Raw genomic sequence first — 56,502 nt, 5'->3', positions numbered from 1 at the left:
GGACTTCCGGCTCTTGCAGGAAGCGGTACTGTTCTATCTGCGCGCCCATGAGGATGCACCGGGAACCGCCAAGTTCTCGAACCTGTATCACCGGCTGGGCAGCGTGACGCGCCGATAAGAACAACAGACACAAGTTTCGTTTAGACTCCTGGGGAGGAGTTGACTTGAGGCCCGCCGGAGCGATCCGGCGGGCCTTCCTTTGCCCGGACCGCGCCTTACTTTCATCTTTGTCAATTACGCGCATGCTGATACACAACCGCCCGTCACAGGTTTTGCATGGGGCGACAGATATGAAAAGACGCGCATTCCTCTCCTCGGGCGCCGGTGCCGCTCTGGCGGCCGCCCTGCCCATCACCGCGCGCGCTGCCGGGGATGGCGCCGGACAGGGTGACGCCGCTTTCGTCGCGCTGACCGACCGGATCTTTTACGAGCGCCTCGAACTGTCGCCGCAGGATGCCACCTCGATCGGGCTGGACAAAGGCGAACGCGCCCCGCTCAAATCCCTGCTCAACGACCGCAGCCAGGCCGGTTTCGAGCGCTATGTGGCCCATCGCCGGGGCGCTGCCGCAGCGCTGCGGGCGATCAACCCGGCCACCTTGTCGCCCACGGCGGCGCAGCAGCGCGAACTGGCGCTGTGGTATGAGGATCGCGCGATTGCCTCGGCCAAATTCGGCATCGAGAATGTCGAGAACCCCTATGTCCTCTCGCAGGCCGACGGCGCCTATTTCGAAGTGCCCGATTTCCTCGACAGCCAGCATCCGGTCGCCACGAAAGAAGATGCCGATGCCTATCTGGCGCGGCTCGATGCGTTTGACCGGGCCATTGATCAGGACAGCGAGAAGCAGAAATCGCGCATCGCGCGCGGGCTGATCGCGCCGGGCTGGTCGCTGGATCTGACGCTGGGCCAATTGCGGGGCCTGCGCGCGGCAAAGCCTGAGGAAAGCGGCATGGCCACCTCGCTGGCGCGCCGCGCGGCCAAGGCGGGGATTGCCGGCGATTGGCAGACCCGCGCCGCCGCCATTGTCGCGGCCAAGGTCTATCCCGCGCTCGACCGCCAGATCGCCTTTGTCGAAAGCCTGAAAGGACAGACCCCGGCGGGCGACGGCATCTGGCGCGTCAAGGATGGCGAGGCGATCTATGCCGCCGCTCTGGCCGAGGCGACCACCACGAACTTTACGCCCGAAGAAATTCACAAGATCGGCCTTGCGCAGGTCGCCGACCTTTCGGCCCGGCTGGACAAGGTGCTGCGCGCCAATGGCATGACGCAGGGGACCATCGGCGCGCGTCTGGCCGCGCTCAACACCCGCCCCGATCAGCTTTATCCCAATACGGACGAGGGCCGCGCCGCGCTGCTGGCCAGCCTTAACCAGAGCGTGGCGGCGATGCAGCAAAAGCTGGGCGCGGCCTTTAACGATCCGCCCAACGATCCGCTGGAAATCCGCCGCGTGCCGGTCGAGATTCAGGATGGCGCGCCCAACGGCTATTACTATCGCGCACCCTTCGACGGCTCGCGTCCGGCCATCTATTGGATCAACCTGCGCGACACCGCCAACTGGCCCAAATACAGCCTGCCCGATCTGACCTATCACGAAGGCGTGCCGGGCCATCACCTGCAATTGTCCTATGTGCGGCGCGCGGGTAATCTGCCGCTCCTGCTGCGCAACACGTTCAATTCGGCCTATGCCGAGGGCTGGGCGCTCTATGCCGAGCAGGTGGCCTATGAACTGGGCGCGCTGCCGGGGCTGGACGAGGCGGGCTATCTGCAATCGCTGCTGTTCCGCGCGACGCGACTGGTGGTCGACACCGGCATCCATACCAAGCGCTGGAGCCGCGAAGAGGCCACGCGCTATATGATGGACACCACCGGCTTTGTCCGCGGGCGCAGCCAGAGCGAAATCGAACGCTATATCTGCATGATCGGCCAGGCGTGCAGCTACAAGATCGGCCATAATGTCTGGGTGGCCCAGCGCGAAAAGGCGCAAAAGGCGCTGGGGGCCAAATTCGACATGGGCTGGTTTCATGACGTGCTCAAGGACGGCATCCTGCCGCTGGCCATGCTGGAACGGCGGGTGGATGAACGCATCGCGGCGCGGCGCAAGGGTTAAAATTTTCGGCCCCCGCATGGTTAATGCCGCCTAGCGCTAAATACAGGGGGTCGCCGCAAGTTTCTCCGCAAACCCATCGTGTACAAACCGCCCACCAACGAAAGGAATAAGATGGGCGCGCGCAATGGTATCCCGATGGATCGCTCGGATTGGTTTCACCGGCTGGACGAACTGGCCCGGACCATAAAAGAGGCGCAGGCCGGGCAGGAGATCCATCTGCTGCGCCTGTTCCTCGATCTGCTCGACCATGCGCCGGAAACACCTTTGCTGCAGGGCCTCATGCCGCCATCGCGTGATCGTATCGAGGCGGTTCTGGCCGTCGGCGCGATGGAAAGCGCGGCCATGATCCTGATGGGCGAGGACAGCGGTTTTTGCCTGTCGCGCGGGGCCGACGGCACGCCGCTGGCCTCGGTCCTGCTGCCCTATCGCTTTGAGGAAACCACCTCGGGCGGGGCCAGTCTGACGCTGGCCTGTCTTGGCGCGCTGGCGGGCGCGCTCAACGGCGCGCAGGGGCAAATGGCGGGCAGCGCGCAGTTCGATATTCCGGCCGACACTTTGCTGCATTGAACGCCCGCGCCGCGATGGCCGGGGCCTGAAAATTCTTGTCAGCGGGCGACGGGATTGTCATACCTTACAACGAAAGGTTGATACAAACCTGCGTTGAGAGGACCGCCCCCCATGTCTCTGCTTTCCGTGCGCTCCGGCCTGTTGCTGACGCCGCTGCTGCTGGCCGCCTCCCCGGCCATGGCGGCTCCTCCCGCCTCTGGGGCGGGCGCCTGTGCGGCCATGGCGCGCGAGAATTTCGGCCCCGGCGTGGCGATCACCTCGGCCCGCATGATCCCGGCAGGCACGGCGCCGGGCGAAATGGGCGCGCCGCCGGTCGAACTGCCCGCCCATTGCCGGGTCGAAGGCACGATCAATGCCCGCCAATCCAAGGGCACCACCTATGGCATCGGCTTTGCCATCGCCCTGCCCGCCAATTGGCAGGGGCGCTTTCTGCTGCAGGGCGGGGGCGGGCTGAACGGCACGATCCGCCCGCCCATCGGCGCGGCGGCCTCGGGCAAGGTCCCCGCTCTGGCGCGCGGTTTTGCCGTCATCAGCCATGACAGCGGCCACAAGGGCGCGGTTTTCAACAGGGATTTCATGGTCGACCAACGCGCCGCCCTCGATTTTGCCGAAAGCTCGGTGCGCGAAGTGGCGCTGCTGGGCAAGGCGATCACGCGGGCCTATTACCGCCGCCCGATCGCGCGCTCCTATATGGCGGGCTGTTCGACCGGCGGGCGCGAGACGATGCTGGCGGCCCAGCGCTATCCCGAATTGTTCGACGGGCTGGTGATTGGTGCGCCCGCGATGCGCACCGGCAATTCCAATCTGGCCACCACCTATGCCGCCGTCACCTTCAACCAGGCCGCCCCGCGCGACGAAGCCGGATTGCCGATCCCCGCGCAGATCTTTTCCGCCGCCGACCGCAAGACAATCCTCGATGGCGTGTTGAACCAATGCGACGCGCTGGACGGGCGCAAGGACGGCATGATAGCTAATGTGGCGGCCTGTCATTTCCGCCCCGCCGCATTGGTCTGCGCGCCCGGCGCGGCGCAGAATTGCCTCTCGCCGCTTCAGGCCGAGGTGCTCGAACGCGCCTTCCAGCCCCCGCGCGACAAGGCGGGCCATGCGCTCTATTCGCCCTATCCCTATGACACGGGCATCATCGCCACAGGGGGCGGCATCCCCGGCTTCCTGCCCACCGGCATGCCTGGCCCGCTCGGCCCGCCGATCCGCGCCTTGACCTTCGATCCCGACGCCCGCATCGAAGCGATCCGCGCCGATTTCGTGCAAGGGCTAACCGACACCGACCGCTGGACCAACCTGTCGGGCTTTCTGGGCCATGGCGGCAAGGTGCTGTTCTATCACGGGGTTTCCGACCCGTGGTTCTCGGCCTTCGACACATGGGATTATTGGCAGCGCGCGGCCGCTGCCAATGGCTCGGCTTTCACCGATGCCAGCCGGTTCTATATGGTGCCGGGCATGGGCCATTGCGGCGGAGGCAATGCGTTTGACACATTCGACCTGCTGGGCGCGGTGGTCGATTGGGTGGAAAAGGGCGCGGCGCCCGATGCCATCGACGCCTTTCGCCGGACGGGAACGGAGACGATGCCGCTCTGCCCCTATCCCGGTTTTGCCCAATATTCGGAGGGTCAGGGCCGCTTCACCTGCGCCCCGCATTAACCCTGCGCATTAAGGCTGGCGGTTAAGACTGGTCGCGCTCGGCCCGATAGGTTGCGCGCTGCCAGTCATAGGCCGGTTCGACCAGCTCAGGATGGTCCTTGAACGCCTCGGCGGGCGGCGGGGCCATGCCCATCGCGTCGAGCAGCACCCAGAGCGCGAATTTGCGCCCGCCCTCCTGCTCGACCCCGAAATCGAGCGCGAGCTGTTCGCAGCCCATCGCCAGCGTATCGGGATCGACATCAGCCAGATCAGTCGTGTGGAAATAATGGGTGAGCAGCATGTCGAGTTCCATGGCGAGACCCTTGCGCCATCGCGCCCGGTTTGAACAGGCCCATCCGCAATTCGGCCCCGTTGACACCTCGCGCCACGCTGCCCCACCCTTGGGCGCTGTTTCCAATGGAGTTTGCCATGATCGCCCGCCGCTGCCTGCTTGCTCTTGCCCTTGCAACATCGGCACTTGGGACGGCCCCGGTTGCGGCAAAGCCTGCCGCTGTGGCTTCGGGCAAGCTGGACGCTATCCCCCGCACCGTCATCATCACCGCTTTCGAGCCGGAATGGGTGGCGTTGGAAGGCGCGGTGAAAGCTCCCAAAGCCTATCACATCAACGGCCTGACCATCCTGACAGGCAAGATGGCCGGACGCCCGGTGGTCTTGCTGCAATCGGGCGTCTCGATGGTCAATGCGGCGATGAACACGCAATTGGTGATCGACCGGTTCAACGCGCGGCGCATCGTCTTTTCCGGCATCGCGGGCGGCATCGACCCGGCGCTGTCGGTGGGCGATGTGGTGGTGGCCGACCAATGGGCGCAATATATGGAGGTCGCGCTGGGCCGCAAAAAGGGCGATCAGTTCATCAGCCCCGACATTTATGACGACCCCGACCATTTGAGCAATTACGGCATGATGATCCCGCGCACGGTGCGCGTGGGCAATGCCGCGCAGCCGGCCAAGCGCCATCGCTGGTTTCCGGCCGATCCCGCGCTATTGGCGCTGGCGCGCAAATCGGTGGGGGGCTTTGCGCTCGAACGCTGCCTGCCCGCCAACGAGCCCATCCCCCAGACGCGCGGCGTTTCGGCCGAGGCGGGGCGCTGCCTCGACCATCAGCCGCGCGTGATGGTGGGCGGCAACGGCATTTCCGGCCCCGCCTTTGCCGACAATGCCGAATATCGCGAATATCTCTTCGCCCAGTTCAAGGCGCAGGTGCTGGACATGGAAACGGCGGCCACGGCCCATGTCGCCTATGCCAATCAGGTGCCCTTCATCGGCTTCCGCTCGCTCTCCGACCTTGCGGGCGGCGACAGCGGGCCGAACCAGTCCTGGGTGTTCGGCCGCCTTGCCGCGCGCAATGCCGCCACGGTGGTGCAGCGGTTTGTGGCCGCGCTTCCTGATTGAGGGGCCGAATTGAGCGGGGCACCGGCCCTCTCAGCCCATCAAAACGCCCGATAGATTACCGGCGCGATATTGGTGAATTTGGGCAGATCACCCATCACCTTGGGCGTCTCGATCCCGTTCAGCGCCGCATCGATTGCCTCGCTGCTTTCAAAACGCAGCAACACCGCCCCGTGCCACGGCTGATCGCCCTGCGGCAAGAGCACCTCGGCGCTGCTCAGCCCATAGGGCGTCCAGCAGGTACGGACCAGCGGGATATGCGTTTCCACATAGTATTCGGCGTCAAAATACGTGTCATTCCCGAGCGGATAGCTGACAACCAGAGTAGGCATGATCTTCTCCTCATCCCGCGCCCGGTTCTGGCCGGGCCGCTTGTGTGGTGCCAACTTGCCGCAATTATCGGCAATAGGCGAATTGCCCTTTGGTCCTACGCGCTTTTGCCCGCGAGCCTGTTCAAGGACGCGTAAAGCGTTTAACCTCGCCCCATCCGACATCAAAAGAGCCGTTCTGCCATGATCGAAAAGCGTTACCTCTCGGCCAATGACCTGCTTGCCGACTCCTTCCGCCTTGCCAACAAAATCCTCGATTCCGATTTCCGCCCCACCCATATCGTAGGCATCTGGCGTGGGGGGGCGCCTGTCGGCATCGCGGTTCAGGAACTGCTGGAATATCACGGCGTGATGACCGACCATATCGCGGTGCGCACGGCCAGCTATACCGGCATCGACCGTCAGGAGGACGAGGTCCAGGTCTATTCGCTGGGCTATCTGATCGACACGCTGGAGCCTACCGACAAGCTTTTGGTGATCGACGATGTGTTCGACAGCGGGCGCTCGATTGCCGCGTTCCTCAAGGAACTGGCCGCGCGGTGTCGGCATAACACGCCCAAGACGATCCGCAGCGCCACGGTTTACTACAAACCGCGCCGGTCGAAAGTGGATATCAAGCCCGATTTCTATGTCTATGAAACGGACGAATGGCTGGTGTTCCCGCATGAGGTGGACGGGCTGACCAAGGAGGAAATCCGCAAGCACAAGCCCGAGGCGGCGATCATCCTGCGCGAGGAATAAGAGGAGGTGCACGAATTTTTGCAACGCATGGGGCAAAAATTTGCGCTTTCTCGCACAGGATGGCCGGGGCAAAGAGGACAGGGGCAACACTAAGGAGGCCAGATGAGCGGGGACATCGACGGCGCGACACTCGATGTCCTGCTGCGCGCGGCGGGATTGGCCCCGCCAGAGGAATGCCGCGCCGGGATCATGGCCAATCTGGCGCTGCTGGCCCGCCACGGCGCCCATTTGCGCGAAATCGACGATCCGATAGCGGACCCCGCCGAGTTGATCGCGCCGTGATCGATCCGTTCAACGCCTTCACCACGCTCCTGCCTGAAGGCCCCTTAACCAATGGCTTAACGCCGGACGGGCCCTTGGCGGGCACCAGCTTTGCCGCCAAGGACCTGTTCGATGTGGCGGGCCATGTCACGCTGGCGGGTTCGAAGATCAACGCCGATGACGGCAAAGTGGCGGCGCAGGACGCCACGCTGGTGGCGCGGCTGAAGGCGGCGGGGTGCCGGTTGGTCGGCATGACCAACATGGACGAATATGCCTATGGTTTCGCCACGGAAAACAGCCATTACGGCACCACGCGCAACCCGCATGATCCCTCGCGCATCGCGGGCGGTTCGTCGGGCGGATCGGCGGCGGCGGTGGCGGCGGGGCTGGTCGATATTGCGCTGGGGTCGGACACCAACGGGTCGATCCGGGTGCCTGCCTCGCTCTGCGGGGTTTACGGACTGAAGCCGACATTTGGCCGCTTGTCGCGCGCGGGGGTCTATCCCTTTGTGCACAGCCTCGACCATGCCGGATTGTTCGCCCGGACCCCGGCGATGCTGGCCGCCGCCTATGACGCGCTGCAAGGCCCCGACCCCCGCGACCCCGCGCAAGGCCAACGCCCGGTCGAACCCGTAGCGCTGACACCCGACATGCCCCCCCTGCGCGTGGGCGTGCTGGGCGGATTTTTCGCAACCGGGGCCGCGCCGGAGGCCCATACCGCGCTGGCCCATGTCGGCGATGGGTTGGCGGGTCTGGGCTGTTCCATCGCCCCCGCCCTGCTGACCGGCGCCAGTCAGGCGCGTTCAGCCGCCTTTTGCATGACCGCTATGGAGGGGGGCAGCCTGCACCGCGCCGATCTGATGACGCGCCCGATGGATTTCGATCCCGCCGTGCGCGACCGGATGCTGGCCGGATTGCTGATGCCTGCCGATCTGCTGCTGGCCGCGCGGCGGGTGCGGCGGATTGTGGCCGATCAGGCCCGCGCGCTGTTTGCCGATTTCGACCTACTGCTCTCCCCCGCCACGCCATGCAGCGCCCCGCGCATCGGCGAGGCCACCATCGAGATCGAGGGCCAACAGGTCCCCGTCCGCGCCAACCTTGGCATGTTCTGCCAGCCGATCAGCTTTATCGGCCTGCCCGCGATCTCCGTCCCCGCGCTGGCAGACACGCCCTTGCCCATCGGCGTCCAGATGATCGCGCCCGCATGGGCCGAAGCGCGCCTGATCGACGCCGCCCACCACCTTCACCGCGCCGGGATCACCGGCACCACAGGACCCACGCCATGAGCCTCGCATCCACGCTCGACCGCCATTTCGCGCTATCCGAAAGGGGCACCTCGATCCGCACCGAGGTGCTGGCCGGGGCGACGACTTTCCTGACCATGGCCTATATCATTCTGGTCAATCCCTCGATTCTTGGGCTGGCCGGGATGCCGGTGGCGGGCGTGGCGGCGGCCACCTGCTTTGCCGCCGCTTTTGCCAGCATCCTGATGGGCACGATCGCCAACACACCGCTGGCTCTGGCCCCGGGCATGGGGCTCAACGCCTATTTCAGCTTTACCGTGGTCCAGTCGATGCATGTGCCATGGCCGGTGGCGCTGGGCTGCGTGTTTGTCTCAGGCGCGATTTTCCTGATCCTGACGCTGGCGGGGATACGCCAGATGATCGTAGCCGCAATCCCGTCGCATCTGTTCGCGGCGGTGGCGGCGGGCATCGGCCTGTTCATCGGGCTGATCGGCCTTAAAAACGGCGGTCTGGTGGTCAACAGCCCGGCCACGGGTCTGGCGCTGGGCAATCTGCATGAGACGGGGCCGATTCTGGCGATTGTCGGGCTTGTGCTGGTGGTGTCGCTGCATGTGTGGCGGGTGAATGCGGCCATCCTGATCGCGATTGCGGCCACGACCATCCTGGCATGGATCGTGGGCGCGGTCAGTTTCGATGTTAAACCCTATTCCATCGCGGCAATGACCGAGACGGTGGGCAAGCTCGACCTTGGCGGCGTGTTCGGCTTTGGCGGCAAGGCGGGGTTGGGGATTTTCGAAATCCTGTTCGTGTTCCTCTTCGTCGATCTGTTCGACAATCTGGGCACGCTGATGGCGGTCACACGCCGCGCAGGGTTAATTGAACCGGCAGGCAATATTCCCGGCCTCAACCGGATGCTGGTGGCCGATTCGCTGGCCACGATGGTGGGCGCGGTGGCGGGTACGTCGACCGTCACCTCCTATGTGGAAAGCGCCAGCGGGGTCGAAGTCGGCGGGCGCACCGGGTTGACGGCAATTGTCACGGGCGTGCTGTTTCTGGCCGCGATGTTTGTCGCCCCCTATGCGCAACTGGTGCCCGGCGCGGCGACGGCGCCCGCGCTGATCCTTGTCGGCGCGCTGATGATGGCGCCGCTGGCCGATGTGGAATGGACCGATCCGGAAGATGCCATCCCCGCTTTCCTGACGCTGGCAGGCATTCCCCTCACCTTTTCCATCGCCAATGGTCTGGCCTTCGGCATTGCCGCCCATGCGCTTATCAAGCTGGTGCGGGGCAAGATCACGCGGAAAGACTGGCTGCTGCTGGTGCTGGCGGGGCTGTTCATCGCGCGCTTTGTCTGGCTGTCGGGGGCGGCGTGATGCAGACGGCCAAGGAGACGGCACGCGGCGAAGGGGGCATCGTCACCGCGCCCCATTATCTGGCATCGCGCGCGGGCCTCTCGGTGTTGCAAGATGGCGGGACGGCGGTCGAGGCCTGCGTGGCGGTGGCGGCCGCGCTGGCGGTGGTCTATCCGCATATGACCGGCATCGGCGGCGATGGCTTCTGGGTGATCCGCGAGGCCGATGGGCGCGTTCATGGCATCCACGGCTGCGGCGGGGCGGCGGAAAAGGCGGATCTGGCGCTCTATGCGGGGCTGGACGCGGTGCCATGGCGCGGGCCTCTGGCGGCCAACACCGTGGCGGGCACGATCAGCGGGTGGCAGGCGGCGCTGGAAAGCGATGGCGGGTCGATGCCTTTGGCGCGCCTGCTGCGCGATGCCATCGCCCATGCCGAGGCGGGCGTGGCCGTCACGCGCGGCGGGGCGGAAATTGCCGCCGCCAAGGGTCCGGAACTGCGCATTCAACCGGGCGCTTATGCGTCGGTGTTTGAACCCGATGGCCATCCCCTGCGCGAGGGGGATAGTCTGCGCCAGCCCTTGCTGGCCGCTACCTTGCGGCGCCTGTGTGACGAGGGGCTGGAGAGTTTCTATCGCGGTCCTCTGGCGGCGGACATGGCCGAGGATCTGGCCGCGCTGGGCAGCCCGGTTTCGGCCTCCGACATGGCCGCGCATCACGCCACCCGCCCCGCCCCGCCCCATGTGCGGACGAGCCATGGCACGCTGTATAATGCCGCCCCGCCGACGCAGGGGACGGCCTCGCTGCTGATCCTCGCCCTGTTTGACCGGCTGCAGGCGGGCGCGATGGATGGGTTCAGCCATATTCACGGGCTGGTGGAGGCCACCAAACAGGCCTTCCTCTGGCGCGACCGGCATTGCGGCGATCCGGCCTATATGGAGAGCGATCCGCAGACCCTGCTGGATGATCCCGCCGCGCTGGACGCGATGGCCGCGCGGATTGACCCGGCGCGCGCCCTGCCCTGGCCCCAGCCCAGCCAGTGGGGCGACACCTGCTGGTTCGCTGCCGCCGATGGCAGGGGGCAGGTCGTCTCCTGCATCCAGAGCACCTATTTCGAATTTGGCTCCGGCCTTGTCCTGCCGCGCACCGGGATCACATGGCAGAACCGGGGCGCATCGTTTCGTCTGGCACCGAACGGGTGGAATGCGCTCAAACCCTTTCGCAAGCCGTTCCACACGCTCAATCCCGCGCTGGCCCTGTTCGATGATGGCCGCGTGATGGCCTATGGCACGATGGGCGGCGAGGGCCAGCCCCAGACTCAGGCCGCGATCTTTTCCCGCTATGCCCGCTATGGCGCCGATCTTCAGGAGGCGATTGCCGCCCCCCGCTGGCTGCTGGGCCGGACATGGGGAGATGAGAGCACCACGCTGAAGATTGAGGACGGGTTTGCGCCCGAGGTCTATGATGCGCTGATCGCGGCGGGCCATGATGTCGAGCGCGTTGGCCCGATCACGGCGATGATGGGCCATGCGGGCGCGATTGTCCGCCGCCCCGATGGCGGATTGGAAGGCGCCACCGATCCGCGCAGCGATGGCGAGGCAGCAGCATGGTAGGCGGATCACGAGCGGTCGCACGCTGCGAGGCTTTGGGCCGCGCCCCCTTTTCCGACATGGAGGGCGGGCTTTACCGCGCATGGCTGAGCCCTGCCTATCGCGCCGCGCGTGAACAGCTCTGCGCATGGATGGTCGAGGCGGGCATGACCCCGCGCACCGATGCGGCGGCCAATCTGATCGGGCGCTATCCCGGCACGCAGGACCTGCCCCCGCTCATCATTGCCAGCCATTTGGACAGCGTGCGCGATGGCGGGTTTTACGACGGGCCATTGGGGGTGATGCTGGGGGTGGAATGCGTGGCGGCGCTCTCGGCCTGCGGGCGGCATATGCCCTTTCCCATCGAAATCATCGCCTTTGGCGACGAGGAAGGCAGCCGCTTTCCCGCCGCCATGCTGACAAGCAAGGCGGTGGCGGGGGTCTTGGAGGGCGTGCCAGACATGGCCGATGCCGGAGGCGTTACGCTGGCGCGGGCTTTGGCCGAATATGGCCTTTCGCCCGATGGACTGGCGAATGCGCGGCACCCCGGCGCGCTGGCCTATCTGGAGGCGCATATCGAGCAAGGCCCGGTGCTGGAGGCCGAGGGGCTGGCGCTGGGCGTGGTGACGGGGATTGCCGCGCAATTGCGCTATAGCATGGTGGTGCGGGGCCTTGCGGGCCACGCGGGGACCAGTTCGATGCCGCTGCGCCGTGATGCCTTGGCCGGGGCGGCGGAAATGGTGCTGGCGGTGGAGGCCATCGCGCGAGCCGATGAAAGCGATCTGGTGGCCACGGTGGGCCGGATCGAGGCGCTGCCCGGCGCGGCCAATGTCATTGCGGGCGAGGTGCGCTTTACCCTCGATGTGCGCGCGGGCGATGCGGCGCGGCGCAACCGGGCGGCGGAGCGGATCCTTGATGCGATGGTCGATATTGCCGAGGCGCGCGGTCTGGATTTTGAATTTGAGCGGGTCCACGATCTGCCCGCCAGCCCATGCGACGGGCGGCTGATGGACCTGCTGGAGAGCGCCTTGGTGGAAAACGGTCATCCTGCCCGGCGGCTCGTGTCGGGGGCGGGGCATGATGCGATGGTGATGGCGCAATTGTGCCCCACTGCGATGCTGTTCATCCGTTGTCGCGACGGCGTCAGCCACAATCCGGCCGAACATGTCGAACCCGCCGATGCCGAGGCGGCATTGGCCGTGATGCTGGGCTTTATCGAGAAAATGGGAGCAACCTATGCTTGATCCGCTGCTCTTTGGCGAGATCGACCCGCCTCAGCGGTTGCTGATGGGGCCGGGGCCGGTCAATGCCCATCCGCGCGTGCTGCGCGCGATGAGCGCGGATCTGCTGGGCCAGTTCGACCCGGAAATGACCGCCTATATGAATCAGGTGATGGCGCTCTATCGCCCGATCTTTGGCACAGGCAATCGCTGGACGATGCTGGTGGACGGCACCGCGCGCGCGGGGATCGAGGCGGCGCTGGTCAGCCTGATCCAGCCGGGCGAAACCGCGCTGGTGGTCAATTTCGGGCGCTTCGGGCTGCTCTTGCAGGAGATCCTGACGCGGATCGGGGCAAGGTTTGAAACCGTCGATGCACCATGGGGCGAGGTCGTGCCGATGGAGGCGATCCGCGAAGCCGCCCTGCGCGTCCGACCGGCGCTGATCTGCAGCGTGCATGGCGATACGTCCACCACGATGGCCCAGCCCCTCGATGGGCTTGGCGAAATTGCCAAAGAGGTCGGTGCGCTGACCTATATCGATGCCACCGCGACGATCGGCGGCATGGAAATCGCCGCCGACCGCTGGGGCGTCGATGTCATCACAGGGGGGCTGCAAAAATGTCTGGGCGGGCCGTCGGGCAGCGCGCCGATCACCATTTCGGATGCGGCGGCCGAGAAGATCTTTGCCCGCCGCCATGATGAAAAGGGCATCCGCGCCGCCGACGCCGTCGATGGCCATGGGCCGCGCATCGGCTCGAACTATTTCGATCTGGCCATGGTGATGGATTACTGGAGCGAGAAGCGGCTGAACCACCACACCGAGGCGACCTCCATGCTTTATGGCGCGCGGGAATGCGCGCGCGTGGCGCTGGGCGAAGGGCTGGAGGCGCGGTATCGCCGCCACCGCGCGGCGGGCGCGGCGATGAGCGCAGGGCTGCGTGCGATGGGCCTGACGCTGTTTGGCGATGATGCCCACCGGATGACCAATGTCACGGGCGTCTATATCCCCGAAGGCATTGATGGCGAGACGATCCGCCGCGCGATGCGCGAGCATTTCGAAATCGAGATCGGCACCGCCTTTGGCCCTCTGGCCGGGCGGATCTGGCGGATCGGGGCGATGGGCTATAATGCGATGAAGCATAAGGTGCTGATAACGCTGGCCGCGCTGGAGGCTTGCCTGAGCGCGCAAGGCTTCACGCTGCCGATGGGGGCGGCGGTGCCTGCCGCATTGGCGGCGTGGGAGGCAACGCAGTGAGCCGCGACCTGATCGGCTATGGCCCCACGCCCCCCGATGCCGGGTGGCCGAGCGGCGCGCGGGTGGCGGTCAATTTCGTCATCAATTATGAGGAAGGTGCGGAGAACAGCCCGCTTTACGGCGATGAACTGTCTGAAGGCTTTCTGTCCGACATGGTGGGCGCCGCGCGCCATCCGGCCCGCGCCATGGCCATGGAAAGCCTCTATGAATATGGCAGCCGTGCCGGTTTCTGGCGCCTCCATCGCCTGTTTACGGATCGCGCCGCGCCTGTCACCGTGTTCGGCGTCGCCGCCGCGATGGAGCAGAACCCCGATGCGGTCGAGGCCATGCTGAAGGCCGATTGGGAGGTGGCAACCCATGGCTACCGCTGGATCGACTATCAATACATCCCCGCCGAGGTGGAGGCCGAGCATATCGCCAAAGCCATCGCCATCCACACAGCGCTGACCGGAGAGCGCCCGCTGGGCTGGTATCAGGGGCGCACCAGCCCGAACACCGCGCGCCTCGTGGCGCAGGAGGGCGGGTTTCTTTACGATGCCGATTCCTATGCCGACGATCTGCCCTATTGGGATGACCGGCATGGAAAAGCGCAGCTCATCGTACCCTACAGCCTCGACGCCAATGACATGAAGATGGTCGCGCTCAACGGCTTTACCGAAGGTGAGCAGTTCTTCCGCTATCTGCGCGACACCTTTGACCAACTGGCGGAGGAAGGCGGGCGGATGATGAGCATCGGCCTGCATGGGCGGATCGCGGGGCGCCCGGGCCGCGCACGGGCGGTCGCGCGTTTCCTCGATCATGTGATGGAGAGCGGCGCGGCATGGATCACCACAAGGCGCGAGATCGCCCGCCACTGGATCGCCACGCATCCCTATGGAGGCGGCGCATGACCATCGACGATCCGGTCGTGCTGGCCGAAGTGACTTCGGCGTTTCATGAATATGAGCGCGCCCTGATGGCGGATGACATTCCCGCGATGGACGCGCTGTTTCACGATGCGCCCACCACCAACCGCTATGGCGTGGGCGAGGTGCTCTATGGCATCGAGGAAATCCGGGAGTTTCGCAAGGGGCGCGGCGGATCGCCACAACGCCGGTTGGGGCGCGTCTCGATCACCACCTATGGCGATGCTTTCGCCACGGCGGACGCCGAATTTTTCCGCGAAGGATCGGATCGCCGCGGGCGGCAGACGCAGGCTTGGGTGAAATTTGCCGATGGCTGGAAAGTCGTCTCGGCCCATGTCAGCCTTGAAGGGAATTCGCATTGAGCGCCCTGTTCGAACATTCGCCCTGGGTGGAAGCGCGCGCCGATGCCGCGCCATCATCGGGCGACCGCCATGCCGATCTGATGGCGGCGGTCTATGGCGCCAGCCGCGCCGAGCAATTGGCCCTGATCCGCGCCCATCCCGAACTGGCGGGCAAGGCGGCGATTGACGGCACGCTGACCAGCGCATCCGCTGCCGAACAGGCCAGCGCCGGGCTGGACCGTTTGACGCCCGAGGAATTTGCCCGGTTCCATGCGCTCAACGCCGCCTATCGCGCGGCCCATGACATGCCCTTCATCATCTGCGTGCGGCTGACCGACAAGGCTGGTATATTGGCCGCGATGGAGGCCCGCGCGGCCCATGATACCGAGACGGAAATCGCCGCCGCGCTGGCCGAAATCGGAAAGATCACCAAGTTGCGGCTGGAGGATCAGCCATGAGCAGCCTTTCGACCCACGTTCTCGACACGATGCACGGCACGCCTGCGGCAGGCATGGCGGTGACGCTGACCGGGCCGCATGGGCTGGCGGCGCAGGGGGTGACCAATGAGGATGGGCGCGTGGCCAATCTGGCCCCGGCCGATCTGGCGCCGGGGCGCTATCGGCTCAGCTTTGCCGTGGCGGATTATTTCCGGGGGCGGGGCGTGGCCCTGCCCGATCCGCCGTTTCTGGACGAAGTTTCCATCGATTTCGGCATAGCCCAAAGCAGCGGGGCCGAACGCGGTGGGCATTACCATGTGCCGCTGCTCGTCTCGCCCTTTTCCTATTCCACCTATCGCGGGAGTTGAGATGATCCGCTTTCTGCTCGACGGGCAAGTAACGGAAATCGAGGCGGGCGCGCAGGAAACCGCGCTGCATCTGATCCGCGAAAGGCTGGGCCGCAAGGGCACCAAGGAAGGCTGCGGCGAGGGCGATTGCGGGGCCTGCACAGTGCTGCTGGGCGAGATTGTGGAAGGGACGGTGCAATGGCGCGCGGTCAATTCCTGCATCCTGTTTGCCCCCATGCTGGACGGCAAGGCGCTGGTGACCGTGGAAAGCCTCGGCACGCCCGATCGCCTCTGCGCGGTGCAGGGCGAGATGGTGACGCGCCATGGCAGCCAGTGCGGCTTTTGCACCCCCGGTTTCATCATGAGCCTTGAAGGCCGCGCAAGAGGCGGATTGGGCACCGTCGGGCGTCCGGTGGCCGATGTGCTCTCTGGCAATCTGTGCCGCTGCACCGGCTATGGCCCGATACTCGACAGCGCGGCGGCCTGCCCCCCTGCCCTGCGCGATGATGGCGATGTGCTGGCGGGTCTGGCGGGTCTGCCGCGCGGCGAGGGCGACAACTGGCATGCGCCGCGCTCCGCCGATGAACTGGCCGCGCTGCTGGTGGACTATCCCGATGCGCGGATCGTGGCGGGGGCCACCGATGTCGGCCTGTGGGTGACCAAGCAATTGCGCGATCTGGGGCGGGTGATCTTCATCGGCGATGTAGCCGACCTGCGCGGGATTGAGGAGAATGAGGCGGGCGTCACGCTGGGCGCGACGGTGCGCTATTCGGAAAGCTGGGATGTGCTGGCGCGGCTGCACCCGGATCTGGGCGAGCTGGTGCGGCGGATTGCCGGGACGCCGGTGCGCAATGCGGGCACGATCGGCGGCAATATTGCCAATGGATCGCCCATCGGCGACATGCCGCCCGCGCTGATCGCCCTTGGCGCGACATTGACGCTGCGCCGGGGCGATAGGCGGCGAGAAATGGCGCTGGAGGATTATTTCCTGGCCTATGGCAAGCAGGACCGGCGCGAGGGGGAATTTGTCGAGGGGGTCTTCATCCCGCGTCCTGCACCTGAAGCAGTGATCGCCATCACCAAACTGTCCAAACGCTTTGACAGCGATATTTCGGCGGTGCTGGGGGCGTTTCACCTGACCATAGAGGATGGCGTAATCACCCGCGCGCGCATCGCCTTTGGCGGCATGGCGGCCACGCCCAAACGCGCCCATGCCACAGAGGAAGCGCTGATCGGCAAGGCATGGGAGGAGGCGAGTATCGAGGCGGCCATCCCGGCTCTCGCCCGCGATTATCAGCCTTTGAGCGATGTGCGCGGGTCATCGGCCTATCGCCTTGCCGTGGCGGGCAACCTGCTGCGCCGCCTCTGGCTGGCCCAAAACGGCGAGGCGGTCAGCGTGCTGGAGGTGAGCCATGACTGAGGTTCACACGCCCCATATCCATGACAGCGCCCGCCTGCACGTAACGGGCGCGGCGGCCTATATTGACGATCTGCCGCATCCTGCCGGGCTGCTCCATCTGGCCTTTGGCCTGTCGGCGCGGGCCCATGCGCGGGTTCTGGCGATGGACCTGTCGGCGGTGCGCGCCGCGCCGGGCGTGGTGGGGGTCTATACGGCAGCCGATATTCCCGGCGACAACAATGTCGGCCCGCTGCGCCATGACGAACCCCTGCTGGCCAGCGACGAGGTGCATTTTGCCGGGCAGCCGCTGTTTCTGGTGGCGGCGCAAAGCCACGATTCTGCCCGCCGCGCGGCAAGGCTGGCCAAGGTGGACTATGAGGACCTGCCCGCGCATCTGACCGTGGCCGAGGCCTTGGCGGCGGGCGACCATATCGAGCCGACCCAGCGCATGGCGCGCGGCGATGCCGATGCCGCTCTGGCCGCCAGCCCCCGCCGCCTGTCGGGCAGGCTGGAGATCGGCGGGCAGGAGCATTTCTACCTCGAAGGCCAGATCGCGCAGGCGATGCCGATGGAGGATGGGCAGACCCACGTCTGGTCCTCGACCCAGCATCCGTCCGAGGTGCAGCATCTGGTCGCGCATCTGCTGGGCCGCCCCAGCGCTGATGTGACGGTGGAAGCGCGGCGACTGGGCGGCGGATTTGGCGGCAAGGAAACGCAGGCCACCGCGCCCACCGCCGCCTGCGCGCTGGTGGCGATGAAGACGGGGCGGCCCGCGCGTCTGCGCTATGACCGCGACGACGATATGATGCTGACCGGCAAGAGGCATGATTTTGTTATCCGCTATGATGTCGGCTTTGACGATGAAGGCGTGCTGACCGGGCTGAAGCTGGAACTGGCCTCACGCTGCGGCATCAGCATGGACCTCTCGCCATCCATCAACGACCGGGCGATGTTTCATGCCGACAATGCCTATTGGCTGCCCGCAGTGGAAATCCTGAGCCATCGCCTGCGCACCAACACCGTGTCGAACACCGCCTTTCGCGGCTTTGGCGGGCCGCAGGGCATGATCGCCATCGAGCGGATCATGGATGATGTCGCCGCCAACGTGGGGCGCGATCCGCTGGCCGTGCGCCGCGCCAATCTCTATGCGCCGGGGCGCGATATTACGCCCTATGGGATGCGCGTGGCCGATAATGTCGCGCCGCAGATCATGGATGAACTGGCGGCATCGTGCGATTACAACGCGCGGCGGGCGGCGGTGGCGGCCTTCAACGCATCGCACCGCGTGCTCAAAAAAGGCATCGCCCTCACCCCCGTCAAATTCGGCATCAGCTTTACCGCGCAGCATCTCAATCAGGCGGGCGCGCTGGTGCTGGTCTATGCCGATGGTTCGGTCCAATTGAACCATGGCGGGATCGAGATGGGGCAAGGACTCTACACCAAGGTCGCGCAGGTGGTGGCCGATGTCTTCGCCCTGCCCCTTTCGCGCATCCGCATCACCGCCACGCGCACCGACAAAGTGCCCAACACCAGCGCAACGGCGGCCTCTTCGGGGTCAGACCTGAACGGCATGGCCGCCTATTATGCGGCGATGGAAATCCGGGGGCGGATGGCTGCATGGCTGGCCGCGCAAAATGGCGTGGCGGTCGAGGATGTGCGCTTTACGCCCGAGGGCGTGGTGGCCGCAGACACCACCATGCCGTTTTCCGCGCTGGCCCGCATGGCCTATATGGCGCGGGTGCAACTGTGGGCCAGCGGCTTTTACGCCACGCCCGAGATCCACTATGACCGCGCCGCGCATCATGGCCGCCCGTTCTATTATTTCGCCTATGGCGCGGCGTGCAGCGAGGTGGTGATCGACACGCTGACGGGTGAGCATAAGGTCCTGCGGACGGATATTCTCCATGATGCGGGGCGCTCTCTCAATCCGGCGATTGATCTGGGGCAGGTCGAGGGCGGGTTCATTCAGGGCATGGGCTGGCTGACCACCGAGGAGCTTGTTTTCCACCCCGATGGCCGCTTGCTCAGCCACGCGCCCAGCACGTATAAAATCCCCACGGCATCCGACCGTCCGGCCCATATGGACATTCGCCTGTGGGAACGGGGCGAGAATGTCGAACCCACCATCCACCGCTCCAAGGCCGTGGGCGAGCCGCCCTTCATGCTGGCGATCAGCGTTTTCAGCGCTTTGAGCGAGGCGGTGATGGCGGCGGCCCCCGGTGTCGGCCTGCCCGCGCTGGATGCGCCCGCCACGCCGGAGCGGATTTTGAAAGCCATTGCGGAGTTAAAGGCGCGATGATCTGGCAGGATCTGGCCCGGCAGGCTTTGCCGCGCGAACCCGTTGCGCTCATCAGCGTGCTGGCCACCGAAGGGTCAGCCCCGCGCGGGCCGGGCGCGCGCATGGTGATCACGGCGGGCGCAATGGCGGGCACGATCGGCGGCGGGCGGCTGGAGCATCAATTGGTGGCGCAGGCCCGCGCCATTCTGGCCTATCCGGCAGGCACTTGGCGGGTGCAGGATTATCCTTTGGGGCCTTTGCTGGGCCAGTGCTGCGGCGGGCGGGTGCGGGTGATGGTCGAACGCCTGAGCGATGCGGCATGGTTTGATGCGCCCACGCTGACCACCTTGCGCGACGGAGCGGTGGAGCGCGCGCCTTTGGGCAACCGGCCCGTTTCGCCCATCCCGGCGCGCGGACCCCTGCCCGCCCCCGGCTTTGCCTTTGCCGAGCCGCAGGATGGGCCGCGTCTGCCGCTGATGCTGTTTGGCGCAGGGCATGTCGGGCGGGCGATTGCCCGGCGGGTCGAGGGATTGCCGCTGTCGCTGGCATGGTATGATAGCCGCGCCGATTATGACGCGCCCGGCGTGATGATCGCGCCCGAGGCGGAATTGGTGGAATGCGCGGCCAGCGCGGGGGGCGATCATGCGGTGCTGATCCTGACGCATGACCATGGGCTGGACTATCGGCTGGTGGCGGCGACTTTGCGTTCGCGGGCGCGGTTTGTCGGGCTGATCGGTTCGGCCACCAAGCGTTCGCGGTTTCTGGCGCGGCTGCGGGCTGAAGGGGGTGATGCCTCGCGCCTGACCTGCCCCATCGGCATCCCCGGCATCACCGGCAAGGAGCCGGACACGATCGCCATTGCCGTATTGGCGCAATTGCTCTCGCTGCCCTTGGCCGCCAGCATGGAGCAGGCGGCATAATGCGCGGGTTTCGCGGCGAGATCCTGACCACACCGGCCCCCGATGTGGTCCAGCATTATCCCGATGGCCTGCTGGTGGTCGAGGATGGGCTGGTGGTGGCGCTGGGGCCTTATGCCGATCTGGCGGAGCGGTTTGGCGATGTTCCGATCGAGCGCTTGCCGGGCCTAATCGTGCCCGGCTTTATCGACACCCATATCCATTATCCGCAAACCGCTCGCATCGCCGCCCATGGCCAGCAATTGCTGAGCTGGCTGGAGCAGCATATTTTCCCGGCGGAAAAGGCCTTTGCCTCCCGCGCTCATGCCGACCGCGTGGCCGCCTTCTTCCTCGACGAATTGCTGCGCAACGGCACGACCAGCGCGCTGGTTTTCGCCACCGTGCATGAGGGCAGCGTGGACGCTTTGTTCGAGGCGGCGCTCTCGCGCAATATGCGGATCATTTCGGGCAAGGTGCTGATGGACCTTGGGCCGGAAGGTCTGCGCGATACGCCGGAGGCCGCGCGGGGGGAAAGCGAGGCGCTGATCGCGCGGTGGCGCGGGCGCGGGCGGCTGGGCTATGCCGTGACGCCGCGCTTTGCGCTGACCTCGTCCGATGCGCAATTGCGCGTGGCGGGCGATCTGCTGGCCGCGCACGGCGATGTGATGATGCACACGCATATGGCCGAAAACATCGGCGAATGCGCGGCGGTGGAGGCGCGGTTTGGCGCGGCGCATTATATCGACGCCTATGACCGGTTTGGGCTGGTGGGGCCGCGATCCTTGTTTGCCCATTGCATCCATATGAATGATGCCGCGATGGGCCGCATGGGCGAGGCCGGCTCGGCCATCGCCTTTTGCCCGACCAGCAATCTGTTTCTGGGTTCGGGCCTGTTCGATCTGGCCCATGCGGACCGGTTTGGGGTGAAGGTGGGCATGGGCACGGATGTGGGCGCGGGGACGAGTTTCTCGATGCTGGCAACGCAGGGCGAGGCCTATAAGGTATGCCAGATGCGAGGGAGCGTGCTCGATCCGTTTCGCGCGCTCTATCTGGCAACGGCCGGGGGCGCGCGGGCGCTGGGCCTGTCGGACCGGATCGGCGGATTGCAGGAGGGGCAGGAGGCGGATTTCATCGTGCTCGATCCCGGCGCCACGCCTTTGCTGGCGATGCGGACGGCCGGGGCGGGGCTGGCCGAAAAACTGTTTGCCATGCAGGTGCTGGGCGATGACCGCTGTGTGGCGCGCACCTATATTGCTGGCATCCTTGCCCATTCGCGATAGGATCAGGCCATGAGCGACCTCGACAATTTCATCACCAGCATCCCCAAGGCCGAACTCCACCTGCATATCGAGGGCAGCCTTGAGCCGGAGCTGATGTTTGAACTGGCGCGGCGCAACAAGGTGGCGATCCCCTTTGCCAGCGTCGAGGACGTGCGCGCGGCCTATCAATTCTCGAACCTTCAAGACTTTCTCGACATCTATTATGCCGGGGCGCAGGTCTTGCATACCGAGCAGGATTTCCACGATCTGGCCGCCGCCTATTTTGCGCGGGCGCGCTCCGATGGGGTGCGCCACGCCGAAATCTTCTTCGATCCGCAAACCCATACCGATCGCGGCATTCCCTTCGATGTGGTGATCGAGGGGCTGCTCTCGGGCATGGCGGCGGTCGAGGGAGTGTCGTCCAAACTGATCCTGAGCTTTCTGCGCCATCTGGACGAGGAGGCGGCCTTTGCCACATGGAAAGCTGCGGAAAAATGGCTGGACCGGATCGCAGGCGTTGGCCTCGATTCGTCGGAACTGGGCCATCCGCCTTCGAAATTCGCCCGCGTCTTTGCCGCCGCCGGAGAGGCGGGGCTGAAGCGCGTGGCCCATGCCGGCGAGGAAGGCCCGCCCGCCTATGTCTATGAGGCGCTCGACCTGCTGCATGTCGACCGAATCGACCATGGCAACCGCGCGCTGGAGGACCCCGCGCTGGTCGAGCGTCTGGCGCAATCGGGCATGACGCTGACCGTCTGCCCGCTTTCCAATCTGAAATTATGCGTGGTGGGCGATCTGGCCGATCATCCGATCGACCGGATGCTGGATCTGGGGCTGAACGCCACGGTCAATTCGGATGATCCGGCCTATTTCGGCGGCTATGTTGGCGAAAATTACCGGGCGGTGGCCCATGCGCGCAACCTTGGCAAAGCGCAGATCGTCCAACTGGCGCGCAACAGTTTCACCGGCTCTTTCCTGAGCGAGGCGGAGATTGCCACCCATCTGGCGACAATCGAGGAATTTGCCCGCCAAAACTAGTTTTTGTGCCGCCAAGGGCCGCCCGACTCGGCCCAACCCAAAAAAAGAACAAGCCAAACGGCAATTTTCCCGCTATGGGCGCGCCATATGACGGGCTGCTGGCTGTTGTCGCGCCCTCTTTTGGCCCCTTTGGCGGCCTGCTACCGAATGTTTCCATTCCTCCTGCCCCCACCGGGGCAGAGCCACAAGAGTTTGCATGACCGAATCGAACCTTCCCGCCACGCTCGCCCCCTGCATCCTTCGCGCCATTGAGGCGCAGGGCTACACCTCGCTGACCGAGGTCCAGTCCAGCGTCATCAAGGAGGAAGCGGATGGCCGCGACCTCATCGTTTCGGCGCAGACCGGATCGGGCAAGACGGTGGCCTTTGGCCTTGCCATGGCCAATGACCTGCTGGACGGCGGCGAGACGCTGGCCCCCGCGCGCGATCCGCTCGCGCTCATCATCGCCCCCACGCGCGAACTGGCGCTTCAGGTCAGCCGCGAGCTGACCTGGCTCTATTCGCAGGCGGGTGCGCGGATCGTGACCTGCGTGGGCGGGATGGACCCGGTCAAGGAACGTCGCCAGCTCAACTTTGGCGCGCATATCGTGGTCGGCACGCCGGGCCGTCTGCGCGACCATCTGGAACGCGGGGCGTTTGACCTGTCGGGCCTGAAGGCCATCGTGCTGGACGAAGCCGACGAAATGCTCGACATGGGCTTCCGCGAGGATCTGGAACAGATCCTTGAAGCCACGCCCGAAACCCGCCGCACGCTGCTGTTCTCGGCCACGATGCCGGGTCAGATCGTGGCGCTGGCCCGCCGCTATCAGCGCGACGCGCTGCGCATTTCGACCGTGGGTGAAAACCGCGGCCATGGCGACATCGCCTATCAGGTGATGACCGTGGCCCCGGCCGATATCGAACATGCCGTGGTCAACCTGCTGCGTTTCCATGAGGCCGACACCGCGATCCTGTTCTGCGCCACGCGCGACAATGTGCGCCACCTGCACGCCACGCTGGTCGAGCGCGGTTTTGCCGCCGTGGCCCTGTCGGGCGAGCACAGCCAGAACGAGCGCAACAATGCGCTTCAGGCTCTGCGGGACCGCCGCGCCCGCGTTTGCGTCGCCACCGACGTTGCCGCGCGCGGCATCGACCTGCCCAATCTGACGCTGGTGGTCCATGTGGAAATCCCGCGTGACGCCGAAACGCTTCAGCACCGCTCGGGCCGCACCGGCCGCGCGGGCAAGAAGGGCACCGCTGTTCTCATCGTTCCCTTCCCGCGCCGTCGCCGGGTGGAAATGATGCTGCGCGGCGCGCGGATCGAGGCGGAATGGACCGAAGTGCCCAGCCCCGAAGCCATCCGCACCGCCGACCGCCAGCGCCTGCTCGACAAGCTGCTGGCCCCGGTCGATGCCGAGGATGATGCCGAGGATCTGGCCATTGCCGAGGAACTGCTGGGCCAGCGCAGCGCGCAGGATCTGGCGCTGGCGCTGGTGCGCGCGCATCGCGCCTCGCTGCCCCAGCCCGAGGAACTGATCGCTTCGGCCCCGGACAATATCCGTCAGGCCCATCACCGCGCCGGTTTCGAGGATGTGGCCTGGTTCCGCATCGACATCGGTCGTCAGCAGAACGCCGATCCGCGCTGGATCCTGCCGCTGCTGTGCCGCCGCGGCCATGTCACGCGCGGCGAAATCGGCGCGATCCGCATCGGCGCGAACGAGACCTTTGTGCAGATCCCGCGCAATCTGGCCGACCGTTTCGGCAATGCCGTGGCGCGCACCGCCATTCCGGGCAGCGACGATGAGGCCGGTGTCAATATCGAGCCCAGCGTCACCGGCCCGCGCGAACAGGCCCGCGAGCACCGCAAGGGCCGCCATGCGCCCGGCGCGCGCCGTCCTCCGCACAGCGAGGGCCATGCCCAGCACCCCAATGGCGTGAAGCCCTATCGCCCCAAGCCTGCGGGCGGCGGCAAGGGCGGCTTTGGCGGCGGCTTCAAGGGCAAGGGCCCGCGCGGCCGCGACTGAGCCTGATAGGCCTTCAAACAAAAGGGCGGCGGAACCGGGATGGTTCCGCCGCCCTTTTTGTTGTGTCCGGTAATCTGCGCCGGTTGGGGCTGGCGCAGGATCAAAGCATCAGGCGAAGGCTTCCGCATCGACCGCTTCGGCGGGCTTGCGCGCAAACCAGCCGAAATAGGCGATCACCGCATAGCAGATCGCGGGCAGCGCCAGCGACAGAGCAAGGCTGCCCATGCCGTCGGCAATCGCGCCCGTGGCCAGAGGCACCACCGCGCCGCCGAAAATGGCGATGTTGATGATGCCCGAACCGTCCGCCGCCTTGGGGCCAAGCCCTTCGCAGGCAAGGCTGAAGATGGTGGGGAACATGATCGAGTTCATCAGGCCAATCAGCAGCAGGCTGTAGGCCGCGACCGACCCATGCGTGTTGGTGGAAATCAGGATCAGCGCAATCGCGCCAATCGCGTTGAAGGTCAGCACCTTGCCCGGCGAAACCACGCGCAGCAATGCAGACCCTGCAAAACGGCCCACCAGCGCACCCGCCCAGTAATAGGGAATATAGGCGCCAGCGCCCGCATCCGTCAGGCCCAGCACGGCGGGCTGCTTGAGATAATTGACGATCAGCGAACCGATCGACACTTCCGCGCCGACATAGAGGAAGATGCAAAGCGCGCCCAGACCGAAACGCTTTTCCGAAAGCAGCGCGAAACCGGCGGCCAGCGAGGTCTGCTCATGCTGCTCGCCCTTGAGGCGGTTGCGGTTGAACCACACCACAGCGGCCACCAGCGCCAGCGCGGCGGCCAGAGCGGTGTAGGTGTTCACCACATGCTGTGTCTCGGCCATGCGATAGGCGTCAAGCGCCGGACCGGTCAGGTCCTCGACCTTCACATCCTTGAGCTTGCCAAGGATGATCGGCGCGCCCACCAGCGGGAAGATCACCGTGCCAAGGCTGTTGAAAGCCTGCGCAAAGGTCAGGCGGCTGTGCGCCGTCTTGGCGGGGCCAAGCAGCGAGATCAGCGGATTGGTGACGACCTGCACCACCACCACGCCGCTGGCCAGCACGAAGAGAGCGGCAAGGAAGATCGCATAGGTCGCGCTTTTGGACGCCGGGATGAAGAGCAGGCAGCCCACCATCATCGTGAGCAGCCCCGCCACCGCGCCGCGCATATAGCCAATCCGCTTGACCAGCGCGGCACCGGGCAGGCCGATCAGCGCATAGGCGGTGAAGAAGCAGAACTGCACCAGCATCGCCTGGGTGTAATTCAGCGTGAAGAGTTCCTTCAGCTTGGGAATGATCACGTCATTCAGGCTGGTGATGCCGCCGAAGATGAAGAACAGCGCCATGACAAACAGGCGCAATTCGGGTGCGTCGATATTCTGGCCCGCTTGCGCGCTGCCTTTGGTGTCTGGAGCCAATGCCATGGGCGTAAATTCCCCCTCCTCTTGTGCCTTTGTGCGCCTGTCATATCGACAGATCCCGTTGCAGCAATGGCGCGGCCGCACATATACGTTTGCAAAGCGCCAATTGACCTAGCCCTCGGCAATATCGACAACGCTGTCAAGCGTCTGGCCGCCACGCATACGCTTGCAAAATGCCCCGGCATGACGAAAAAGCGACGAATGGTGCCCACATCCCTCTCTGTTCAGCCTGTTGTGGATGCCTCGGCATGGCTGATGCCATGGCTGGATATGGCGGCCACGGCCGTTTTTGCTCTCTCGGGCGCGCTGGCGGCGGCGCGGATGCGCAAGACGCTGGTCACTTTCATGTTCTTTGGCGCGATCACGGGCGTTGGCGGGGGCACCTTGCGCGATGTGCTGATCGGGGCGCCGGTGTTCTGGATGCATCGGTCCGCGCCGATTGCGATCTGTCTGGGCGCGGCGCTGCTGGTGTGGTTCACGCCGCGCCGGATCTGGCCCGAACAGGCGCTGGAATGGTTCGACGGGATCGGGCTTGCTGCCTACAGCGTGTTTGGCGCGGCCAAGGCGCTGTCCTTGGGCATACCGCCGCTGCCCGCCGCGATCATGGGGGTGGTGACGGCGTGCATGGGCGGGATTTTCCGCGATATGCTGGCGGGGGTGCCCTCGATCGTGTTGCGGCCCGAAATCTATGTGACGGCGGCGGCGCTGGCGGCGGGCTCCTATGTCGCGCTGGTCAGCATGGGGGCGCATGGCGGGCTGGCGATGGGGGTGGGCTTTCTGGGCGGGCTGATCCTGCGCTTTGCCGCGATCCGCTGGCAATTGGGGCTGCCAGCCTACAAAGACCTATAGCCGCTTGCCAGTAAACCCTATTCGGCGCAGACAGTGACCCATGCGTCATAAAGAGCTCCGTCTCGCTCTGGTCTGTTACGGGGGCATCAGCCTCGCGGTTTACATGCATGGCGTGACCAAGGAGGTGTGGAAGCTGGCCCGCGCCAGCCGCCTGCGCCACAGCCCCGACAATCTTTTGCCCAGCGAGCGGATCTATGCCGACCTGCTGAACGCCATCGCGGATCGCACGGCCACCCAATTGCGGGTGCTGCCCGATATTGTCGCCGGGGCCAGCGCGGGGGGCCTCAACGGCGTGTTTCTGGCCCAGGCCATCCACAGCGGACAATCGCTCGAGCCGCTGACCCGCCTGTGGCTGGAGCGGGCCGATATCGACTGCCTGCTCGATGCCGACGATCAGGGCTGGACCGGCTTTGCCAAGCAATGGGCGGTGCCTCTGGTGCGAATGCTGCTGACGCGCACCTCGCCCATATCGCACACTTCATCGGCCATTGAGGACGAGATCAGGGCCAAGCTCAACCGGCTGGTGCGCTCGCGCTGGTTCGAGGCGCCGTTCAGCGGGATCGGCTTTTCCCGCCTGATCGCCGAGGCGCTCGATGCCATGGCGGGCGGCGCCTGCGGGGTGCCGCTCCTGCCCCGCGGCCATCCGCTCGACCTGTTCACCACCGCCACCGATTATGCGGGCCACCCCGAGAAAGTCGCGCTGCACAGCCCGCCATGGGTCGAGGAACGCGAACATCGCGTGGACATCAGCTTTCGCGCCCATGCCGGATACGGGGTGCTGGCGGCCTTGCCCGAACTGGTCTTTGCCGCGCGCGCCTCGGCCAGTTTTCCGGGCGCATTCCCGCCGCTGCTGCCAGTCGAAATCGACCGGCTGATGGCCGAACGCGACGAGGTATGGAGCGGGCGCAGCGCCTTTCTCTCGCGCGTGCTGCCCGCCCATTTCGCCGCCGGGACCGTGAATGAGGCGGCGTTGATGGATGGTTCGATCCTCGTCAACGCACCCTTTGCGCAAGCCATCGCCGCCCTGCCCTCGCGCCCGGCCGAGCGCGAGGTGGACCGCCGCCTGCTCTATATCGACCCCACGCAGGACGCGGTTGCCAACGTCCGGCCCACCGGCGCGCCGGGCTTTTTCAGTGTCATCTTTCGCGCGATTTCCACCATCCCGCGCGAACAGCCGATCCGCGACAATCTGGAGGCTCTGGCCCGCCAATCGGCGGACATGGCCCGCGTGCGACAGATCATGGCCGCGATCCAGCCCGAGGTGGAGGCCTCGGTTCGTCTGGCGCTGGGGCGCGATGTGCTCAACACCTGCCCCGATGGGGTCCAGATGGCGGCATGGCGTCAGGCTTCCCATGCCGCCGCCGTCGAACAGGCCGGGTTTGCCTATCAGGCCTATGCGCGGATGAAGCTGGAGATCACGCTGGACGCGCTGGCGCAGGCGTTAACCCCTGAGGGGCCGATGGCGGCGCCTGCGGAGCAGTCCGGCGCGGCGATCCGCCATGCGCTGGGCCGCTGGGCCCATGCCAATCTGCGCCCCAGAGGCACCGCCGGGCAAAGCATGTCGAGCGAGATGCAGGACTTCCTGCGCAGCCATGACAGCGGATTTCGCCTGCGCCGGATGCGCCATCTGATCCGCCGGTTGGAGGAAGCGCGCGAGGAATTGAGCGATGTTTCGGCCCATCATCACGGCATCGCGCGCGATGCGGCATGGCAGGGGCTGTCGCTGGCGCTGAGCATGGCCTCGCCGATCCCGGTCGATTCGGGGCACGTGCTGGTTAATCCGGGCGAAGTGCTGCGCGAAATGGCAGCGGCGGGCGCGCTGCCCCAACTGGACGCGCGGATCGATGCGCTGCTGGTCGAGGCGATCCGCCATCTCCCGGCCGCGCTGGGACAGGTGATGCTGCTGGCCTATCTGGGCTTTGCCTTTTACGATCTGGCCACGCTGACGCTGACGCGCGGACAGGGCGAGGCCGAGATGAACCCGGTCAAGATTGACCGCATATCGCCGCGCGATGTGGCGGGGGGGACAAGCGCCACGGGCCTGTCGCGCCGTTTGAAAGGCGAAGAATTTCATCACTTTGCCGCTTTCTTCAGCCGCGCCTATCGCGAACATGATTACTTGATGGGGCGGCTACACGGCGCCACGCGCATGGTCGATCTGTTAAACTCCACCGCCCCCGGCGCCATCGACCCGCAGGAAACGGCAAGGATGGTCAACGCCCTGTTTCAGGCGATTCTCGACGAGGAGCAGGACAAGCTGACAGCCGATTCGGGCCTGATCGAAAGCCTGCGGGCCGAGCTTCTGATTCGTCCCCATTAAGAATTTACCCCCCGAAAAACCCCGGTTTCCCAAGAAACTCGCGCCAGGAACGCCTCAAAGTTAGCGTTTGTTAACCAATTACGTGCAGGTTTATACGGGAACAAACCTAGGGGTCGATTCATGCGTAAGGACGTGGCCAATCTGCTGGCCAAATTGGGCAAGCGGGACTTCCATTACCAGGAATTTGCGGATCGCTTCAGCGATGTCGAGCTCTGGCCCCTGTTTGAAACGCTGATCCACGATCCGCGCATCCTCAACGCTCCTCCGGCCGAGGATCATGGCGAGGTGGCGATCACCGCCAATGCCGCAACCACAGCGGCGACCCCTGCCCCGGCGGCCACGCTGGCCGCGATCGCGCCTGCCCGTCCCGAAAGCGAAGCATCGGGCGGCGATGCAGCACCGGCCTCCAAGGATCTGAGCAGCCTGTTCGCCCGCTATGGCGGCCAGAACACCGAGGATGCGCCCGGCGATGTCCATGCCCTGCTGCAAAAGCTGGCCCAGCAAATCGAACAAGGAAAGCTCTGATGCCGCTGATCCTTTGCCATTCGCCCAAGGGCGGCGCCGGCACCAGCTTTGTGGCCGCGCATCTGGCCATGGCTCTGGCCGAGGCCGGGCATGGCGCCACCGCCATCGACATGACCCGTCAGGACAGCCTCAAGCTCTATTTCGGCCTGAAACCGATCAGCGAGATCCCCGATCTGGAAGCGCCTGAAAACCAGGGGCTGACCATTGGCGGGGTGTCGCTGCGTCAGGGCTGGCGCGCCACGCACGCGCCCGCCTTTGCCAATGCGCTCGACAATGGCGAGCTGCCCTTTTCGGGCGGCACTTTCGTGGTGGCCGATATTGCCGCAGACGATACGATGCTGCGCGATCAACTGCTGCCCCATGCCTCGCTGATGGTGGTGCCGGTTTCGCCCACCGCGCTGGGTCTGGCCGCGCTGACGCAGGTGGTGCCGGGCACGCCGCTGATCGATCTGGATTACACCGCCTTCATCATCAACCGGCTGGATGAAACCCGCCGCTTTGCCCGCAACGCCAACAGCTTCCTGCGCGAACTGCTGGGGGGCAAGCTGATCGGGTCGATCCATGAGGACGAATCGGTCAACGAAGCCGTCGCCATGGCCAAGCTGTTGCCCGCCCATGCTCCGGCCAGCGGCGCTCTGGCCGACATTCGCGCTCTGGCCAAGACCATTGCGCAGGTCTGTGCGCCCCCCCAGACGGAGGAAGAAGCGGCGTGATCGACTATCTCCCCAGGATCGGACGTTTGTTCGGATGGGCGCTGCTGGCGATGATCGCCGTGGCGGTCATCACCGTGCCTCTGGATGCCAAATCGCAATGGCAATTTGCCGGCGCCACGATCGTGGGCGCGCTGATCATCAACCGCTGGAAATCGCAGAAGGGCGCGCTGGCCATCGGCCTGCTCTCGCTGATCGTGTCCACCCGCTATCTGTTCTGGCGCACGACCCAGACGCTCTCCTTCGGCGGCCCGCTCGAAGCGATGCTGGGCACCGGCCTGTATCTGGCCGAAGCCTATGCCTGGGTCATCCTCGTGCTGGGCTTTATCCAGACCAGCTGGCCGCTCTATCGCCCCGTGGTGGAACCCGCAGGCGATCCCTCGCAATGGCCCACGGTGGACGTTTACATCCCCACCTATAACGAGAGCCTCTCGATCGTGCGCAACACGGTCTATGCCGCGATGGATATGGATTATCCGGCCGACCGCTTCAACGTCTATATCCTGGACGACGGCAAGCGCCCGGAATTCAAGGCTTTCGCCCGCAAGGCGGGATGCGGCTACATCACGCGCGACAACAATCTGCACGCCAAGGCGGGCAATATGAACGCGGCGATGAAAAAGACCGACGGCAAGCTGATCGCCATCTTCGACTGCGACCACGTGCCGACGCGCTCGTTCCTGCAGCTCTCGGTCGGCTGGTTTGACAAGGACCCCAAGCTGGCGCTGATGCAGACGCCGCACCACATGTATTCGCCCGATCCGGTCCAGCGCAATCTGGGCAATGTGGTGGGCGACATGCCGGGCGAAGGCGACCTGTTCTATGGCCCGGTGCAGGGCGGCAACGATCTGTGGAACGCGGCTTTCTTCTGCGGCTCCTGCGCGATCATCCGCCGCGAGGCGCTGGAAATCACCAACGGCTTTGCCGGTGAAACCGTGACCGAGGACGCGCATACCGCACTCAAGCTGCAGCGCATGGGCTGGAACACCGGCTACCTGGAGGCGCGCCTGTCGGCGGGCCTTGCCACCGAACGTTTCGTTCTGCACGTGGGCCAGCGCATCCGCTGGGCGCGCGGCATGACCCAGATCCTGCGCATCGACTGCCCGCTGTTCGGCAGGGGGCTGAGCATCACCCAGCGCCTGTGCTATCTCAACGCCATGATGCACTTTCAGTTTCCGCTGCCGCGCATCGTGTTTTTGACCAGCCCGCTGGCCTATCTGATCTTTGGCCAGAACATCATTCAGGCCTCGGCCTCGCTGATCTTCGCCTTCTCCGCGCCCCACCTCGTCTGTTCGCAGGTGTTCAGCGGCCGTTCGCAGCTTGGCTGGCGCCGCCCGTTCTGGGGCGAGGTCTATGAGACCATGCTGGCCTTCCATCTGGTCAAGCCCACGGTCATGACCTGGTTCCAGCCGCGCAAGGGCAAGTTCAACGTCACCGACAAGGGCGACCTGCTGGACCAGACCTTCTTCGACTGGGCCATTGTGAAGCCCCATCTGGTGGCCATCGCGCTGCTGGCGGGGGCCGTCTCGATGGGCTGGATCAAGCTGCTGTTCTTCCAGTCCAGCTTCAACATCCAGATCGACACGCTGCTGCTCAACACCGCCTGGGCCAGCTTCTCGCTGATCATCCTGCTGGCCGCCGTCTCGGTGGCGCGCGAAACGCGTCAGGCGCGCAAGGACATCCGCATCCATGCCGAACTGCCCGTCACGCTCTATCTGAAGTCGGGCCATGCCATTACCGGCGTCACGCGTGACATCTCGATGGGCGGCGCGGCGATTGCTCTTCCCGCCGATCTGCCGGTGCGCGAACCTGAACTGACCCATATCGCGCTGGATATGGACGCCGATCGTTTGGTTATTCCTGTGGATACTATTCGCACGGCGCGCGGATACGCATTTGTACGGTTCCACCCGCTGGACATGGCCATGGGCCGCAAGCTAGTGCGTGCCGTTATGGGACGGGCGGATGCGTGGCAAATGTCGGCACCCGATCCGGTTGGGGAACTGCGGTCTGTGAAAGATATTCTTGCCGTCGATCTGATGACGTTGAAGCGCCTGCTTGGTCTGAATGTCGAGGAACGTCGCCGGATGCGTGCCCAGCGTGCGCAAATGGCGGCCGCCAACGCCGAATTGCCCAGCAAGCCCGTTCCGGCCGCCAAGGAGGCCGCCAAGGACAAGCCGATGGCGCGCCCCGAAGCGTCGTCCGAACCGGTCGAGGCAGAGGCCGCCCTGGCCGAACGCCCGATGCTGATGGCCCGCCCGGTGGCCGCGCCCAAGGGGCTGGCCGGGATCAAGGCCGCCGCCTGCCTGCTGGCGGTCATGGCCGCCTCGATGCTGGCCCCGCATGATGCCTTGCGCGCCCAGGCTCCGGTGGCCGCTGCCGCCACCGCCGCGCCCGAGGCCGCCGCCCCGGCCGCACCGCTGATCTCGGCGGGCACCACCGGCACGCGCCGCGAACATCTGACCTTCAAGGACCTGCGCATCAAGACGCCGATCCGTCTGGCGGGCACGCGCGGCGAAATCGGCATTCCCTTCGGCATGCGCCCCAATGATATCGTCACCGACGCGCTGGTCACGCTGCGCGCGGCATGGAGCCCGGCGCTGCTGGGCGACCTGTCGCAGCTCGTCGTGCTGCTCAATGGCGAGGTGGTCCAGACCGTTGCGCTGACCCGCGACAATGCAGGCGGCATCACGCTCAAGATCCCGGTCAATCCCGCGCTGTTCCTGCCCGGCGACAACCAGCTCAACCTGCGCCTGATCGCGCATTATGCCCGCGATTGCGAGGACCCGTTCCACTCCTCGCTCTGGGCCAATGTCAGCAATGTCCAGTCCGGCTTTGACCTGACCGTGCAGTCGCTGCCCAAGGCGCCCGATCTGGCCAGCCTGCCCGGCCCGTTCTTTGACCGCCACGACAATGGCGCGCTGCATCTGCCTTTTGTGTTTGCCGCCGCGCCCACGCATGGCGATCTGGAAGCCGCCGCCAGCATCTCCTCGTGGATGGGCAGCCTGGCCTCGTATCGCGGCTTTGCCTTCAAGCCGATGGTAGGCCGCCTGCCCACCGGCAATGCGATCGTGTTCATGAAGGCCCCCGCGCTGGGCATCAATGTGCCGATCAATGGCGCGACCGCCACAATGATCCGCAACCCGGCCGATTCCAGCGGCATGCTGCTGGTGATTGCCGGGCGCAATGATGCCGAAATCCGCCTTGCCGCCGCCGCTCTGGCCAGCGCCAAGGGCATTCCGGGCGGCGCGCAGATGAGCTTTGACAATGCCCGCATCCCCACCTGGCCGCGCTATGGCGCGCCGCGCTGGCTGACCACGGGCCGCGAGGTCAAGCTGGGCGAGGTCATGGCGCCTTATGCGCTGGTGGGCATGGGCCTGCCGCCGGGCCCGCTGGCCGCGCGTTTCCGCCTTGCGCCCGACCTGTTCTTCTGGCCCCGTCAGGGCGGCTCGCTCAATCTTGGCTATATCTATCCCGACGCCAAGTGGCTGGACCGCGAAGGTTCGCGCATGGATGTGTCGATCAACGGCCAGTTCCTGAAAACCCTGCCGCTGACCGGCATGAGCTGGTGGCAGCGCCTGTGGTATGGTTCGGGCGCCAACAGCGTCAATGGTCGCGGCAGCGTGGGCCTGCCCCGCTACAACCTGTTCGGCTCGAACGAGATCGTCTTCGACTATAACCTGATCATGGCCGACAAGCAGAAGTGCACCGGCACGCTGCCCGACAATGTGCGCGTGGGCCTCGATCCCAATTCGACGATCAACCTGACCGGCGCATGGCACGGGCTGCAGATGCCCGATCTGGCCAGCTTTGCGGGCGCGGGCTATCCCTTCACCGTGCGCCCCGACCTGTCGGAAACCGTGGTGGTGATGGACGAACATCCCAGCGAACCCGCGATCGAGGCATTCCTCGACATGATGGGCCGTCTGGGCGATTCGACCGGCGTGGCCACCACGGGCGTTACCGTTTCGATGGGCGGCAATGGTGAACAGACCGCTGACCATGATGTGCTCGTGATCGGCAGCGCCAATCTGGCGGGCGGGGCGCTGTTTGCCAATGCGCCGCTGCGCAACGAGGGCGGCTCGCTCAAGGTCACCGAGCGCTCGCCCCTGCAATATGTCGAGAGCCTGCTGGGCGGCTGGGGCAAGGACAACAAGGAAGACGTCGAGAACACCGTCTATGCCTCCAAGGGCTTTAACGGCATCGTCGCCTTTGAATCGCCCATCTCCTCTGGCCGCAGCGTGGTCGCGCTGATTGCGGATGACACCGCCACCCTGCCCCAGTTGGTCGACGGCATGAATGACGACAAGATCAACGCCCAGATTCAGGGCGACCTTGCCGTCACCACCGGCGATGGCATGAACAGCTTTGCCATTGGTCCGCGCTATTGGGCCGGCAGCCTGCCGCTCTGGATGAAGATGGCCTATTGGTTCAGCCAGCGCCCGCTGTTGATGGCGCTGAGCGGGGTGCTGCTTGCCCTGCTGCTGACGGGCCCTGTCTATCTGATCTTTGCCCGCCAGGCCAAGAAGCGCCTGCAGGGTGAAGCGCCTGCCGACCTGAACCAGCACAAGGGAGACAAGAAGTGAGCATCGCCTCTCAACGCCGCGCAATGCGCTGGAATACCGGCGTAGCGCTGGCCGCAGCGATGCTGGCCTCGGGTATGGTATCCGCGCCCGCCCATGCGCAGGCATCGGGGGTCAAGACCCTGCTGGATCAGGCCCAATATTGGGAAGGCAAGGGGCGCCACGATCTGGCCGTGCAGGCATGGCGCCGCGCGCTGGAGCTGGACCCGGGCAATGCGGTGGCCAAGCGCGCGCTGGCGCCCGCCGCAGCGCCCGCCCCCGCGCCCCAGCCGACCCGCACTCTGGCGGCCATGCCCCAGCCCGCCCGCGCACCGGCTCCGCGCCCGGTAACGCCGCGCGCCGCGCCTGCGCCCGCCCCGGCTGCGGCCGAAAAGCCCGCGCCGCGCCCTGCCGCACCCGCCGGACCTTCGGCGGCCGACCGCGCCGGTCAGGCCCGCGTCATCGGCTTCCGCGAGTTGCAGGACAATGATCTGGACAGCGCCGAGCGTCAGTTCCAATCCGCGCTGAGCCGCAACAAGCGCGACGCCGATGCGCTGGGCGGCCTTGGTCTGGTCGATCTGAAGCGCGGCCGCTTTGCGCAGGCCCGCGATCAACTGGCGCAGGCCAGCCAGTTGGGCGATGCGTCCAAGTGGAAGGAAGCGCTGGAATCAGCGCGCTATTTCGCCTCGCTTCAGGAAGCGCAGGCGATGGTCACGCGCGGCGCTCTGGACGATGCCCGCAAGGCCGCCGAGGCGCTGATCCGCTCGGGCTATGCCGAAAATGGCGGCGCCTATGAATTGCTGGCCGACATTTACGAACGTCAGGGCCGCTTTGCCGATGCCGCCGACCTCTATCGTCAGGCAGGCGGCGAGGACAGCCCCAACGGCCAGCGGCTGCAAAGCCGCGCGGCGCGCGGGGCGGCTCTGTCGGCGGCGGCGCGCGGCGATGATTTCGGCGCGGAACAGGCGTTTCAGCAGGGCATCATGCTGGACCAGAACGATCCGTGGATCCGCTATGAATTTGCCCGCTTCATGATCCGCCGCGGCCGCGTGCCCGAAAGCGAGAGCCTGATCGCCTCGCTCTCTTCCTCGACCGATCCCGACGCGCTTTATGCCGCTGCGATGCTGAACGCCGATCTGGGCCGCACCGCCAATGCGCAAGGGTTGATCGACCGCATTCCCGACGAGGCCCGCTCGGCCCCGATGCGCAATTTCGCCATCGGACTGAAGATCGACACCGCCATCATCCGCGCCAAGCAGATCGGCGCCAATGGCCAGAAGGGCGAAGCGGTCGGCGTGCTCAAGCAATTGGGCGGCACCAAGGGTCTTTCGCCGATCAAGCAGGCCGCGATTGCCGAGGCGCTGCTCGATCTGGGCGACAATTTCGATGCCGCCGCGATGGCGCAGCAGGCGATCAACGGACCGGTTTCGGAAATCGCCGGTTATGAGGCCATCCTGCGCGTGGCCGTGCGCACGGGGCGCGACGATCTGGCGCGCACCGCGATGGCCAAGGCGACGCAATTGGCCGCGGGCGATCCCAATGGTCAGCGCGCCGTGGCCCGCATGGCCGCCAGCGCCGCCGCCCAGCAGGCCGACCGCCTGCGTCAGGCCGGTCAGTTCGCCCAGGCCTTCGACGTGCTCCAGACCGCCTTCAACGCCGCGCCCGACAGCCCGGAGATCCTTTCCTCGCTGGCGCGGCTCTATCAGTCGGGCCGGATGAATGCCCGCGCGGCGCAGACCTTCCAGATGATTCTGGTGCGCGATCCCAAGAACCGCGACGCGCTCTCGGGCCTGATGGAAACCGCGCAGGCGGCCGGCGACAAGAGCCTGAGCCAGCAGGCGCAGACCCAGTTGCTGCGCGAAAATCCGAACAATTACGAAGTCTGGCTGGCCGCCGCCCGCACCGAGCAGGCACGCGGCAATGCCTCGGCCGCCACGCGCTATTTCAAACAGGCCCGCGAGGTCTATCAGCGCAGCAGCGGGACGAACAACGGCGCCAATCCCTTCGCCTCCTCGCCCTTTGCCGCCGATGGCGCGCAGGTGGCCCAGCAGGCCCCCGACGCCAACCCCTTCCGCGCGCAGCAGCAACAGCAGCAGCCCGCCGCGCCCGCCATGCCCAACCCCTTTGCCCTTGGCGGCGGCACGCGCCTGCAGATGAGCGCGCCCGCGCAGCAGAACAGCTTTGCGCCCCAAAACGGGTTCGGGCAAAACGGGGCCGCGCAGAGCGGCTTCTCTCCGCAGGGCAATTATGGCGCCCAGCAGGTTCCCACCGCCTATCAGGGCAATAATTTCGCCCCGCAATCAGCCCCGGCTCCGGCCACATGGGGCGGTCTGCCGGGCAATGGCTTTGCCGGAGGCGCCCAGAATAACGCCGCCCCTTTCGCCGCGACCCCGCAAGCGCCCGTCGATCCGGTGCTGGCGGGAATTGAGCGCGACATCGCCGGGCTGGCCGCCGACAATGGCCCGCGCGCCGAGGTCAACGCCTCGTTCCGCGCGCGCAAGGGTGAAGCGGGCCTCTCGCAATTGAGCGAGATGAAGACCAATGCCCAGCTTTCCACCGGGCTTGGCCGCGGCCGCGTCTTTGCCCGCGCCGAAGCGGTGGTGATTGATGCCGGGCGTCCGACGGGCTCGGGCCTTGCGCGCTTTGGCACCAATGCCACGATCGAGGCGCAGGCCATCGTCAACAAGGTCGCCTCGGCGCTGATCAATGCCGAGACCCAGCGCGCCTCGGGCGTGGCGCTGAGCGCAGGCTATGCCGACAAGCTGGTGCAGATCGAAGGCGGCACCACGCCGGTCGGCTTTGGCAGCACCAAGGCGACATGGCGCGTGGCCGTCACCCCGCAACTCTCCGAGCATGCCACGGCGCGCGCATGGTTTGAACGCAAGCCGGTGACCGACAGCGTCGTCTCCTATGCCGGAACGCGCGACCCCGTGACGGGCCAGACCTGGGGCCAGGTCATGCGCACCGGGGGCGGTGTTGGTTACTCGTACGAAAACAATGGCAATGGCGCCTATGGCGACGTCAGCTACAACCGTTACAACGGCACGAATACGCGCAAGAACCGCAATGTCGAGGTCAATGTCGGCGGCTATATGCGGGCATGGCGCGATGAACACTCGTCGATCACGGCCGGGATGAACATCAATTACCAATCCTATGGCAACAATCAAAACGAGTTCACCTGGGGTCAGGGCGGCTATTTCAGCCCGCAAAGCTTCCTCGCGCTCAGCTTCCCGGTCCGTTATGCCTATGAAAAGGGCAATCTGGATCTGAAGGTGTCCGGCACGCCCGGCTTCCAGAGCTTCTCGCAGAACCGCACCAACCTGTATCCCCCGGCCAATGCGGCCGCACAGGCCCAGCTCGACGCGCTCAAGGCCCTCAACAGCGATGTGCGGAATTATTACGACAGTCTGAGCAAGACCGGTTTCGGCATGTCGGCCCAGACCTCGCTCTACTATCGCATCGGCCCGGCCACCCGCGTGGGCGGCGAAGTCAGCTACAACACATTCGGCAATTATGACGAATTCCGCTCGATGCTGGGCATTCGTCAATCCCTTGGCAGCACCAAATAAGGGAGGAGGGCATCACATGAGGCTTGCATATGACGGGACACCCAAGGGGAGGGGCACGATGGATGACATGCCTTTGCCGCCGCTGACCTCGGAGCGCGGATTGGCGGTGATCGCGGCCTTGGCCGTATCGGAGATCTTTGCCAATGCGGGCAAGGAGCAGGCGCAGGGCTTCTTTCGCGCTGTGGGCCAGCGTCTGGCGCGGCAAAACCCGATTCCGGCCATGCGTGACCTGCGCGAGCTTCAGGGCGCGGTCAATGCGGTCTGGTCGCGCGTCGGGCTGGGCGAGGCGGAGATCACGCTCGATCTTCAGGGCGTGCTGATCCATCATCACGACGCCCCCGCCACCATCCCCTATGACCCCGATTTCCACTGGGGTGCGGCCTTGCCCGCGCTGCTGCTGGGGGCTTATGACGGGTGGATGCGCGCCATGGGCAGCCCCGAGGCGCTGCAGACCCGCCTGTTGTCCTGTGCGGACAACATCATTGAAATCCGCCATGGCGCAGAGATTGATGCAAGATAAAACCATGTTGTTCGACCGTCGCCATATGTTGATGGCCGCCAGCGCCGCCTTGATGGTGGGCTGTTCGCGCAAGGGGGAGGGCAAATCCGTGACCCCGGAAGCATCGACGGACGGGCAGAAGTCGTTCGACGGCCCGAAGATCATGGAGAGTCCGAAAAACCTGAACGGCCCAAAGAATCTGGACGGCATGTGGACCAGCTTTCGCCAGATCTATCTCGACGCCTCGGGCCGGATCGTGGACACCGGCAATGGCGGCATCAGCCATACCGAGGGTCAGGGCTACGGCATGCTGATGGCCGCGACCCTGGGCGACCGACCGGCGTTCGAGGCCATGTACAACTGGACGCAGGCCCATCTGGCCCGCGCCGATGTTGCGCTTTATTCATGGCGCTTCGATCCGCGTTCGAACAATCCCGTGGCCGACCCCAACAATGCCACCGATGGCGACATGCTGATCGCGCTGGCGCTGGCGCGGGCGGCGCGGCGCTGGGGTATGCCCGCATGGGAGGCGCGCTCGCGCCAGATCCGGCAGGCGATCCGCGAGCATCTGGTGATCGCGCGCGGGGGCCAGCATTATCTGATGCCGGGGATTGCCGGTTTCGATCTGGGCGACCGCTTGATGATCAACCCGTCCTATTACATCTTTACCGCGCTTGACGCCTTTGCCGCGCTGGATGGTGCGGGCACATGGGGCCCGGTGATCGCCACCTGCGAAAACCTGCTGCGCAAGGCGCGGTTCGGCGCGCATAATCTGCCCACCGACTGGGTGGTGGTGGGGGCCGACGGCACGCCCCAGCCCGCGCCGGACAAGGCGCCCCAATTCGGTTTTGATGCGGTGCGGATCGCGCTCTATGCGGTGGCGGCGCGGCGCGGCGCGCTGGTGGCCCCGATTGCCGATTACTGGCGCTCCAAACAGGCCTCGGGCCAGCCGATTCCGGCGTGGGTGGATGTCTGGTCAGGAGCCGAGGCGCCCTTCCCGCTGTCGCCGGGCGGACGCAATGTCGTGCAGCGCACCTTGAACCAGCCGATCAAGACCGAGGCGCTGGCCCAGGATTATTACGGCTGCGTGCTGCAATTGCTGGCGCGCCATCTGCGCTGATCTCTTGCGCCGGGGGGCCGGCGGCCACATCTTGTCCGATAAAGGAGAATGTGGATGACCGCCCCCCTTACGCTCAAGCCTGTCACGCTGAATACAGATGCCCTGCGTTTCGAGATGTCGATCGAGGAAGGCGCCCTGGCCTTCTGCACCTATCGGCAGGATGCGAGCGGAGCCTATCACCTGCTCCACGCCGAGGTTCCCCCCGCCTATGAAGGGCGCGGGATCGGCGGCGCATTGGCGAAAGGCGTGTTTGAACTGGCGCGGGCGCAGGGGTTGAAGCTGGCGCCGCGCTGTTCATTCATGGTGGCATGGGCCGCGCGCCATCGCGAATATGGCGATGTGCTGGCTTAAGCCCGCCATAACGCTGGCCCCGCTCTCGCCAGCGGGGCCAACGCCCTGCCCTCCATTAAAGGGGGCAGCTTATTCGCCGATGGCGGCCTTGGCCTTGCCCGCGGCGGTCTGAATCTTGCCCTTGGCGTCCTGGGCCGCGCCCTTGGCGGCCAGCTTGGGGTCGCCCGTTTCCTTGCCGATGGCTTCCTTCGCCTTGCCGACCAGCGAGTTGGTGGCGCCCGAAATGCGATCGCTGACAGAACCCATGATGCGTCTCCTGCGAAATGGATGATTGAGAAGGCCGTCTTGCCGCCTTCATGGGATGGAATGGCGGGCGCAGGGCAGAGTTCCGTCACGGTTTTATTTTTGCAATTCACACCGCGTCATGAAACCTTTTGCGATCTGGCGCGTCTACATGCCTGATGGAGCGGGGAAAGAACATGAACGTCGGGCCAAAATGCGCCTGTCTTGTGCTGGCTGCCTGCTTTGTGCTGGCCGGATGCTCGGACGGCAAGGGTCAGGACGACGTCTGGTACGGCTATTACTATGATGATCTGCGCGAGAATGCCGAGGGCGCCCTTTCCCGCCCCTACCGAACCGCGCAGGAATGCCGCATCGCGATGCAGGACTATACGATGGAGGCCAAGGTGACCTCCGGCTTTGCCTGCGCGCGCGGATGCGCGCCGCCGCGCGATGGCGCCATTGCCAATTGCCGCGAGGTGGTGCGCTGACATGGTGCTGGACCTGCGCGCCCCCATTTCCTTGCGCGGCAAATGGATCGGCATGATCCTGCTGGGCTTTGTCGCGCTGGCCGGAATTGTGGGTTCGGCGGCCATCCTGATGACGATGAACCAGCGCCAGATGGACGGCGTGGCCCATGCCTATCAGGTCGAGCGGCAGGTTTCGGCCATGCGCGTGTCGCTGCTGCGGATCGACAGTTTCCGGCGCAAGAGGGACATCGAGCGGCGCGCCGACGAGTTGAAAACCTATCGCACCAGGCTGGAAAGCGCGATCGCCAGCTTTCGCACGCTGACCAGCGACAACCCCCGGCAGCAGGCCCGGGTGCCCTTGCTCGAAGCCTTGCAGGCGCAGGTGCTGCTGGATGTGGGGGCGATCACCAAAGAGGAGTTCGGCGAATCGATCCGGGTCGAGGACCCGCTGGGGATGCTTGATGTGCTGACCCGCGCGATGCAGGATGAGGAATTGCGCCTGCAGCGGTTTCGCGGCGCGGAAATGCGGCGGATCCAGTATGGTTTCTATGTCGTGCTGGGCGCGGCGGGGCTGCTGCTGATCGTGGTGGCGCTGCTCACCTTTGTCAGCCTGCGCCGGTTCACGCTCGATCTGGTCAATTCGCGTCAGGCGCTGCGCGATGCCAACGCCGGGCTGGAACTGGCCGTGCAGGAGCGCACCGCCGATCTCAAACGCGCCAATGGCGAACTTCAGCGCTTTGCCTATATCGTCAGCCATGATCTGCGCTCGCCGCTGGTCAATGTGATGGGTTTCACCTCGGAGCTCGAACTGGCCACCAAGCGGCTGGGCGAAATGCTGGTCGAGGCGCGCCGGACCCGGCCCGAAACGCTGTTTCCCGGCACGGACGAGCTGATCGAGCAGGATTTGCCCGAGGCGATCCATTTCATCCGCACATCGACGCAAAAGATGGACCGGCTGATCAACGCCATCCTGCAGCTCTCGCGTCAGGGCAGCCGGGCGCTGACCCCGACCTGGCTGGACATGAACCGGCTGCTGGGCGATGTGGTCGAAAGCATGAAGATGCGCGCCGAACAGGCCGGGGCGCAGATCATCATCGCGCCTGAACAGCCCGAGATCTATTGCGACCGGGTGGCGATCGAGCAGATCATGTCCAACCTGATCGAAAACGCGATCAAATACCGCCAGCCCGACCGACCGCCCGTCATCCGCATCACCGGCAAGCGCATCGGCAGCCATGCCGAATTTCGCGTGGCCGACAATGGGCGCGGCATCGACCCGCGCGATTTCGAGCGCGTGTTCGACCTGTTCCGCCGCTCGGGCGCGCAGGATCAGCCCGGCGAAGGCATTGGACTGGCGAATGTTCGCGCGGTGGTTTATCGTCTGGGCGGGTCCATCCTGCTCGAATCCGAACTGGGTGTCGGGTCGACATTCATCCTGTCGATCCCCCTGCATTATTCCGAGGAGCAGAGTCAGGTTTCATGAGCAATCCATTGCCTGTCACGATTATCATGATCGAGGACGATCTGGGCCACGCACGCCTGATCGAAAAGAACATCCGTCGTGCTGGAATTTCCAACCACATCAACCATTTCGACAATGGCACGGCGGCGCTGGAATTCCTGTTCAACCCGGCCAGCGATCCGGCGCGGCACGGCCCGGTGCTGATCCTGCTCGACCTTAACCTGCCCGATATGAGCGGGACGGCGATCCTCTCGCGGATCAAGGAAAACCCCAGACTGCACCGCACCCCGGTCGTCGTGCTGACCACCACCGACGACAAGGTCGAGATCCAGCGCTGTTATGATCTGGGCTGCAACGTCTATATCACCAAGCCCGTCAATTATGAAAGTTTTGCCGACGCCATCCGCCAGCTTGGCCTGTTCCTCTCGGTCATCCAGATTCCGGAAAGCGGGGGCTGATGCCGCTGTCTGAATCGCGCATCCTCTATATCGACGATGACGAGGGTCTGTGTCGTCTCGCCAAGCGCCACCTCGAAAGGATGGGCTGCAAGCTGACCTATGCGCTCTCGGGTGCGGAGGGGATCGAGCTGGCCCGCGCGACGCCTTTCGATCTGGTCGCGCTCGATCACATCATGCCGGGGATGGGAGGTCTGGAAACGCTCGAACTGCTGATGGCGCTGCCTTCGCCGCCGGGGGTGATTTATGTTACCGGGTCGGATGAAACGGGCGTGGCGGTGGCCGCGCTCAAGGCGGGCGCGGTCGATTATGTGGTCAAGACCGGCAGCGGCGACTTCTTTGAATTGCTGACCAGCACGCTGCATCAGGCGGCGGCCACCCTGCGCCTGCGCCAGCAGAAGGAGCAGGTCGAGCAGCAATTGCGCGAAACCAACGCGCAATTGGAGGCGCTGCTGCATGAGATGAACCATCGGGTGGCCAATAGCCTGCAGATGGTCTCCTCGCTGGTCAGCCTGCAATCGCGCCGCGCCGCCGGCCAGGAGGCGCGCGCCATGCTGCAGGATGTGCGCCACCGCATCCAGGCCATCGGCCGCATCCACCGCCAGCTCTACACCGGCGAGAGCTTTCACGCTGTCAACATGCGCGATTATCTGGAAGGCATGGCGCGCGATCTGGCGGGCACTTTCTCCAGCGAGAATATCCGCCGCTCGATCAAGGTGATGGCCCAGGATGCCTCCCTGCCTGCGGCCACGGCGGTGACGCTGGGCGTGCTCGTCAATGAACTGGTCAGCAATGCCTGCAAATATGCCTATGGCCGCGAGGAATCGGGCGAGGTCCGCATCTGTTTCGACCTTGAAGGCGAGGATGGCTATCACCTGCGCGTTGAGGACGACGGGGTGGGCCTGGGCGAAAACCATAGTCCGCAAGGCACAGGGCTGGGCTCGCAGATCATAACCGCGATGGCCCGCTCGCTGGGCGCGAAACACAGCTTTTCCTCCGATGGCAAAGGGCTGCAGGTCGATATCTACCGCGCACCCTCAGCCTCGAAACAGACGGAAGCCGCCGCCGGCTAGTCCCGCCGAACCAACTCCGGGGCGCCGGTGATGCCCGTCACCGGCGCCCCGCTGCTCGGGCAGGATCAGGCCACCAGCCGCATGGTCAGGTGCGGGGGCGCAATTTGCCGAAATTGGCTGATAAAAGCTTCCAGCACCTCCCCTTCCAAGACGAAGTTATGGCGGAAATCAGGCAGCACGCCGCCCTCCAGCACGGCCGAGAGCGCGGCGCGTGCCCGCGCGATCCGGCTCTTGACCGTACCAACGGCCACGCCGCAGATTTCGGCGATTTCCTCATAGCTGACCGACCCGACCGCCATCAGGATCAGCACCTCGCGCTGGGCATCAGGCAAGGTCTGGAGCGCGCGCAGCACGTCGGTGGCCTCCATCTGGCTTTCCTGATCGCCCGGCGTGTTCAGCACGGTCTCGGCCACGCCTTCGTCATAATCGCCGACAAAGCGTTCGCGGCGCAACTGGCCGAAATAGTGGTGGCGCAGGATCGTGAAGGTCCATGCCCGGAAACTGGTGCCCGCCGCATAGCGGTCACGCGCGGCCCAGGCCTTCATCAGCGTTTCCTGCGCCAGATCGTCGGCCCGGTCGCGGTTGCCGCAAAGCGTGCGGGCAAAGGCGCGCAAATGCGGGATAGCCGCGGTCAGTTCCTTGTGAAACTCGGCATCGCTCAGCGGGGCGCCGGACGCGACAGCCTTATGATCGGATCTCTCGGTCATGCGAAATTTCCTTTTTAGGTCCTCGCAAGGGCTAACGTCCCGATCAGTTGAAGGTTCCATTCCGGCGGCCTTCCGAGAAATTCAGTTTTTCCTTTTATTTATCAGATCACTAGAGCAGTAACCCAACCTCCCGCGAAAAATTTTTCGGATTTTGCACGACCAATGGAACCCGCCGCGCGCTGAGCTGTTTGACACGCAGGCCCCTACTCGCTGCGAGGAAATCCATGACTTTGATCACTGAGCGCGCTGGTTCCGTCCACAAGGCAGTTCACGATTCCCGCGACCTTGCCGCCTCGCTGCCTTTCCTGCGCCGCTATGCGCGTTCGGTCACCGGGCGTCAGGCCAGCGGGGACGCCATCGTTCGCGCCACACTGGAGGCTTCCTTGCAGGATCCTGCGCTGCTGGCGGAAATCAACAGCGGGGCGGTGGGCCTGTTTCGCGCCTTCACCAAGGTGTGGACCACCAGCGATGCCGGTTTCGCGCGCGGGGCGGACAGTTTCGCCGCCGAAACCGCATCCCAGATCGCGCGCGTCCCCAGCTTTCCCCGCCAGGCGCTGCTGCTCAACCAGCTGGAGGACTTCTCCATCGCCCAGACCGGCGAGATTCTGGGGGTGAGCGAGGAAGAGGCCGAACAGCTCGTTCATCAGGCTATTGCCGATCTGGCGCTTGACCGTCCGGTCGATGTGCTGATCATCGAGGATGAGCCGCTGATCGCCAGCCATCTGGAAGATATCGTGGCCGATGCCGGGCACCGTGTCATCGGCAATGCCACCACCGCCACCGAGGCGGGCGTGATCTTTGCCGAAAAGCGCCCCGGCCTGGTGCTCAGCGACATGCAGTTGGCCGATGGCAGCTCGGGCGCCGATGCGGTGGACGCGATCCTGCGCATCGGCGATGTGCCGGTGATCTTCATCACCGCCTTCCCCGAATTGCTGCTGACGGGCGAGCGGCCGGAACCGGCCTTTCTGATCGGCAAACCGTTTCGCGATGAAACCGTGCGGGCCGCGATCAGTCAGGCGCTGTTTTTCGGATCGCATGTTGAAAAATGATCGCCGATGCGCTGTCATCGGCGCCTTCGGTATGCGATATTGCGACGCATGGAATGGGACAAGCCCGTGAAAGAAGCTCCACCAACCAATGCCCTTGGGGCAAAAACCGACCCTGAACGTCCCCCCACCCCGGCGTGGAGCGAGGATATTCGCGCCTATTATCACGCCGCCGCCGAAGAGCCGGTGCCGCAGGATTTTGCCGAACTGATGGCGCAAATCGCCAAACAGATCGGAAAATAACCCTGGTCAAAAATCATGGAACCTCCGTTCCTGCCGGGCATTTCTGTTTTACAGTCGCCTGTTGCGGCCATGGAAATAGAAATAAAGGAGGAACCCCATGCTGCTTTTTCTTGCCATTATTCTGGTCGTCGCATGGATCGGTGGCTTTGCCGTCTTTCACGTCGCGGGATCACTGATTCATCTTCTGCTGGTTTTTGCCATTGCGTCCTTCATTTTCCATCTGATCACGGGACGATCATCGATCCGTTGAGGCGAAAATCCGACGATCCGAGTTATAGGCCGGGACAGAGCCGAACCTATCGTGCATTATGCGCTTGTGAGATATAACAAGCCCCTGTCGCCGCGATTCCCGTCACGCCTGCATTTGGCTTTGCGCCCATGACCTATGCTCAAGGCCTCTCTTTTGCGCTGTTGTTCGGCGCCATTGCGATGTTTGTGTGGGGGCGGTTTCGTTATGATCTGGTGGCGCTGGTCGTGCTGGTCATTGCGATGGCCACAGGCGATGTCCCGGTCAAACAGGCCTTTACCGGCTTTACCAGCGATGTGGTCATCATTGTCGGCTCGGCGCTGGTGGTCAGCGCGGCGATCGCCCGATCGGGGGTGATCGAATGGGCGGTGGGACCATGGCTGGAACGGCTGCGCACCGCGCGGGTTCAGGTGCCGGTCCTGGCGGGCACCACCGCGCTGCTTTCGATGCTGACCAAGAATGTCGGGGCGCTGGCGATCCTGATGCCGGTGGCGCTGCGCATGAGCCGCAAGACCGGCACATCGCCCGCCAGCCTGCTGATGCCCATGGCCTTCATGTCGCTGCTGGGCGGGCTGGTCACGCTGGTCGGCACATCCACCAACATCATCGTCAGCCAGATCCGGCAACAGGAATTGGGCCGCCCGTTTGCCCTGTTCGATTTTGCCCCGGTCGGTCTGGTGCTGACGGCGCTCGGCCTGCTGACGGTCAGCGTAGCGTGGCGCCTGCTGCCCGCCAAGCGGCAGGGCGCGGCCAGCCTCGATACCGCCTCGGCCCAGACGCGCTATGCCACAGAGGCGCGCATCACCACCGAACTGGCGCAGAGCGGCGTCACGATCGCCAGCCTGCGCCTGAGCGATGACGGGGTGACATTGCGGCGGCTGATCGGCCCGGACGGCGCGGCGCGCCCTGCCCTGCCCGATGCCGCGCTTCAGGCCGACAGTTGCCTTGTGCTGGAGGGGCAGGACGAGGCGCTCGACCGCCTGTTCGCCCGCGTGCCGCTGATGCATGGACGCGAAACCCGGCAGCCCAGCAAATCGGAACCCGGCGAGGAAATGCGCAGCATCGAGGCGGTGGTGCAGGAGCATTCGCTGCTGGTGGGCCAGACCGCGCAGGAGGTCGGATTGAATGACCGTTTCGGCGTCCGCCTGATGGGCATCGGCCGCAGCCAGGAGCGGATCACCGAAAGGCTGGACGAAACCGCCCTGCGCGCCGGCGATGTGCTGGTGCTGCGCGCGGGCGAAAGGGCGCTGCCCGCGATCCTGACCGACCTTGATCTGCTGCCGCTGTTTGAACGCCATGTGAAACTGGGCGACCGGCGACAGAGGTTCCTGCCGATCCTCGTTCTGGCGGGGGCCATGCTGATGGTGGCTTTCGGGGTGGCGCCGGTGGCAGGGGCCTTTTTCGGCGCGGCGGTGATGATGATGGTGGTGGGCGCGCTCTCCCCGCGCGAGGCCTATGGCGCGCTGGAACCCGAGGTGCTGGTGCTGCTGGGGGCGCTGACGCCGATCAGCGAGGCGGTGCATCACAGCGGCGGCACCGAAATCATCGCCCAGGTGATGACCGGCCTGCTGGACGGCGTGGCGCCGATTCTGGCCTTGGGGCTGATGATGGTGGCGGCGATGGCCTGCTCGCCCTTTTTGCACAATGCGCCCACGGTGCTGTTGCTGGGGCCGGTGGCGGTGGGGGTGGCGCGCGGGCTGCATCTCAATCCCGACGCTTTCCTGATGGCGGTAGCCACGGGCGCGGGGTCGGATTTCCTGACCCCGGTCGGCCATCAATGCAACACGCTGGTGATGGGGCCGGGGGGCTATCGCTTTGGCGATTACTGGCGGCTGGGCCTGCCCCTGTCGGTCATGGTGATTGTGGCGGGCACGCTGGCCATTGATGTCTTCTGGCCATTATAGACGGGCGCGCAGGGGGCTGCGCGCCCGTTGAGAATTGCCCGCATGGTTTCAGCGTTTCAGCGCAAGGAACCGCGTCGAAACAGGTTGACGATGCCCAGCAGCACGATGGCGCCCACCAGCGAGACCGAAAAGCTGCCGATCGTCAGCGGGCTGTTGTTGATATCGCCATGGGCAAAGAGCAGGCCGCCGATAAAGGCGCCCACCACACCGATGACGATATTGCCGAACAGGCCCATGCTTTCGCCCATGATCATGCCCGCGACCGCCCCGACCAGCGCGCCGATCAGAAGCCATAAGAGAATGCTCATCATTACTCTCCTTGATTGACTGATACCCCATCAATGGCGGCCGGGGCGGGATGTTCCATGGCGAAATGCGCCATCGATGTGCTGCGCCCGCAAAAAGACGTAATTTTGCTGCGGGGCCATGCAACCTTCTCTCGTCTCGATTCTTTCATCGTCGAAACGCAGGCACCACTCGCCAATGACAAGCCCGCGGGTCGAAAGGAAGGAAAACCATGAGAAATCTGATTATTGCGGCCGCGATGGCCTCTTCCGCGCTGGCCACCACCGCTTATGCCGAAACCGGACCCTATGTCACGGTCGAAGGCGGCGCAGTGCAGCATGAGCGCGTCGATATCCGCGACGGCAGCGGCAATTTTCAGCGCAACAACAGGGCCAAGGTAGGCTGGCAGGCGGGCGGCGCGCTCGGCTATGACTTTGGCAATTTCCGCCTTGAAGCCGAAGGTTTCTACGACAAATCGGCGCTCAGGAGCGAATATCGACCCAACGGCACGCCGCTGCCCAATGGCTATTACAACAATGGCAATGGCTTTTACGGCCATACCGAAACCGTCGCGGGCATGGCCAATGCGCTCTTCAGCGTTGGCAAATGGGGCATGTTCAAGGCCTATGCAGGCGCGGGCGCGGGTTATGCCCGCGTGAATGTCTGGTCCAGCAATGGCGCAGCCGGGGGCCTGCGCGGCCATGACGAGGGCTTTGCCTGGCAGGCCTTGGCAGGCGTCACCGCTCCGCTCAGCAAGAATGTCGACCTGGGCATAAGATATCGCTATTTCCGCCCCGATGGCGCCACCAATTTCGCCAATCGTGATGGTTTCCAGCAATATGCCAAGCTGCGCAGCCACTCCGTGCTGGCCACGCTGACCTACAACTTTGGCCGCGCGGCCGAGCCTGCCCCCGAGCCCGCTCCGCCGCCGCCCCCGCCGCCGCCGCCCGAGCCTGCTCCGCCCCCGCCGCCTCCGCCGCCCCCGCCCCCCGCTCCGGTCTGCAACAAGGGGCCCTATATCGTGTTCTTCGATTGGAATAAGTCGGACATCACGAGCGAAGCGGCCGGAATTCTCGACAGCGCGATCCAGGCCTATGGCAATTGCGCCTCGGTGCCGGTGATGGTGGCCGGCTACACCGACAGTTCGGGCTCGCCCAAGTACAACCTTGGCCTGTCTGAACGCCGTGCCGAATCGGTCAAATCCTATTTGACCAGCCATGGCATCGGCAGCGCCTCGATCACCACGCAGGGTCTTGGCGAAGCGAACCAGCGCGTGCCCACCGCCGATGGTGTGCGCGAACTGCAGAACCGCCGCGTGGAAATCACCTATGGGCCGGGCGCGGGCAACTGAGCCCACGCATCGCGCGCAAGGAAAAGGGCCGGAGCAATCCGGCCCTTTTTTTGCATGAAGGTGTTGATGGAAGCGGAGTGTTCCCCTTACCGCATCGCCACCTGTGTCGGCGTCAGCATCGACTTGGCCCCGTCGCCCACCAGAAAATAGGCGCCCCAGTAATAGGGGTGGGAAAAGCGGCGGGTGTCGATCATCTGGTCCTGCGCGGTCTTGATCGCGCCGGCCATGGTGGCGCTGCGCCCGGTGCGGTAGAAGGTGGACATCAGATCGTCGGTCTGGGTCAGCACCGGTACGGCCCAGAACGTGGCCATGACCGTGCGCGCGCCCGCCGCGATAAAGGAACGCACCAGCCCGTCAAGCGCGGGCGAAGCGCTTTCCAGCCCGGCCTTGAGCGCGGTCTGGACGCTGGTGCCCGCCGCCGTGTCACAGGCCGAGAGCACCACCAGATTGGCATCCAGTTCCAGCTTGGCCACCTCGTCAAAGGACAACATGCCATCGGACAGGACCTGTCCTGTGGGCGTGATTGACGAGAAATTCGTGCGCAAATTCAGCCGCAGCTTCATCTATGCGGGCACCGCCATGCGGTCCGGCGGGCAGATGGGCGTGCCCGCCGAAACCGAAAAGCTGGACAAACAGCGCCCCCATGTTCACGATCTTCTGCTGAAAGCCTATGGCGACGATGGCTATCGCCATGCGCAGGCCGCCGACCTTTACCGCATCGCGCCGCGCGGCCACAACCGGCTGGTCAAGGTGTTCACCATCGTGCGCCATATCGACGGGATGGAGCCTGCCGCGCAATATCCGGTGGGCGGCGCGCATCTGCAATGGACGCTGATCAAGCCGAGGGATTTCATCTGCGGCGCCTTTGTGGACGGCGACGGGCTGGCCCAAACCCCCTCTTTCACGGTATCGATCGCGCCGGGCGCACCGCAAGCCAATTTCTTCCGGCTGGAGCGCTATCTCGAGCAGTTGTGAGGGGGGCGGAAAGCACCCAAATGGCGGACAGCACCCGACGAAGATGAGCACTATGAAATCATTGTAAGTCTCTGACAATTATATGGATATTCCGAGCAGTGCGGGAATCGGCGATTTTCGGCGGTGTTTGAGTGTCTAACGGTGGAAAAATCGGTGATTTGGCGGCATCATTCCGTCACATTATCTTTCGTTATACCCAAGACGATCTCTACCGACGCTGTACCGGGGAAGTTATGAATGAAAACAAGCGAACGCCGGTGCTTGACGATCACAGGCGCATCAAATCCAAGCTAGTGACTCCGTTCAACGACGCATTCGGACCAATGCACGAGGTGTCGTGGATCAACATGATGATTCCGGAACTTTTGTGGATCGCGCTCGTGCAGGAAGCCTGGGGTCCTCGTCGTGGCGTTGAAATCATAACCGCCTTTACTCGCGACTTGCGTGTAAGCGATCCAACGCATGGCCGCACGATTTGGGCAGCGGCTGGCAAGTTCGCCTCTCTACCAAGAGGCGTGCTTTCGAGCATCGTGGAAGGCCGGTCTTATCGGGATGATCTGTGCGGACCGCTCGCGCCGCTCCATGCCCACTACCCAGACCACCCCATGCGCGAACTGGCGCAAGCGGCGACGCGAGAAAGCTGGTTACAAGATCTCGGCGCGCTCAAGACACTGGTTGGCGTGTTACTCGATCGCTCATCGACGTGCGCCATCATGGTTCAGGCGACCGCGACATGGCTTGCATTCGATGCTGATCGACTCAAGGTCTCGGCGGGCTTGGCACTCGCTGATTTTCCCCGGATCGAAGATTACCCCGAAACCGAGCAGTCACAGCGGATCGCCGCGTCGATCCGCGCGACCCTCAATCAGATGTTCGGTGACGCCGACATGATGGCGTCGGGGACCGATTGGCCGACCGCTTTCTGGAACCGTGGTTTGGAACTCGAACAGTGCGAGGATTGATGTGACTCAGCAGGAGGCTGATGGTCAGGATGACGAAGGCTTAGAAATTTGGCCGCTCATCGAGAGCTATTGTACAAACGTCGATCACGAGCTCACGGCGCGCCTGGAGGCATGGCCTCCCGACTTTTCTCAGATCCACGTCCACGAAGTGATCGGCGGCATGCTCGCACGACAGGCGACGCTCTCCAAGGACGTCGCACGCGCGCCCGCGCTGTGGACCGGGCATAGTGCGCCCATCCTGCTACGCGCAATGGCCGACGCTTACATCAACATCGCGTGGCTGTTGCTAGATCCGGTCGAGCGCTGCCGGAAGTTCGTACTGTTTGGATTAGGTCAGGCTAAACTCGAACTCGAGCATCGCCGCGCGCAGATCGGAACTCGCGAGCTGACGCCGCAAGAGGCGACCATGCTGGAAGCCGGCGAGAGGTGGATCGACAATCAGCGGATCGGCTGGTTGCTCGATGTTGACCTTGGAAAATGGTCGAGCCTGTCGGTTCGTCAAATGGCTGAAGAGGCCAACTGCATTGATTTTTACAACTATGTTTACACTCCGTTCAGCGCCTGCACGCATTCGATGTGGCACCATGTTGCACGTTACGATCTCAGGGAGTGTGGCAATCCACTGCACCGGCATCATCGTCGTCCGACCAGCGAGGCACTCGGCCCGGACGTTCATTATCTGACGCTCGCCGCGAAATATTGGAGCAAGACGCTTGGCACATTCGATCGAGCACACGGGCTCGCGTTCCGGGGGCCATCATCTTACGAGACGCTGATTGATGCCGTCACCGATAGCAGCGCCGATCCGCAGTCGGAATGACGCGGGTGGCGCGCCATTTCAGACAGACAGGTATCGGGCGATAGCGTGGAATCGGCGGTTTGCCATGCGGTTTGGGACAATGCGGCCATGTCCCGCTGTGGAGAGCAATTGGCGATTCTGGCGGGCCGAAGTCGACGAAACATAGATCGACGTCTATGCTATAAATGCCTCCATGCTCCTCCAAAATATTCACGCTCTAAAAAGCCGTCATTCCCTGGACGTTTATCAATTTCTATTGGTTGGCCTATCCCTAACGGCCATGACACTTCTTGTACTTTACACCGCTGCCACACGGACACGGATCATTCCGCCCAGGCTTTTTGGTCTTCACAGGTGGGGCGACACCTCTCGGCTGGTTGAGATTTACCGCCCGCGTGGGTTGAGCCATTCGCGCGGCGTCTTCGTAGATGTGGGCGTTTTCTTCCGTTCGCTCTGTCGGTATGTAGACCGCGAAAGACTGCGCCCGGTAGTAGGTTCCGTCGGCACTAACCTCTGCCACGATGCCGATGATGTTAGAAGCCTTGACGGCCAACGCAGCTGCGCTGGCCTTGTTATTCACCCTGGTCCAGTCAATTTGGTGGTCGTGTTGTTGAAGCCAAACGAAGAGCGGCTCGCCGTCCCCGGAGAGAGTAAAATAGCGAGCGGGATGCTGGTTCAGGGTTTGGCGAAGGTCGGACAGCATCTTGGCCAGATTATTCCGGCCTTCCTCCCCAAGGTCACGGATATGGCTCTCCGCTGAGAGCCACCCGCGTGCTCGGGTAGCATCGAGCGCCCTAAGTAGGTTCAGCACCTCTTCCGGGAGGTCCTGCGTCGGAAACCGTCGGCTTTCCCAGTCTTCCCCCTCGAAGCTCCTGTCGACGATGTCGCTCATGCCGTCCCAGATAAGCATGCTCGCCTTGCCGCCCTTCAGCTGCTCGGCAATGTTCTGATCGAAACGGTTTTTCTTCAGGTACGCGCCCAGGTGGTCGAACTCGTCAAAGAAATGAGCCCGGCGCATACCTGCCACGGCCTGCCGCACCTCCATGTAGTGGACGAACTCGCCGGGTGTGGGCAGAAGACGCTTGAGGACAAATAGTTCGTCGATGGACAGCGAAACGAAGGCATGCCTTCCAAGCAGCGGCTCAACTTGCGGCAGTTCCTTACAGTATGTGGAAAAGGGCGAGAACGACTCGACCGTCAGCCCGATCGGCACCATCACGCGGTAGTCGGAGCGGCGGACACGGCCGCACTCTTCGTATTTGCCGTCCGCCAAGTGGTAGAGCGGCACTTCATCCGCCGAATTCAGATAATTGAAGAAGCGCTCACATTGCTTGTAGGCTTTGAGTACCAAGTCCTGAACGGACTGGGCGTGGCGGCCGAAATCAAGTGCTGGCGATGCAATGGTCGCAGCCGCACCTGCCTTGGCTTCAACCAGGAACAGCACGTCGTCGACCAGGATCAGGGTGTCGTTTTCGGACCACTGCTTGCTGGCAGGGTCTTTATAGTAGACTTCTTGAAAAACCGTGGCTCCAGGAAGCTGGGCGGCCAGAATGTCGGCGAAGGCAGCTTCGCTCATCCTCTTCTGTCGATCCTCAAAAGTTTTCTTGTAGTCCGGCTTTCGCCGCAGAAGGTTGTAGAGAAGCGCACGATACCCAGCGTCGCGGGTGAAGCACGGGTCGATGGCGTAGTAGTCCGCTCCAAGCTGAATCAGGGGCTTCTTCCTGGCAGGCAGTGTCCGGTAGGGTGTTCCCGAAAAATCGCCCGCTGCGAAAAATTCGGTTTCTTCTCCGCGCCGGTAAGCCAAATCCGCCAGCAACGTAGGCGGTAGCGTAGTGTGTCGACTCACGTTGGCGATGCCGCCCCGAAACATGTCGTCCATCGCCCGCCCAGCGGCTTTCGACTGTTCCGCATTGGCCGCAATCCATGCCTCCATGACGTCTTCCAGAGGCCTGTCCTGTGCCGCAGCGAAGGCCTGTGCCGCCTCAAACTGCTTAATCATCTCCATGATAGCGTCGGCATGCCCAGAGCGGGTGGCGTCGGCCATGGCCTGGAAGCCTTCCGCGATATCGGCGGCACCAACACCGTAAACTTCTTTCAAGACATCATTGTGAGGCGCCAAAACGTAGCTGTAGAACTCACCTTCCAAGACTTGGTAGCGGTTCCCGCGTAGCATGACCCAGGTCGATTTCGCGCGGAATTCAATGTCGGCTGTGTCGGGACCAAAGACGCCGTCCTTGGTATCGGCAGACGTGGCCATGGCAAAGAACATAGCCTGCTCTCGCAGTTTGCGGCTAAGTTCAAACAGCTCGGCGCATTGGGCTTCGTCGAATGTCACGTCCGCAGGGGCATCGTCTGACGCGAGCACCGCGTGTACGTACTCCAGCAGAAATTGGTTTTCGTTGATCAAGTCATTTGGGCCGTCCGCTTCGCGTTGCTCCTCCTCGGCGCTTTGGTCTACCATCGCTTTCATCATATGCTGGGCGTAGATGTAGCCGAGCAGATCATGTGGGGGCATCGCGACGATAAGCTCGCGCATCCGAGCTGCTGTAGCCTCCATGTCTTTCAACAAGGAAGCAGCTGCCTCTTTTCGTTTTTCCTCGTTCATAACTACTTATGCCTGACATTTCTAAAGTCACGATACTGCACAATCTATCCTAAATGTGCTGCAAATAATTACCAATGACGATAGTGACCGGCACCATGCGTAAGTGGCGATTGTTCGACCGGGAAGAACGAGGGGAAGAGCGTTGACTAATGAGACACGCAAGCCAGTCTTGCAGGACCACGTAGCGGTCAAACGTAAGCTCGTGCCGTCCTTTTTGCATAAACTCGGGGGCAAACTGTCCCAATATTCCTGGACCCGTCAGCTTGTGCCCGAGGTTCTCTGGCTTGGCCTGGTGATCGACCATTGTGGCTACGAGGCAGCTCGGGGCCATTGCCGTGCTTTAGGTCAAGCCGCTCGTACGGCGATGAATGGGGCTGAATGTCCCATGTTTGTTAAGTTCAGCACGTTCGCGGAGCTTTCAGACGCGGCAAAAGAAGCGATAATATCTACACTTGATCAGGTCAGTCTAAAAGCCATCCGCCGATCTCTGGCACCACTGGCGGCCGTGATGCCCGACCATCCGTTGGCATTCCTAGGAAAAATGGACGCTGTACCTGAGCAGAATACGCGCTTTCCCGAACTGCTCCGCGAGTTTTACGACCGCAACAGTCGCACGGCGGTGCTGTCATCAGCACTTGGCTACGAGTTGGGAATCGACCAAGGAAAGATTCATATCGCAGCGCATCTGATCGATGACCTTGTCGCACGGTTCAAGGTTATTAACGGCTATCCAGAGACAGAGGAGGCGCGTCGCGCTGCCGGCGCCTTTCGAGCTGCCGCTCCAACACTGTTCATGGAGGTTAACCTTGATGACGCCGGCTTTGAAGTCGACGTATTATGGGTTGAGGCATTTTGGGACCATATCTCCGGCTTCGGCCCCTGTCTATTTCTAGACACACTCGAAGACGAAACTATCGATAGTGAAGATTCACTTGAGCAATTCGTCTTTGATTATCGAAATGCGGTTCGGGCTGATCTCCGTATTAGATTGGCGAACTGGCCGTTAGATTTAAACGAGATTGAGGTCTTCGAGGTAGTTACGGCGCTCCTTTGCCGGCAAGCGACGCTGGCCATGGAAATGGGTAACGGCCCGATTGAGGCCGCCTGACGATGTTAAGCGACGTCGTTATTGACGTCGTTATGTACGTCGTATGCGGTGGAGGCTGTTTTGGTGGTT

53 protein-coding genes (1 of these 53 only partly in view) are annotated in these 56,502 nt (G+C 64.3%); 45 read left to right on the top strand and 8 right to left on the bottom strand.

The window, feature by feature from the left end; translation table 11 throughout:
• The 4 genes from FHW92_RS15435 to FHW92_RS15420 all read left to right on the top strand — a co-directional run.
• Positions 1–118, top strand: partial view of a hypothetical protein gene (locus tag FHW92_RS15435; RefSeq protein ID WP_168604178.1) — the 3' portion only. It extends 53 nt beyond the left edge of the window; only the last 118 of its 171 coding nucleotides appear in the window; its start codon lies off the left edge, out of view; its stop codon occupies positions 116–118.
• A 172-nt stretch (positions 119–290) separates the two neighbouring features.
• Positions 291–2,105, top strand: a complete 1,815-nt coding sequence (locus FHW92_RS15430) for a DUF885 family protein (protein WP_168604177.1) — start codon at positions 291–293, stop codon at positions 2,103–2,105.
• Positions 2,106–2,216: 111 nt separating this feature from the next.
• Positions 2,217–2,672 carry a hypothetical protein gene (locus FHW92_RS15425; RefSeq protein ID WP_168604176.1) on the top strand — a complete coding sequence of 152 codons (456 nt, stop codon included), beginning with the start codon at positions 2,217–2,219 and terminating at the stop codon, positions 2,670–2,672.
• Between the two features lie 111 nt (positions 2,673–2,783).
• A complete protein-coding gene (locus tag FHW92_RS15420) occupies positions 2,784–4,331 on the top strand; it encodes a tannase/feruloyl esterase family alpha/beta hydrolase (RefSeq protein ID WP_210428539.1) in 1,548 nt (515 codons plus the stop codon).
• A gap of 22 nt (positions 4,332–4,353) precedes the next feature.
• Here the strand turns inward: FHW92_RS15420 and FHW92_RS15415 are convergent, their stop codons facing one another.
• On the bottom strand, positions 4,354–4,623 hold the full coding sequence (locus tag FHW92_RS15415) for a hypothetical protein (RefSeq protein ID WP_210428538.1): 270 nt from the start codon (positions 4,621–4,623) through the stop codon (positions 4,354–4,356).
• 116 nt (positions 4,624–4,739) lie between these two features.
• On the opposite strand from FHW92_RS15415, the gene FHW92_RS15410 reads away from it, so the two are divergent.
• Positions 4,740–5,723, top strand: coding sequence for a 5'-methylthioadenosine/S-adenosylhomocysteine nucleosidase (locus tag FHW92_RS15410; protein ID WP_168604175.1), 984 nt, complete (start codon positions 4,740–4,742; stop codon positions 5,721–5,723).
• A gap of 38 nt (positions 5,724–5,761) precedes the next feature.
• Here the strand turns inward: FHW92_RS15410 and FHW92_RS15405 are convergent, their stop codons facing one another.
• Complete coding sequence (locus FHW92_RS15405; RefSeq protein WP_168604174.1) at positions 5,762–6,052, bottom strand: EthD family reductase; 291 nt, start codon at positions 6,050–6,052, stop codon at positions 5,762–5,764.
• Positions 6,053–6,232: 180 nt separating this feature from the next.
• On the opposite strand from FHW92_RS15405, the gene FHW92_RS15400 reads away from it, so the two are divergent.
• The 17 genes from FHW92_RS15400 to FHW92_RS15325 all read left to right on the top strand — a co-directional run bounded on the left by FHW92_RS15400 (position 6,233) and on the right by FHW92_RS15325 (position 24,607).
• Positions 6,233–6,790, top strand: coding sequence for a phosphoribosyltransferase family protein (locus FHW92_RS15400; RefSeq protein WP_168604173.1), 558 nt, complete (start codon positions 6,233–6,235; stop codon positions 6,788–6,790).
• Between the two features lie 102 nt (positions 6,791–6,892).
• Positions 6,893–7,072: a hypothetical protein gene (locus FHW92_RS25810; protein WP_246870189.1), complete on the top strand. Its 180-nt coding sequence runs from the start codon at positions 6,893–6,895 to the stop codon at positions 7,070–7,072.
• Positions 7,069–8,337: an AtzE family amidohydrolase gene (locus FHW92_RS15395; protein WP_349237696.1), complete on the top strand. Its 1,269-nt coding sequence runs from the start codon at positions 7,069–7,071 to the stop codon at positions 8,335–8,337. The genes FHW92_RS25810 and FHW92_RS15395 overlap by 4 nt, the downstream gene beginning before the upstream one ends.
• Complete coding sequence (locus tag FHW92_RS15390; RefSeq protein WP_168604171.1) at positions 8,334–9,668, top strand: NCS2 family permease; 1,335 nt, start codon at positions 8,334–8,336, stop codon at positions 9,666–9,668. Before FHW92_RS15395 ends, FHW92_RS15390 begins: the two co-directional genes overlap by 4 nt.
• Positions 9,668–11,257: a gamma-glutamyltransferase gene (locus FHW92_RS15385; protein ID WP_168604170.1), complete on the top strand. Its 1,590-nt coding sequence runs from the start codon at positions 9,668–9,670 to the stop codon at positions 11,255–11,257. Before FHW92_RS15390 ends, FHW92_RS15385 begins: the two co-directional genes overlap by 1 nt.
• Positions 11,251–12,477: an allantoate amidohydrolase gene (locus tag FHW92_RS15380; RefSeq protein ID WP_168604169.1), complete on the top strand. Its 1,227-nt coding sequence runs from the start codon at positions 11,251–11,253 to the stop codon at positions 12,475–12,477. The genes FHW92_RS15385 and FHW92_RS15380 overlap by 7 nt, the downstream gene beginning before the upstream one ends.
• Positions 12,470–13,708, top strand: a complete 1,239-nt coding sequence (locus FHW92_RS15375; RefSeq protein WP_168604168.1) for an alanine--glyoxylate aminotransferase family protein — start codon at positions 12,470–12,472, stop codon at positions 13,706–13,708. Before FHW92_RS15380 ends, FHW92_RS15375 begins: the two co-directional genes overlap by 8 nt.
• Positions 13,705–14,598, top strand: coding sequence for an allantoinase PuuE (gene puuE, locus FHW92_RS15370; RefSeq protein ID WP_168604167.1), 894 nt, complete (start codon positions 13,705–13,707; stop codon positions 14,596–14,598). The genes FHW92_RS15375 and puuE overlap by 4 nt, the downstream gene beginning before the upstream one ends.
• On the top strand, positions 14,595–14,975 hold the full coding sequence (gene hpxZ, locus FHW92_RS15365) for an oxalurate catabolism protein HpxZ (RefSeq protein WP_168604166.1): 381 nt from the start codon (positions 14,595–14,597) through the stop codon (positions 14,973–14,975). The genes puuE and hpxZ overlap by 4 nt, the downstream gene beginning before the upstream one ends.
• Positions 14,972–15,412, top strand: coding sequence for a 2-oxo-4-hydroxy-4-carboxy-5-ureidoimidazoline decarboxylase (uraD, locus tag FHW92_RS15360; RefSeq protein ID WP_168604165.1), 441 nt, complete (start codon positions 14,972–14,974; stop codon positions 15,410–15,412). Before hpxZ ends, uraD begins: the two co-directional genes overlap by 4 nt.
• Positions 15,409–15,759 carry a hydroxyisourate hydrolase gene (gene uraH, locus FHW92_RS15355; RefSeq protein ID WP_168604164.1) on the top strand — a complete coding sequence of 117 codons (351 nt, stop codon included), beginning with the start codon at positions 15,409–15,411 and terminating at the stop codon, positions 15,757–15,759. Before uraD ends, uraH begins: the two co-directional genes overlap by 4 nt.
• Position 15,760: 1 nt before the next feature.
• Positions 15,761–17,158: a xanthine dehydrogenase small subunit gene (xdhA, locus tag FHW92_RS15350; protein WP_168604163.1), complete on the top strand. Its 1,398-nt coding sequence runs from the start codon at positions 15,761–15,763 to the stop codon at positions 17,156–17,158.
• Positions 17,151–19,436 carry a xanthine dehydrogenase molybdopterin binding subunit gene (gene xdhB / locus FHW92_RS15345; RefSeq protein WP_168604162.1) on the top strand — a complete coding sequence of 762 codons (2,286 nt, stop codon included), beginning with the start codon at positions 17,151–17,153 and terminating at the stop codon, positions 19,434–19,436. The genes xdhA and xdhB overlap by 8 nt, the downstream gene beginning before the upstream one ends.
• Positions 19,433–20,335 carry a xanthine dehydrogenase accessory protein XdhC gene (xdhC, locus tag FHW92_RS15340; protein WP_168604161.1) on the top strand — a complete coding sequence of 301 codons (903 nt, stop codon included), beginning with the start codon at positions 19,433–19,435 and terminating at the stop codon, positions 20,333–20,335. Before xdhB ends, xdhC begins: the two co-directional genes overlap by 4 nt.
• Positions 20,335–21,591 (top strand): guanine deaminase, encoded by a 1,257-nt coding sequence (guaD, locus tag FHW92_RS15335; protein ID WP_168604160.1) that lies wholly within the window; start codon positions 20,335–20,337, stop codon positions 21,589–21,591. Before xdhC ends, guaD begins: the two co-directional genes overlap by 1 nt.
• A 9-nt stretch (positions 21,592–21,600) precedes the next feature.
• On the top strand, positions 21,601–22,605 hold the full coding sequence (locus tag FHW92_RS15330) for an adenosine deaminase (protein ID WP_168604159.1): 1,005 nt from the start codon (positions 21,601–21,603) through the stop codon (positions 22,603–22,605).
• Positions 22,606–22,801: 196 nt separating this feature from the next.
• Entirely contained in the window at positions 22,802–24,607 is a 1,806-nt protein-coding gene (locus FHW92_RS15325; RefSeq protein ID WP_168604158.1) for a DEAD/DEAH box helicase, read from the top strand.
• Between the two features lie 108 nt (positions 24,608–24,715).
• Here the strand turns inward: FHW92_RS15325 and FHW92_RS15320 are convergent, their stop codons facing one another.
• On the bottom strand, positions 24,716–26,017 hold the full coding sequence (locus FHW92_RS15320; RefSeq protein ID WP_168604157.1) for a sugar MFS transporter: 1,302 nt from the start codon (positions 26,015–26,017) through the stop codon (positions 24,716–24,718).
• A 198-nt stretch (positions 26,018–26,215) separates the two neighbouring features.
• Between FHW92_RS15320 and FHW92_RS15315 the strand changes: the two genes are divergently transcribed.
• The 9 genes from FHW92_RS15315 (at position 26,216) to FHW92_RS15275 (ending at position 40,522) form a co-directional block, all read left to right on the top strand.
• Positions 26,216–26,863, top strand: coding sequence for a trimeric intracellular cation channel family protein (locus tag FHW92_RS15315; protein ID WP_168604156.1), 648 nt, complete (start codon positions 26,216–26,218; stop codon positions 26,861–26,863).
• A gap of 40 nt (positions 26,864–26,903) precedes the next feature.
• Positions 26,904–29,183 carry a patatin-like protein gene (locus FHW92_RS15310; RefSeq protein WP_168604155.1) on the top strand — a complete coding sequence of 760 codons (2,280 nt, stop codon included), beginning with the start codon at positions 26,904–26,906 and terminating at the stop codon, positions 29,181–29,183.
• Between the two features lie 120 nt (positions 29,184–29,303).
• Positions 29,304–29,708, top strand: coding sequence for a hypothetical protein (locus FHW92_RS15305; RefSeq protein ID WP_168604154.1), 405 nt, complete (start codon positions 29,304–29,306; stop codon positions 29,706–29,708).
• Positions 29,708–30,421: a division plane positioning ATPase MipZ gene (locus tag FHW92_RS15300; protein WP_168604153.1), complete on the top strand. Its 714-nt coding sequence runs from the start codon at positions 29,708–29,710 to the stop codon at positions 30,419–30,421. Before FHW92_RS15305 ends, FHW92_RS15300 begins: the two co-directional genes overlap by 1 nt.
• A complete protein-coding gene (gene bcsA / locus FHW92_RS15295; RefSeq protein WP_349237695.1) occupies positions 30,418–35,004 on the top strand; it encodes a UDP-forming cellulose synthase catalytic subunit in 4,587 nt (1,528 codons plus the stop codon). Before FHW92_RS15300 ends, bcsA begins: the two co-directional genes overlap by 4 nt.
• Positions 35,001–38,552: a cellulose synthase subunit BcsC-related outer membrane protein gene (locus FHW92_RS15290; protein WP_349237694.1), complete on the top strand. Its 3,552-nt coding sequence runs from the start codon at positions 35,001–35,003 to the stop codon at positions 38,550–38,552. Before bcsA ends, FHW92_RS15290 begins: the two co-directional genes overlap by 4 nt.
• Before the next feature lie 16 nt (positions 38,553–38,568).
• Positions 38,569–39,072, top strand: coding sequence for a hypothetical protein (locus FHW92_RS15285; RefSeq protein WP_168604152.1), 504 nt, complete (start codon positions 38,569–38,571; stop codon positions 39,070–39,072).
• Positions 39,062–40,171: a glycosyl hydrolase family 8 gene (locus FHW92_RS15280; protein WP_246870188.1), complete on the top strand. Its 1,110-nt coding sequence runs from the start codon at positions 39,062–39,064 to the stop codon at positions 40,169–40,171. Before FHW92_RS15285 ends, FHW92_RS15280 begins: the two co-directional genes overlap by 11 nt.
• 54 nt (positions 40,172–40,225) lie before the next feature.
• A complete protein-coding gene (locus FHW92_RS15275; RefSeq protein ID WP_168604151.1) occupies positions 40,226–40,522 on the top strand; it encodes a GNAT family N-acetyltransferase in 297 nt (98 codons plus the stop codon).
• A gap of 69 nt (positions 40,523–40,591) precedes the next feature.
• On the opposite strand, the gene FHW92_RS15270 is transcribed toward FHW92_RS15275, so the two are convergent.
• A complete protein-coding gene (locus FHW92_RS15270; RefSeq protein WP_168604150.1) occupies positions 40,592–40,768 on the bottom strand; it encodes a CsbD family protein in 177 nt (58 codons plus the stop codon).
• 173 nt (positions 40,769–40,941) lie between these two features.
• On the opposite strand from FHW92_RS15270, the gene FHW92_RS15265 reads away from it, so the two are divergent.
• From FHW92_RS15265 to FHW92_RS15250, 4 genes are read left to right on the top strand one after another with little or no spacing between them, the layout of a single operon-like run.
• A complete protein-coding gene (locus tag FHW92_RS15265; protein ID WP_168604149.1) occupies positions 40,942–41,232 on the top strand; it encodes a hypothetical protein in 291 nt (96 codons plus the stop codon).
• Position 41,233: 1 nt separating this feature from the next.
• A complete protein-coding gene (locus tag FHW92_RS15260) occupies positions 41,234–42,694 on the top strand; it encodes an ATP-binding protein (RefSeq protein WP_168604148.1) in 1,461 nt (486 codons plus the stop codon).
• Complete coding sequence (locus tag FHW92_RS15255) at positions 42,691–43,131, top strand: response regulator (RefSeq protein WP_168604147.1); 441 nt, start codon at positions 42,691–42,693, stop codon at positions 43,129–43,131. The genes FHW92_RS15260 and FHW92_RS15255 overlap by 4 nt, the downstream gene beginning before the upstream one ends.
• On the top strand, positions 43,131–44,201 hold the full coding sequence (locus tag FHW92_RS15250) for a histidine kinase dimerization/phosphoacceptor domain -containing protein (RefSeq protein WP_168604146.1): 1,071 nt from the start codon (positions 43,131–43,133) through the stop codon (positions 44,199–44,201). The genes FHW92_RS15255 and FHW92_RS15250 overlap by 1 nt, the downstream gene beginning before the upstream one ends.
• A gap of 65 nt (positions 44,202–44,266) precedes the next feature.
• Here FHW92_RS15250 and FHW92_RS15245 read toward each other — a convergent pair whose 3' ends face one another.
• On the bottom strand, positions 44,267–44,908 hold the full coding sequence (locus FHW92_RS15245; RefSeq protein WP_168604145.1) for a sigma-70 family RNA polymerase sigma factor: 642 nt from the start codon (positions 44,906–44,908) through the stop codon (positions 44,267–44,269).
• Positions 44,909–45,132: 224 nt separating this feature from the next.
• Here FHW92_RS15245 and FHW92_RS15240 point away from each other — a divergent pair, with 224 nt between their 5' ends.
• The 4 genes from FHW92_RS15240 (at position 45,133) to FHW92_RS15225 (ending at position 48,348) form a co-directional block, all read left to right on the top strand.
• A complete protein-coding gene (locus FHW92_RS15240) occupies positions 45,133–45,957 on the top strand; it encodes a response regulator (RefSeq protein WP_168604144.1) in 825 nt (274 codons plus the stop codon).
• Positions 45,958–46,023: 66 nt separating this feature from the next.
• Positions 46,024–46,197, top strand: coding sequence for a NepR family anti-sigma factor (locus FHW92_RS15235; RefSeq protein ID WP_168604143.1), 174 nt, complete (start codon positions 46,024–46,026; stop codon positions 46,195–46,197).
• A 97-nt stretch (positions 46,198–46,294) separates the two neighbouring features.
• A complete protein-coding gene (locus FHW92_RS15230; RefSeq protein WP_168604142.1) occupies positions 46,295–46,447 on the top strand; it encodes a lmo0937 family membrane protein in 153 nt (50 codons plus the stop codon).
• Between the two features lie 128 nt (positions 46,448–46,575).
• Complete coding sequence (locus FHW92_RS15225) at positions 46,576–48,348, top strand: SLC13 family permease (protein WP_168604141.1); 1,773 nt, start codon at positions 46,576–46,578, stop codon at positions 48,346–48,348.
• A 56-nt stretch (positions 48,349–48,404) separates the two neighbouring features.
• Here the strand turns inward: FHW92_RS15225 and FHW92_RS15220 are convergent, their stop codons facing one another.
• Positions 48,405–48,656: a GlsB/YeaQ/YmgE family stress response membrane protein gene (locus FHW92_RS15220; protein ID WP_168604140.1), complete on the bottom strand. Its 252-nt coding sequence runs from the start codon at positions 48,654–48,656 to the stop codon at positions 48,405–48,407.
• Positions 48,657–48,713: 57 nt separating this feature from the next.
• On the opposite strand from FHW92_RS15220, the gene FHW92_RS15215 reads away from it, so the two are divergent.
• Positions 48,714–48,869 carry a hypothetical protein gene (locus FHW92_RS15215; RefSeq protein ID WP_168604139.1) on the top strand — a complete coding sequence of 52 codons (156 nt, stop codon included), beginning with the start codon at positions 48,714–48,716 and terminating at the stop codon, positions 48,867–48,869.
• Positions 48,866–49,984, top strand: coding sequence for an OmpA family protein (locus FHW92_RS15210; RefSeq protein WP_168604138.1), 1,119 nt, complete (start codon positions 48,866–48,868; stop codon positions 49,982–49,984). Before FHW92_RS15215 ends, FHW92_RS15210 begins: the two co-directional genes overlap by 4 nt.
• An 86-nt stretch (positions 49,985–50,070) precedes the next feature.
• Here FHW92_RS15210 and FHW92_RS15205 read toward each other — a convergent pair whose 3' ends face one another.
• The gene (locus FHW92_RS15205; protein ID WP_168604137.1) at positions 50,071–50,475 is read right to left on the bottom strand and encodes a CHAT domain-containing protein; all 405 of its coding nucleotides are present in this window, start codon (positions 50,473–50,475) and stop codon (positions 50,071–50,073) included.
• Here FHW92_RS15205 and FHW92_RS15200 point away from each other — a divergent pair.
• From FHW92_RS15200 to FHW92_RS15190, 3 genes are all read left to right on the top strand, one after another.
• Entirely contained in the window at positions 50,474–50,959 is a 486-nt protein-coding gene (locus FHW92_RS15200; RefSeq protein WP_168604136.1) for a hypothetical protein, read from the top strand. The genes FHW92_RS15205 and FHW92_RS15200 overlap by 2 nt on opposite strands.
• A gap of 233 nt (positions 50,960–51,192) precedes the next feature.
• Positions 51,193–51,921 carry a hypothetical protein gene (locus FHW92_RS15195; RefSeq protein ID WP_168604135.1) on the top strand — a complete coding sequence of 243 codons (729 nt, stop codon included), beginning with the start codon at positions 51,193–51,195 and terminating at the stop codon, positions 51,919–51,921.
• A 1-nt stretch (position 51,922) separates the two neighbouring features.
• Positions 51,923–52,741, top strand: coding sequence for a DUF5677 domain-containing protein (locus FHW92_RS15190; protein ID WP_168604134.1), 819 nt, complete (start codon positions 51,923–51,925; stop codon positions 52,739–52,741).
• A gap of 250 nt (positions 52,742–52,991) precedes the next feature.
• Here the strand turns inward: FHW92_RS15190 and FHW92_RS26090 are convergent, their stop codons facing one another.
• Positions 52,992–55,325, bottom strand: coding sequence for an SEC-C metal-binding domain-containing protein (locus FHW92_RS26090; RefSeq protein ID WP_168604133.1), 2,334 nt, complete (start codon positions 55,323–55,325; stop codon positions 52,992–52,994).
• A 142-nt stretch (positions 55,326–55,467) separates the two neighbouring features.
• Here FHW92_RS26090 and FHW92_RS15180 point away from each other — a divergent pair, with 142 nt between their 5' ends.
• Positions 55,468–56,433 carry a hypothetical protein gene (locus tag FHW92_RS15180; RefSeq protein ID WP_168604132.1) on the top strand — a complete coding sequence of 322 codons (966 nt, stop codon included), beginning with the start codon at positions 55,468–55,470 and terminating at the stop codon, positions 56,431–56,433.
• Positions 56,434–56,502: the final 69 nt, after the last annotated feature.

Source organism: Novosphingobium sp. SG707, from assembly GCF_012275515.1.
In the GTDB taxonomy this organism is placed as follows: Bacteria; Pseudomonadota; Alphaproteobacteria; order Sphingomonadales; family Sphingomonadaceae; genus Novosphingobium.
The sequence above is the reverse complement of the archived record's forward strand: the minus strand, read 5'-3'. Positions and strand labels throughout refer to the sequence as shown.

Bases quoted from the DNA above. Each gene is read 5' to 3' on its own strand.
- FHW92_RS25810 (WP_246870189.1), top strand. From the start codon at position 6,893: ATGAGCGGGGACATCGACGGCGCGACACTCGATGTCCTGCTGCGCGCG.
- FHW92_RS15285 (WP_168604152.1), top strand. From the start codon at position 38,569: ATGAGGCTTGCATATGACGGGACACCCAAGGGGAGGGGCACGATGGAT.
- hpxZ (WP_168604166.1), top strand. From the start codon at position 14,595: ATGACCATCGACGATCCGGTCGTGCTGGCCGAAGTGACTTCGGCGTTT.
- FHW92_RS15265 (WP_168604149.1), top strand. From the start codon at position 40,942: ATGAACGTCGGGCCAAAATGCGCCTGTCTTGTGCTGGCTGCCTGCTTT.
- FHW92_RS15385 (WP_168604170.1), top strand. From the start codon at position 9,668: ATGCAGACGGCCAAGGAGACGGCACGCGGCGAAGGGGGCATCGTCACC.
- xdhC (WP_168604161.1), top strand. From the start codon at position 19,433: ATGATCTGGCAGGATCTGGCCCGGCAGGCTTTGCCGCGCGAACCCGTT.
- FHW92_RS15310 (WP_168604155.1), top strand. From the start codon at position 26,904: ATGCGTCATAAAGAGCTCCGTCTCGCTCTGGTCTGTTACGGGGGCATC.
- FHW92_RS15255 (WP_168604147.1), top strand. From the start codon at position 42,691: ATGAGCAATCCATTGCCTGTCACGATTATCATGATCGAGGACGATCTG.
- FHW92_RS15275 (WP_168604151.1), top strand. From the start codon at position 40,226: ATGACCGCCCCCCTTACGCTCAAGCCTGTCACGCTGAATACAGATGCC.
- FHW92_RS15420 (WP_210428539.1), top strand. From the start codon at position 2,784: ATGTCTCTGCTTTCCGTGCGCTCCGGCCTGTTGCTGACGCCGCTGCTG.
- FHW92_RS15240 (WP_168604144.1), top strand. From the start codon at position 45,133: ATGACTTTGATCACTGAGCGCGCTGGTTCCGTCCACAAGGCAGTTCAC.
- guaD (WP_168604160.1), top strand. From the start codon at position 20,335: ATGCGCGGGTTTCGCGGCGAGATCCTGACCACACCGGCCCCCGATGTG.
- FHW92_RS15230 (WP_168604142.1), top strand. From the start codon at position 46,295: ATGCTGCTTTTTCTTGCCATTATTCTGGTCGTCGCATGGATCGGTGGC.
- FHW92_RS15225 (WP_168604141.1), top strand. From the start codon at position 46,576: ATGACCTATGCTCAAGGCCTCTCTTTTGCGCTGTTGTTCGGCGCCATT.
- FHW92_RS15210 (WP_168604138.1), top strand. From the start codon at position 48,866: ATGAGAAATCTGATTATTGCGGCCGCGATGGCCTCTTCCGCGCTGGCC.
- FHW92_RS15315 (WP_168604156.1), top strand. From the start codon at position 26,216: ATGGTGCCCACATCCCTCTCTGTTCAGCCTGTTGTGGATGCCTCGGCA.
- FHW92_RS15205 (WP_168604137.1), bottom strand. From the start codon at position 50,475: ATGTTGTCCTTTGACGAGGTGGCCAAGCTGGAACTGGATGCCAATCTG.
- FHW92_RS15405 (WP_168604174.1), bottom strand. From the start codon at position 6,052: ATGCCTACTCTGGTTGTCAGCTATCCGCTCGGGAATGACACGTATTTT.
- FHW92_RS15195 (WP_168604135.1), top strand. From the start codon at position 51,193: ATGAATGAAAACAAGCGAACGCCGGTGCTTGACGATCACAGGCGCATC.
- FHW92_RS15390 (WP_168604171.1), top strand. From the start codon at position 8,334: ATGAGCCTCGCATCCACGCTCGACCGCCATTTCGCGCTATCCGAAAGG.
- FHW92_RS15430 (WP_168604177.1), top strand. From the start codon at position 291: ATGAAAAGACGCGCATTCCTCTCCTCGGGCGCCGGTGCCGCTCTGGCG.
- FHW92_RS15425 (WP_168604176.1), top strand. From the start codon at position 2,217: ATGGGCGCGCGCAATGGTATCCCGATGGATCGCTCGGATTGGTTTCAC.
- FHW92_RS15305 (WP_168604154.1), top strand. From the start codon at position 29,304: ATGCGTAAGGACGTGGCCAATCTGCTGGCCAAATTGGGCAAGCGGGAC.
- FHW92_RS15400 (WP_168604173.1), top strand. From the start codon at position 6,233: ATGATCGAAAAGCGTTACCTCTCGGCCAATGACCTGCTTGCCGACTCC.
- FHW92_RS15215 (WP_168604139.1), top strand. From the start codon at position 48,714: ATGGCGAAATGCGCCATCGATGTGCTGCGCCCGCAAAAAGACGTAATT.
- FHW92_RS15325 (WP_168604158.1), top strand. From the start codon at position 22,802: ATGACCGAATCGAACCTTCCCGCCACGCTCGCCCCCTGCATCCTTCGC.
- uraH (WP_168604164.1), top strand. From the start codon at position 15,409: ATGAGCAGCCTTTCGACCCACGTTCTCGACACGATGCACGGCACGCCT.
- FHW92_RS15375 (WP_168604168.1), top strand. From the start codon at position 12,470: ATGCTTGATCCGCTGCTCTTTGGCGAGATCGACCCGCCTCAGCGGTTG.
- FHW92_RS26090 (WP_168604133.1), bottom strand. From the start codon at position 55,325: ATGAACGAGGAAAAACGAAAAGAGGCAGCTGCTTCCTTGTTGAAAGAC.
- FHW92_RS15410 (WP_168604175.1), top strand. From the start codon at position 4,740: ATGATCGCCCGCCGCTGCCTGCTTGCTCTTGCCCTTGCAACATCGGCA.
- FHW92_RS15300 (WP_168604153.1), top strand. From the start codon at position 29,708: ATGCCGCTGATCCTTTGCCATTCGCCCAAGGGCGGCGCCGGCACCAGC.
- FHW92_RS15220 (WP_168604140.1), bottom strand. From the start codon at position 48,656: ATGAGCATTCTCTTATGGCTTCTGATCGGCGCGCTGGTCGGGGCGGTC.
- FHW92_RS15260 (WP_168604148.1), top strand. From the start codon at position 41,234: ATGGTGCTGGACCTGCGCGCCCCCATTTCCTTGCGCGGCAAATGGATC.
- FHW92_RS15270 (WP_168604150.1), bottom strand. From the start codon at position 40,768: ATGGGTTCTGTCAGCGATCGCATTTCGGGCGCCACCAACTCGCTGGTC.
- xdhA (WP_168604163.1), top strand. From the start codon at position 15,761: ATGATCCGCTTTCTGCTCGACGGGCAAGTAACGGAAATCGAGGCGGGC.
- FHW92_RS15280 (WP_246870188.1), top strand. From the start codon at position 39,062: ATGCAAGATAAAACCATGTTGTTCGACCGTCGCCATATGTTGATGGCC.
- FHW92_RS15200 (WP_168604136.1), top strand. From the start codon at position 50,474: ATGCCATCGGACAGGACCTGTCCTGTGGGCGTGATTGACGAGAAATTC.
- FHW92_RS15250 (WP_168604146.1), top strand. From the start codon at position 43,131: ATGCCGCTGTCTGAATCGCGCATCCTCTATATCGACGATGACGAGGGT.
- FHW92_RS15330 (WP_168604159.1), top strand. From the start codon at position 21,601: ATGAGCGACCTCGACAATTTCATCACCAGCATCCCCAAGGCCGAACTC.
- FHW92_RS15320 (WP_168604157.1), bottom strand. From the start codon at position 26,017: ATGGCATTGGCTCCAGACACCAAAGGCAGCGCGCAAGCGGGCCAGAAT.
- xdhB (WP_168604162.1), top strand. From the start codon at position 17,151: ATGACTGAGGTTCACACGCCCCATATCCATGACAGCGCCCGCCTGCAC.
- FHW92_RS15245 (WP_168604145.1), bottom strand. From the start codon at position 44,908: ATGACCGAGAGATCCGATCATAAGGCTGTCGCGTCCGGCGCCCCGCTG.
- FHW92_RS15380 (WP_168604169.1), top strand. From the start codon at position 11,251: ATGGTAGGCGGATCACGAGCGGTCGCACGCTGCGAGGCTTTGGGCCGC.
- FHW92_RS15415 (WP_210428538.1), bottom strand. From the start codon at position 4,623: ATGGAACTCGACATGCTGCTCACCCATTATTTCCACACGACTGATCTG.